35 protein-coding genes, 3 pseudogenes and 1 riboswitch are annotated in these 57671 nt (G+C 58.6%); of the genes and pseudogenes, 19 read left to right on the top strand and 19 right to left on the bottom strand.

What is annotated here, in order from left to right; all coding sequences use genetic code 11:
• Positions 1-150 precede the first annotated feature (150 nt).
• The 4 genes and pseudogenes from EDC27_RS17000 to EDC27_RS00855 all read left to right on the top strand — a co-directional run.
• Positions 151-288 (top strand): annotated as a pseudogene (locus EDC27_RS17000) (IS1380 family transposase); the annotation flags it as partial.
• Between the two features lie 263 nt (positions 289-551).
• Complete coding sequence (locus tag EDC27_RS00870; RefSeq protein WP_123288732.1) at positions 552-1715, top strand: MFS transporter; 1164 nt, start codon at positions 552-554, stop codon at positions 1713-1715.
• A 297-nt stretch (positions 1716-2012) separates the two neighbouring features.
• Positions 2013-2074: riboswitch (Fluoride riboswitch) on the top strand.
• A 51-nt stretch (positions 2075-2125) separates the two neighbouring features.
• On the top strand, positions 2126-3652 hold the full coding sequence (locus EDC27_RS00860; RefSeq protein ID WP_123288730.1) for a MutS-related protein: 1527 nt from the start codon (positions 2126-2128) through the stop codon (positions 3650-3652).
• On the top strand, positions 3652-5232 hold the full coding sequence (locus EDC27_RS00855; RefSeq protein WP_342778619.1) for a MutS-related protein: 1581 nt from the start codon (positions 3652-3654) through the stop codon (positions 5230-5232). The genes EDC27_RS00860 and EDC27_RS00855 overlap by 1 nt, the downstream gene beginning before the upstream one ends.
• 213 nt (positions 5233-5445) lie before the next feature.
• On the opposite strand, the gene selD is transcribed toward EDC27_RS00855, so the two are convergent.
• The 6 genes from selD to EDC27_RS00825 all read right to left on the bottom strand — a co-directional run bounded on the left by selD (position 5446) and on the right by EDC27_RS00825 (position 10533).
• A complete protein-coding gene (gene selD / locus EDC27_RS00850) occupies positions 5446-6495 on the bottom strand; it encodes a selenide, water dikinase SelD (protein WP_123288728.1) in 1050 nt (349 codons plus the stop codon).
• The gene (locus tag EDC27_RS00845) at positions 6482-7369 is read right to left on the bottom strand and encodes an NAD(P)H-hydrate dehydratase (RefSeq protein WP_123288727.1); all 888 of its coding nucleotides are present in this window, start codon (positions 7367-7369) and stop codon (positions 6482-6484) included. Before EDC27_RS00845 ends, selD begins: the two co-directional genes overlap by 14 nt.
• A complete protein-coding gene (locus EDC27_RS00840; protein WP_123288726.1) occupies positions 7360-7911 on the bottom strand; it encodes a DUF3343 domain-containing protein in 552 nt (183 codons plus the stop codon). Before EDC27_RS00840 ends, EDC27_RS00845 begins: the two co-directional genes overlap by 10 nt.
• Positions 7912-7934: 23 nt before the next feature.
• The gene (locus EDC27_RS00835; protein WP_123288725.1) at positions 7935-8153 is read right to left on the bottom strand and encodes a sulfurtransferase TusA family protein; all 219 of its coding nucleotides are present in this window, start codon (positions 8151-8153) and stop codon (positions 7935-7937) included.
• Between the two features lie 11 nt (positions 8154-8164).
• On the bottom strand, positions 8165-9286 hold the full coding sequence (gene yedE / locus EDC27_RS00830; protein ID WP_281273102.1) for a YedE family putative selenium transporter: 1122 nt from the start codon (positions 9284-9286) through the stop codon (positions 8165-8167).
• Between the two features lie 332 nt (positions 9287-9618).
• Entirely contained in the window at positions 9619-10533 is a 915-nt protein-coding gene (locus EDC27_RS00825; protein WP_123289134.1) for a selenium metabolism-associated LysR family transcriptional regulator, read from the bottom strand.
• A 413-nt stretch (positions 10534-10946) separates the two neighbouring features.
• Between EDC27_RS00825 and EDC27_RS00820 the strand changes: the two genes are divergently transcribed.
• Positions 10947-12065 (top strand): putative NPN-dependent ornithine cyclodeaminase, encoded by a 1119-nt coding sequence (locus EDC27_RS00820; protein WP_123288723.1) that lies wholly within the window; start codon positions 10947-10949, stop codon positions 12063-12065.
• Between the two features lie 269 nt (positions 12066-12334).
• Here EDC27_RS00820 and EDC27_RS00815 read toward each other — a convergent pair whose 3' ends face one another.
• On the bottom strand, positions 12335-13279 hold the full coding sequence (locus EDC27_RS00815) for a carbamate kinase (protein ID WP_123288722.1): 945 nt from the start codon (positions 13277-13279) through the stop codon (positions 12335-12337).
• Positions 13280-13364: 85 nt separating this feature from the next.
• Complete coding sequence (locus EDC27_RS00810) at positions 13365-14696, bottom strand: cyclic 2,3-diphosphoglycerate synthase (RefSeq protein ID WP_123288721.1); 1332 nt, start codon at positions 14694-14696, stop codon at positions 13365-13367.
• Positions 14697-16195: 1499 nt separating this feature from the next.
• On the opposite strand from EDC27_RS00810, the gene EDC27_RS00805 reads away from it, so the two are divergent.
• Positions 16196-21424 carry an AAA domain-containing protein gene (locus EDC27_RS00805; RefSeq protein WP_123288720.1) on the top strand — a complete coding sequence of 1743 codons (5229 nt, stop codon included), beginning with the start codon at positions 16196-16198 and terminating at the stop codon, positions 21422-21424.
• A 58-nt stretch (positions 21425-21482) separates the two neighbouring features.
• Here the strand turns inward: EDC27_RS00805 and EDC27_RS00800 are convergent, their stop codons facing one another.
• Both EDC27_RS00800 and EDC27_RS00795 read right to left on the bottom strand, forming a co-directional pair.
• Positions 21483-21950 carry a hypothetical protein gene (locus EDC27_RS00800; protein ID WP_123288719.1) on the bottom strand — a complete coding sequence of 156 codons (468 nt, stop codon included), beginning with the start codon at positions 21948-21950 and terminating at the stop codon, positions 21483-21485.
• Between the two features lie 7 nt (positions 21951-21957).
• Positions 21958-22239 (bottom strand): ECs_2282 family putative zinc-binding protein, encoded by a 282-nt coding sequence (locus tag EDC27_RS00795; RefSeq protein ID WP_123288718.1) that lies wholly within the window; start codon positions 22237-22239, stop codon positions 21958-21960.
• A 182-nt stretch (positions 22240-22421) separates the two neighbouring features.
• Here EDC27_RS00795 and EDC27_RS00790 point away from each other — a divergent pair, with 182 nt between their 5' ends.
• The 9 genes and pseudogenes from EDC27_RS00790 (at position 22422) to EDC27_RS00740 (ending at position 41403) form a co-directional block, all read left to right on the top strand.
• On the top strand, positions 22422-22622 hold the full coding sequence (locus EDC27_RS00790; protein ID WP_123288717.1) for a hypothetical protein: 201 nt from the start codon (positions 22422-22424) through the stop codon (positions 22620-22622).
• Between the two features lie 572 nt (positions 22623-23194).
• Entirely contained in the window at positions 23195-24358 is a 1164-nt protein-coding gene (locus EDC27_RS00780) for a Fic family protein (RefSeq protein WP_123288715.1), read from the top strand.
• Positions 24359-24774: 416 nt separating this feature from the next.
• Entirely contained in the window at positions 24775-27792 is a 3018-nt protein-coding gene (locus tag EDC27_RS00770) for a helicase-related protein (protein ID WP_123288714.1), read from the top strand.
• Positions 27789-32561, top strand: coding sequence for an Eco57I restriction-modification methylase domain-containing protein (locus EDC27_RS00765; RefSeq protein WP_123288713.1), 4773 nt, complete (start codon positions 27789-27791; stop codon positions 32559-32561). The genes EDC27_RS00770 and EDC27_RS00765 overlap by 4 nt, the downstream gene beginning before the upstream one ends.
• A complete protein-coding gene (locus tag EDC27_RS00760; protein WP_170161494.1) occupies positions 32558-37801 on the top strand; it encodes a DEAD/DEAH box helicase in 5244 nt (1747 codons plus the stop codon). The genes EDC27_RS00765 and EDC27_RS00760 overlap by 4 nt, the downstream gene beginning before the upstream one ends.
• 418 nt (positions 37802-38219) lie before the next feature.
• Positions 38220-38839, top strand: a pseudogene (locus tag EDC27_RS00755) (transposase).
• Positions 38840-39106: 267 nt separating this feature from the next.
• Positions 39107-39982, top strand: coding sequence for a flavodoxin family protein (locus tag EDC27_RS00750; protein ID WP_123288711.1), 876 nt, complete (start codon positions 39107-39109; stop codon positions 39980-39982).
• Positions 39983-40026: 44 nt separating this feature from the next.
• Positions 40027-40965, top strand: a complete 939-nt coding sequence (locus EDC27_RS00745; protein ID WP_245994133.1) for an NAD(P)-dependent oxidoreductase — start codon at positions 40027-40029, stop codon at positions 40963-40965.
• A 66-nt stretch (positions 40966-41031) separates the two neighbouring features.
• Complete coding sequence (locus tag EDC27_RS00740) at positions 41032-41403, top strand: hypothetical protein (RefSeq protein WP_123288710.1); 372 nt, start codon at positions 41032-41034, stop codon at positions 41401-41403.
• 265 nt (positions 41404-41668) lie between these two features.
• Here EDC27_RS00740 and EDC27_RS00735 read toward each other — a convergent pair whose 3' ends face one another.
• The gene (locus EDC27_RS00735) at positions 41669-42640 is read right to left on the bottom strand and encodes a YkgJ family cysteine cluster protein (protein WP_123288709.1); all 972 of its coding nucleotides are present in this window, start codon (positions 42638-42640) and stop codon (positions 41669-41671) included.
• Between the two features lie 341 nt (positions 42641-42981).
• Here EDC27_RS00735 and EDC27_RS00730 point away from each other — a divergent pair, with 341 nt between their 5' ends.
• Positions 42982-44739, top strand: a complete 1758-nt coding sequence (locus EDC27_RS00730) for a proline--tRNA ligase (protein WP_123288708.1) — start codon at positions 42982-42984, stop codon at positions 44737-44739.
• 63 nt (positions 44740-44802) lie between these two features.
• On the top strand, positions 44803-45444 hold the full coding sequence (locus EDC27_RS00725) for an MBL fold metallo-hydrolase (RefSeq protein ID WP_123288707.1): 642 nt from the start codon (positions 44803-44805) through the stop codon (positions 45442-45444).
• Between the two features lies 1 nt (position 45445).
• Here the strand turns inward: EDC27_RS00725 and EDC27_RS00720 are convergent, their stop codons facing one another.
• The 4 genes from EDC27_RS00720 to EDC27_RS00705 are packed head-to-tail and all read right to left on the bottom strand — an operon-like array spanning position 45446 to position 50096.
• Positions 45446-46138 (bottom strand): PIG-L deacetylase family protein, encoded by a 693-nt coding sequence (locus tag EDC27_RS00720; RefSeq protein ID WP_123289132.1) that lies wholly within the window; start codon positions 46136-46138, stop codon positions 45446-45448.
• Complete coding sequence (locus EDC27_RS00715; RefSeq protein WP_123288706.1) at positions 46089-47552, bottom strand: glycosyltransferase; 1464 nt, start codon at positions 47550-47552, stop codon at positions 46089-46091. The genes EDC27_RS00720 and EDC27_RS00715 overlap by 50 nt, the downstream gene beginning before the upstream one ends.
• Before the next feature lie 53 nt (positions 47553-47605).
• Positions 47606-48610: a GNAT family N-acetyltransferase gene (locus EDC27_RS00710; RefSeq protein ID WP_170161493.1), complete on the bottom strand. Its 1005-nt coding sequence runs from the start codon at positions 48608-48610 to the stop codon at positions 47606-47608.
• A 4-nt stretch (positions 48611-48614) separates the two neighbouring features.
• Positions 48615-50096, bottom strand: a complete 1482-nt coding sequence (locus EDC27_RS00705) for a Type 1 glutamine amidotransferase-like domain-containing protein (protein WP_123288704.1) — start codon at positions 50094-50096, stop codon at positions 48615-48617.
• A 75-nt stretch (positions 50097-50171) separates the two neighbouring features.
• Between EDC27_RS00705 and EDC27_RS00700 the strand changes: the two genes are divergently transcribed.
• Together EDC27_RS00700 and EDC27_RS00695 are read left to right on the top strand one after the other, a co-directional pair.
• Positions 50172-50804, top strand: a complete 633-nt coding sequence (locus EDC27_RS00700) for an HAD family hydrolase (RefSeq protein ID WP_148045622.1) — start codon at positions 50172-50174, stop codon at positions 50802-50804.
• Between the two features lie 58 nt (positions 50805-50862).
• Complete coding sequence (locus EDC27_RS00695; protein WP_123288702.1) at positions 50863-52857, top strand: acyl CoA:acetate/3-ketoacid CoA transferase; 1995 nt, start codon at positions 50863-50865, stop codon at positions 52855-52857.
• 293 nt (positions 52858-53150) lie between these two features.
• Here EDC27_RS00695 and ldhH read toward each other — a convergent pair whose 3' ends face one another.
• The 4 genes and pseudogenes from ldhH to EDC27_RS16845 form a co-directional block, all read right to left on the bottom strand.
• Positions 53151-55346, bottom strand: a complete 2196-nt coding sequence (ldhH, locus tag EDC27_RS00690; protein WP_123288701.1) for an L-lactate dehydrogenase (quinone) large subunit LdhH — start codon at positions 55344-55346, stop codon at positions 53151-53153.
• On the bottom strand, positions 55343-55900 hold the full coding sequence (locus tag EDC27_RS00685; RefSeq protein ID WP_123288700.1) for a LutC/YkgG family protein: 558 nt from the start codon (positions 55898-55900) through the stop codon (positions 55343-55345). Before EDC27_RS00685 ends, ldhH begins: the two co-directional genes overlap by 4 nt.
• A 122-nt stretch (positions 55901-56022) precedes the next feature.
• Complete coding sequence (locus EDC27_RS00680) at positions 56023-57366, bottom strand: TRAP transporter large permease (RefSeq protein WP_123288699.1); 1344 nt, start codon at positions 57364-57366, stop codon at positions 56023-56025.
• A 202-nt stretch (positions 57367-57568) separates the two neighbouring features.
• A pseudogene (locus EDC27_RS16845) lies at positions 57569-57671 on the bottom strand (IS481 family transposase); the annotation flags it as partial.

Here is a 57671-nt window from a genome sequence, read left to right as displayed (position 1 = left end):
TGACTCACTGTCGCCGGCTCTATAACCACCACATCCCCCAGAAAAATCTCGGCCATATAACCCCGATTCAGGCACTTAAAAATTGGCAACAAAAAAGACCTCAACTTTTTGTGAAATCGGTCCATGACTTTTCGGGACATGACACATATGGATGTGTTCTGCCTGGACAGCTCCGGGACCCTAAAAGCCAGAAGAGGCTGCACCGAACAGGGATATTCTGGTTACGCTCCCATCGCCGTCGACCTGGGTGAGGAAGGTTGGTGTCTCAAATGGTGGCAACGGCCCGGATGGATACGTCCGCGCACGGTTCGCGGAAAAGGGGCTGATTCTTCAAAGATCCCAGGAAAGAACACAGGCTGTTGCCCCTCTTTTGTGTTATGCCGGAGTGCCGATGGCGATTTTTTAAAAAACACCCCTGCGGGAATGAGGGAATGGAAGGCCTCTCACCGATTCAGGTACGTCTCAAGCCTTCCTCTCACCCGCCGGCCAACCCGTAACACAAATTGTTCGTCGCCTCACTGCATTAGAATCCGAATGAGAGGAGGTTATCGATGCATCTTTTTAGAGCTACGGCTATCAGATTCGTCATCCTGCTCGGCGTTGTCAGTCTGTTCGCTGACGCAACGTATGAAGGCGCACGGAGCATCTCGGGTCCCTATCTCGCATTGTTGGGCGCAAGTGGAACGGTCGTAGGGTTTGTGGCGGGCTTTGGAGAACTCGTCGGATACGGGTTGCGCCTGGTATCGGGATATTTGAGCGACCGTACGCGCCGCTATTGGGCAATGACGTTGGTCGGGTATGCGCTCAATTTGCTCGCCGTACCCCTATTGGCGTTGGCTGGTCAGTGGGAATTGGCCGCTGCACTCTTGATTACCGAGCGAATGGGAAAGGCCCTCCGCACCCCGGCACGTGATGCAATGCTTTCGTACGCGACCAAGGCTACGGGGCGTGGCTGGGGCTTTGGGCTGCACGAAGCCATGGATCAAGTCGGCGCCGTTGCCGGCCCCATCATCGTCACGGTGGTGATGGCGAGGCAAAACAGTTACCCCGCTGCGTTCGCGGCTCTCGCGATCCCCGCCATACTCGCCCTATCCGTGTTGCTCATGGCCCGGTGGCTCTACCCGCACCCACAAGATTTGGAACCGACAGCACCCCAGTTGCAGGCGCAAGGATTTCCCCGAGCCTACTGGATTTATCTTGCCGCCGTCGCTCTGGTGGCGGTGGGCTACGTGGACTTTCCCCTGATCGCCTATCATTTTGGGAAAACATCGTCTGTGCCCGACACATGGATTCCACTCCTTTACGCCATTGCGATGGGGGTGGACGCGCTGGCAGCGCTGTTGTTTGGTCGCTGGTTTGACCGCATTGGCATTCAAATTCTGATGATCGTTTCGCTGATCTCGGCATTTTTCGCGCCCCTGGTGTTCTTGGGCGGTTTCCGTTTGGCCGTGGTCGGCATGGCCATATGGGGCGTCGGCATGGGCGCACAAGAATCCATCCTGCGCGCGGCCATTGCGGATATGGTCTCACGAGAACGACGTGGTTCGGCTTATGGAATTTTCAATACAGGCTTTGGAGTGTTCTGGTTTTTAGGCAGCGCGTTGATGGGGATTCTGTACGATCTGTCATTGCCCGCGCTCATCACCTTTTCGGTCGTGATGCAGCTTGCCTCGGTGCCGTTGTTCTTTGTGGTTGGCAAGCAACTTCGCAAATGACCCGATCCATACTGCGAGAAGACGGCCTTACACCAATGGCTCTCTCAAGATGTCAGAGTTGACGCTTAGTTGTGGAGTGTCGACCTTCGCAATGAGTCAAAATATTCGTGATAGACAAAATGTCCAATCACCAAAGCAAAGCAGCGGTCAACAACCGCTTCCAGCCGTCACGATCCGCGTGCGGCTGAACCCGGCCGTTGGGCGGCGAAGACGCCAACAGTGAAAACATGAACCGCTTAGAAGAAAAGAGAAACGATTTGACACCCGCGGAAAACAAGATGAAAATAAATAAAAACAATTGATTTAGGTGATGAGGCTCACCCTGAACCGCCATGCTGGCTGATAGCCTCTACGGAGAAGGGAATTCTCTGTGGAGGCTTTTTTTTCGGATGTGCCATAGGACAAGGATCATGGTTTTCAACAGCATTCTTCGTGACAAAGATGGCCCCCCATTTGAACCAACCAAACAGCCCGATTTCTTCCCCGACCTGAACCTGGATCACGTCATTGGTGCCATCACCGAGCCAAAACAGGAGTACAACCTGAATCCGTTTTTCTGGTTCCCCCTCCGTGATACGGAAACGATCCGCTATAGGCAGGTGGTGATGCAGGACCTGGAAAATGAAACCGTCATGGAAGGCATCAAAGCAAGTGCGGAAAAAATGAGCCTTGTTCGCCGCTATCTGGCCATGGCGGAAGAGCTGGACTTTGACTATCACAAAAAGGGGTGGATCCTAGAAGCGGCAAGGGTCTATTGTGACACGGTCACGAAGCTGGCGCGTCATCTGACCCATGTCCCCTTGAGATCACAAGGTCTGGCAGCCTTTCGGGACTATCTGAAGCATTATATTCAATCACCCGCTTTCCGTTCCCTGGCGACAGAGAGCCAACACGTCAAAGAGGCTCTCGCCGAGGTTCGATACTGCGTGATCATCCAGAGCGGAAAGTTCAGAGTGAAGCGATACGAAGGCGAAGGAGAATATAGTTCGGAAGTGGAGAAAACCTTCGAGAAGTTCAAACAAAGTGACGCCCGAGACTACCTGACTAAGGTTCCGGAAAGATCCGGCATGAGTCACATTGAGGCCAAAATCCTCGAATTCGTCGCCAGGTTATACCCCGAACCCTTTGCCGCGCTGGATCAGTTCTGTCGGCAGCACATTCCGTTTCTCGACGAGACCATCCAGGCCTTTGACCGCGAGATTCAATTTTATGTGGCCTACCTGGACTTTATCGCCGACCTGAAACGCCAGGGGCTGCCTTTTTGTTACCCCGAACTCCATGCCACAGGCAAGGAGACATACGTCCACGATGGTTTCGACCTGGCCCTGGCCCATGCTCGGCGTGACAGCGACCAGGCCATCGTGCTCAACGATTTCTCCCTCCAGGGTCCGGAGCGCATCCTCGTCGTCACGGGGCCTAATCAGGGGGGCAAAACCACCTTCGCCCGTATGTTTGGGCAATTGCACTATCTGGCCAGCCTCGGATGTCCTGTTCCAGCTCGAAAGGCACGCCTCTTTGTCTTTGACCACATCTTTACTCATTTCGAAAGGAAGGAAGACATCCGTCATTTGCGAGGGAAGCTAGAGGACGACCTGATCCGCATTCGCGACATCCTCGTTCGGGCCACTCCAGACAGCATTATTATTCTGAATGAAATCTTCTCTTCCACAACCGTTCAGGACGCGCTCTTTCTGAGCAAGGAAATCATGGGCCGGCTGATGGATTTGGATGTCCTGGGCGTTTGGGTGACCTTCCTGGATGAATTGGCTTCTCTGAGCGAGAAGACCGTCAGCATGGTGGCGTTGGTGGATTCCCATGACCCCAGCACGCGCACCTTCAAGATCGTGCGGCGACCTGCCGACGGCTTGGCCTATGCCCTCTCACTGGCTCGCAAACACAACCTGACTTACGAACAGATCAAGGAGAGGGTCCGATGATGAAAGTCTTTTTGCTCTACCCTGACCGGGATTTCGATGTCGCGCAGCCATTACCGCCCAACGCGGAAAGCTTGACGCAAGACCTGGCCTTGAACACACTATTCGGGGCCATGGCCCAGGGGGATAAGTTCTTATTTCAAGTCGGACGGCAGGTCGTCTTATCCGGCCTGAACGATATCGGCACCATCACCTACCGCCAGGAGATTCTACGAGACTGCCTATCACACCGTGGTGTCGCCAGGCAGATCTACCAAATTCCCTTGGAATTCCTGGAGCGAAAGCGCGACCACTGGTTGTGGATTTCCCCGCGCCATTGCAGCCCCAGTTCCATCCTGAGCAGTGCCCGGGGGGTGCTGGATGCTTCTCTGGACTTGCTGCATCGCTTGCGGCAGATCGCCGAGGAGAATGCCACGACATTTAAGTCGCGTGGATTTCTCCGGTTCTTTGCCATGATTCGGCAGGAACTCAACGACGAATACCTGACCATCGTCCAGCGGCACATTCGAATGCTCCGCTTTCCCCAGGGTGTCTTGCTCCGCGCTCAACTGGGAAAGGGCAACGAAATATTCGATCACACGCTCTGCACCCCCCGCGATTCAAAGCGAAGGTGGTTTCAGCGCATCCTTCCCTCGCGATCGGCGAGCTATTCTTATTCCCTGCATCCTCGCGACGACACGGGGGCACGCATCCTGGGCGAATTGCGCGATCGGGGCGTTGCCCGGGCAGCCAATGCCGTTGCCCAGGCCGCCGAACATGTGGAGAGTTTCTTCAACGTGCTGCGGTGGGAACTGGCCTTTTACATGGGCTGTCTGAATCTTTACGACCAGCTGACGGCTTTGGGGGAGCCCGTTGCCTTTCCCCAGCCCGCTCCCGCGAATGAGCGGCGCTTTTCGTGCACCGGTCTCTACGATCCCGCCCTGGCGTTGACCATGGGCAAGGGGATGGTCGGCAACGATATCTCCGCCAACGGGAAGTCGCTGATGGTCATCACCGGCCCAAACCGGGGCGGCAAAACCACCTTCTTGCGCAGCGTCGGTCTGGCCCAATTGATGATGCAGAGCGGCATGTTCGTCGCCGCCGAATCGTTCTCGGCCAACTTGTGCACGGGCTTGTTCTCCCACTTCAGGCGAGAGGAAGACAAAACCATGGAGAGCGGCAAGTTCGAAGAAGAACTGAAGCGTATGAGCGCCATCGTTAACCACCTCAAGCCAAACGCTCTGATCCTGTTTAACGAGTCCTTTGCCGCCACCAACGAACGCGAAGGCTCGGAGATTGCCAGACAAATTGTTCGCGCCCTACTCGAAAAGAACGTCAAGGTATCCTATGTCACCTTCTTGCAAGAGTTTGCCCGTTACTTTTACGAAAGGGCAGAAGACAGCACCGTTTTCCTGCGCGCCGAGAGGCTGCCCGATGGAACCCGCACATTCAGGCTCAAGGAAGCGAGACCGCTTGAGACCGGTTACGGAATCGACTTGTATGGCAAGATTTTCGGGCCTGAGGTGGTTTCCCGCAAGGACACCAACGATGAGGATTACCATGGTACGGCCCGCAGTGAGGCCATGGTGGATCTGCGCAGATAGGGTTATGTGGCTTTGGATTCGCACTCACGATGAGTGTGACCGCCTTTTCACGTGAGCGTGCCCATCTCTCGAAGTTGCCGCCCAACACGCGCTGGCCAAAGGCGCTCACTTTGCTCGCGCCGCGATGCTTTCGGGCGCCGAAGCGGGCGCCTGCGTGCCGCGCCCGATGGCCTTCCCGAAAATTAAGCCATGGACCCGTTTTCAAATAGGCCGTTATGGGGTGACGTGGATGCGTTCGGCGGGATCGTTGACCACGTGCCCGATGACGGCGGCGGGAATGCCTTGGTCGTGCAGGGCCTGAAGGAGTGCCGTTGCGTGGGTGGGTGCGGCGCTGATGAGCAGTCCCCCTGAGGTTTGCGGGTCAAAGAGGATGTCCTGAAGGGCGAGGGGCACCTGGGGATCAAAGACCACGATGGATTGACGAAATTCCCGGTTCTTGTGAGCTCCGGCCGGAATGAGCCCCATGGAAGCAAAATCCTCGGCCTCCGGTAAAATCGGCACCTGGTTAGCCTCCAGCACCACGCTGCGTCCGGAACCTTCGACCATTTCGGCCAGGTGCCCGAGCAGCCCGAATCCGGTGACGTCCGTGCAGGCGTGAATATCAAAGCGAAGCATGATTTCCGAAGCGCGGCGATTCAGCGTGGCCATGAGGCGGGTGACTTGGTCGGTGATGGCCGGCGAAGCTAGGTTCGCCTTGATGGCCGTGTTGATGATGCCCGTGCCCAGGGGCTTGGTCAGAAGAAGGCGATCGTCCGGTTCCAGCGTTTTTTTAACCAAAACCCGTTGGGGGTGAACGAATCCTGTCACCGAAAGGCCGTATTTCAGTTCTTTGTCTTCGATGCTATGACCGCCGATGAGCACCACGGCGGCTTCCGTCAATTTGTCGATCCCTCCCTGAATAATGGCTCGAAGGATTTCCAGCCCCATGTCTTTGGCAGGAAAGGCCACCAGGTTCATGGCGGTTTTGGGCACGCCTCCCATGGCATAGACGTCGCTCAGAGCATTGGCGGCGGCGATTTGCCCGAACCAGTAGGGGTCATCCACAATGGGTGTAAAAAAATCCACCGTCTGAATCAGGGCCAGGTCGTCGGACACCTTGTAGACGCCGGCATCGTCCGCGCGGTCCAATCCCACCAGGACGTGCTCATCCGTGGGAAAACGCATGCCGCACAAAGCTCGGTCCAGGTCCCCCGGAGCCAGTTTGGACGCTCAACCTGCCCCTGTGACGGTTTCGGTCAATCGAACGACGTCATCTTTCGCCACGCTTGGTTTCCCCTTTCATGGCCTTTTGGGCTTCAGTCAGGGCTTCGGGAAGAACACCCACGAGTTGCGCGATCTGCGTTGCGGGCGTGGGTCGTGCAATATGTCCAGCCCATCGGTTTGTTAAAGCAGCCAGGAGGCAAGCGTCAAGGAAATCGTGTCCCGAGGCACACAGGGCCGCAAGAATTCCCGTCAGAGTATCCCCGGTGCCGCCGATGGCTTCCATGGGTTCCCAGATCGGTTCTGTCACGTTGGCCACGATGCGCCCCGAATCGGCAATATGGTCCGTCTCCCCTTTGACCACGAGCCATCGCGCCGCATCTCCATGCGTGTAGGCGCGGTGCACCAGGTCCTCGACCGAGTGGTGATCGTGCAATAAAAACCCGCGCGTATAAAAGGGGTGGGGCGCCTTTTCATCGGCAAGAAAGGCCAATTCCCCCTTATCCGGTGTGAAGATGTCGTAGGCTGCTGCCTGCCCACTCATTTTGGCCGCATACATGTAGCCGGCATCGGCGATGAGTCGAGGGCGCCGTGGCATATCGTCGACGGCAAAGAGCACCTTGTTGTGCCAGTCCACGTCGGGTTGAAGATAGTGAAAAACCAAAACATCCACGGAAAGGACACGGAGGTTCTTGACCAGGTACTCATAGACGGCACGACTGCCGTCCCCTCGGCCAATGTCTCCGGCAAGGAGGACGAAAACCTCCTCGCCGCCACGTCGACGCCGTATGACGGCGGCCGCGGCAGCCAGCGCCGGTGTGCCTCGGCCGATGGGCAGCCGATGGTTTTCGACACGAAGTGCGTCGTTTTCCAGACGCACCGAGCCGTGCACCAAGGGCAGGGAAGGATTGGGGACCGTTCCGACGATCAGAAGCATTGGCGCCGAAGTTCCTCATAGGCCAACTGAAGAGCGTAACCGCACAGGGTGTGCCCTAGGTCCCGGGGCTGAGGCGCCTCAAACAGGGTTTTTCCCACGAGGGCGTCGGCAAGATAGGGCACATCCGGGCAACCTCCGCCGGAAATGTTCACGATGCGCCAGGAGTTTTTGTCCACGGTGATTTTCATGTTGGCCGCCCGCACCATGAGGTAAGCGCCGTAGTCTTTGGTGTGAAAAAGGTTGACGGGTTCCAGAAGCGGGGCGGTCACGGGCACGACGGCCAGTGGAGGCAGACCGGCTGCCGCAAGAACCCGTTCGAGGGTGAGTTTTTCCATAAGGGGAAACTCAATCACCAGATCGCATCCCTTTTGAATTTCCGGTGGAGGGCCTTTGACGGTCACGGGGAAGCCGCGGGATCGAAGGTGCTTTTCCGCCTGAATGACTTCGCTGGTGTTTTCAAAAACCAGAAGCCCGCGATCGGTCAAAGGCCCTTGAGGCTTTTTGGACTTTTTGAAAACGAGCTTTTTCAAAAAACCCAGCATGAATTCGTTAGCCTCTCGGGTTATCAACCCCGCTGAATATGAATGCGATACCCTTCGCCTTCCTGGCTCACGTCTTTCACCACATAGCCTTGGCTCTGAGCGGCGCGCATCACATTTTCCTTGGACGTGTCGGTGTCCACAAGCACGACCAGTTCCCCAGGCTGCGTCGCCTTGATGGCTTGCAAGGTCATGAGCACGGGCTGCGGGCATGAAAATCCTCTGGCATCCACCGTCGTGGCCATATCTTTCCTCCTTAAACCGTCTTCTTTCGCAGGGTCAAGCCGATCCACAGACATACGGCAAAGCCCACAATAACGGCAGCCATACCGTGTGGCCCGATGCCCTGGGGCGAACTGGCCAATCCGAAGTTATGGGAAAAGGCTGCTCCCACCAGCATGCCTATGACAAACACGGCGGCATCCCCATCACCTTCGCCGGCCAAAAAGAGCTGACGTCCCGGGCACCCGCCGGCCAGGGCAAAGGCCAAGCCGGCCAGAGCCATGCCTGCGAAGTTCCAAAAATGCTGCGTATGGGCCACGGGCTGGCCCACGAACCCCGCCTTGAACTGTCCCAAAAGAAGGTTGGTTAAAAAAGCAAAAAGGATGAGGCTCACAAAGCCGCCGAAAAGGTGCGTGGATCGAAACAAGATGAGATCCCGCAGGGCGCCCATGGTGCAGAACCGGCTTCTTTGGGCCAAAAAGCCCACCAAAAGGCCAATGCCGAGAGAGACGGCCACAGGAGCGTGCATAGCGCCCGGCCCTTTGACACTGTAGAAAAGCACGCCACTTTTGGGTTCTCCGGGCACCTGAGGAAAAAGGACAAGCAAAACCAAAAAACCCAGCATGATTAGGGGAAGAATCCAGCCCACAGTGGCGGAGGTCGATTGAGTGCGCCCGAGTGTGTAGCCGGATTTCAAAAAGAGGGTGCCAATCCAGACACCAAAGGCCAGACCCGCAAGGCCTAGAATGGCATTGCCGTCCCCACCGGCAAGGCGCAGCATGGCTCGCCACGGGCATCCCAAAAAGACCAGGGCGCCAATCATGGCAAAAACCCCGAGCACGAAGCGCACAATGGGCGCCGAACCCGCTCGAGGCCGAAATTCTTTGAAAAGGTAAGCGGCCACCAGGGATCCCAGAACAAAGCCGATGATTTCGGGCCTCAGGTACTGAACCACTTGAGCACGATGCAGCCCCAACGCTCCGGCCATATCCCGTTCCATGCAGGCCACACAAATGCCCATGTTGCCTGGATTCCCTAACTTTTGAAGCACCGGCGCCAAAATTCCGATCACTGCTCCCACGAGAACCACACCCCATCGCGACGCAAAAACATTTTTCACAGCCATCGATGCTTTCTCCTTTTGCCACCTTCGCAGTGTGTTTAAGAAATCTGGAGCCCCTCACGGTGATTTCCGATACCTTTTCGCGGCAAAAATAGGAAAAATGAAAAGGGAAAAACAAATAGGAAAGGCACATACTTCATGAAAAGTAGATAGAGAAATTCAATGCGTCTGAGAACACTGTTTTGGGTTATTTTCTCGAGATAATCTTTGAAATGGGTCTATGAAGAAACCGTGCTTACGAGATTCTTGATGGCGTATCGAGAAAAGGCATGGCTCGGGGCATCGCGGCCGTCGGGAACCTTTGGACGGCGCTTTCTGAGCAGAAATTTCTAAGGGCCAAGAAGAACCTTTTTCGACCAGGTTCCTTAGAACTTTTCTGGAAAAGGATGGTCATTGTGCGCCTTAAGGTGCCGTTCCAACGCTTCGCTGACCGGCGACGGTTCTCGACCTCGGCGCTTGACCAGGTAAAAGGCCCGGTGAAAGGTGACGCCATCGATGGCCACGAGACGGACGCTGCCGTGGGCTGCATCTTCGGCCACGGCCTGGCGGGAAAGGATGGAGATGCCGATTCCTGCCTTGATGCTTTGGCGCACGGCTTCGGTGGTGCTCATTTCGGCGACGACGCGGAGCCGGCTCGTGTCGAACCCCGCCTTTTCCAGAATTTCATAAGTGACCATGCGCGTTCCAGAACCTCGGTGCCGTGCTATGAAGGGTTCCTCGGCCAGCCGCTCCACAGGGATCGATGGCAACGAAGCCCAAGGATGGTTTCGGGGCACGGCCAAGACCAGTTCGTCGGCGAAGATGCGCTCGAAACTCAAACGCCGATCTTTCCACTGAGATCCCACCAGGCCCAATTCCTGTTTTCCGTCGGCGACGGCTTCGGCCACCTCTTTGGTGGCTCCAATGAAGACGCTGATCTGGACCGCCGGGTGGTGTTGTTTGAACGATCCGATGAGCCGGGGAAGGATATAGTTGCCCGGAATCGTGCTGGCGCCCACGTGCACCGTCCCGGCCAGATCCCCTCGGTACGCTGCCATGGCTTGCACGGCCTCTTCCTTGATCTGAATGATCTTCTTGGCGTAGCGATAAAGAATTTTTCCCGCCGGGGTAGGGGCGACTTCCCGGCCTAGCCGGTCCACAAGCCGTTCTCCCACCATCTCTTCTAGGGTCTTGATGTGTTCGCTAATGGTCGGCTGTGACAAAAGCACGGCCTCGGCGGCTTTGGTGAAGCTGCCCAGTTCCACGACACGGCAGAAAACTTCCAATCGGCGAATGTCCATGATCAAGGCTCCGCAAGCCATTCATGTCTTCAATACATAGAATGCGCGGAATCTATAGAGGAAGCGCCGTTTTGTCAATCGGGCCATTAAAAAAGCCTATTGCAGCTTTCGGCCCTTGAGGTTTCGATTCTTGAGGATGGCGGAAAGGGGGTGCCGAATCGCCAAGAGGTGTGCTGCTGCGGGTCCCGTAGGCTTTTGGCCCCAAAGGGCCGGGTTTTTTTGAATTGCGAGGGGTTTGGGGAGAACCCGGATTGGAAAAATCATCCCATCCATCCACAGGCTTGTTTCTAGAAGCGGCGGGAATGTCGCCCGGAGAGTGGGGGGCGTGCCGTTGAGGTTTCCCGACGCCCGTGCTAGACAACATCAAGCCGTGGATCTGAACCTTTGTATTTCGCGCAGTGCAGGAGGTGCCCATGTTTTGGTTTCCGACGTACACGCCCCCGGATTTTTCTTCGCCTCCACTGAGGGATGCGCCTTTGGTGCGATTTGCCGTCGTAGAACGTGCCGGGGTGGCTCCCGAAGGCTATCATGCCACATCCATCTTTCCTGAATATTTCCATGTGGCTCCCGGGCGCTGGGAACTGCTTCGGGAATCGCGCATGGACTGTGTCGTGGTGCAGCGGCCTGAAGGGCAACTGGAAGCCGTGGAATTCCGGCGGCTGCAGGTGGGGGATCGGGTGGCGTTGGGCCGAGGAGAAAACGGCGAGGATGGCATCTATGTGCATGCGGAGGCCTTTTGTGATGAGGAGGGTCGAGGGGACAAGTTCAGTTTTCGTACGCGGCTGACGCGTGAGACGTCTTTTTCCATCGACTATGACGAATTCTACGATCTTTTGAGCTATGAACGGGATCATGGCCGAATCGTGTGGGTCTTGGGACCGGCACTGGTTTTTGACCGGGACGCTCGCGACGCCTTTTGTGCTCTGATCGACCGAGGTTACGTGCACGCCCTGCTGGCAGGCAACGCTTTGGCGGTCCACGATGTGGAAGCGGCCATGTTTGACACCGCTTTGGGGCAAGAAATCTATGCCAAGCGCCTGGTGCCTTTGGGTCATTATCATCATTTGGATGCCATCAACCGTGTGCGGGCCGTGGGATCCCTCGAAGCCGCCATGCGGCAGGGTCTGGTGACGAACGGCGTCATGCACGCGGCCTGGAAGCGCGGCATTTCGGTGATTCTGGCCGGATCCATTCGAGACGACGGCCCGCTTCCGGAAGTTGTGGCCGATGTGTACGCGGCGCAAGACCGCATGAGAGCCGTGGTGCGGCGGGCGACCACCATTGTGGCCCTGGCGACGCAGCTGCACGCCATCGCCACGGGGAACATGGCGCCGTCGTATCGGGTGTTGGAGGACGGCACGGTGCGGCCCGTCTTTTTCTACACCGTGGACATGTCCGAATTCGCCGTGCAAAAACTGGCCAACCGGGGTTCTCTCACGGCCCGGTCGCTTCTGACCAACGTGCAGGACTTTGTGGTGACGGTGGAAAGGGGCCTGAGGCGCCGGGAGGAACGAGCCACCTCACCGAAATGAAATGTCCCGCGAGGGTCTTGGGAAATTGCCGAAAGGCGCGATGTCACATCGAGGCTTGCAGCGTTTGAATATCTTCCGTTACATGGCGCGATCCCGTATGGCGGTCGGCCCCGCTGTCACAAGGCTGTCTTTGCCGGCACACGGTCACCTCGCGGTGTGCGCGGCTTCGGCGTGGCCCGCAAATTCCCGGTCTTGAGATCGCCGATGGTTCAGGTGCACTGCGGGGGGGTGTCAAGCGGCGCCTGCAAGGACAAAGGTGCGCGTCAAGGTTACAGGGTTAGCTGCGTACCCTGAGTGCCGGCAACCGTTCCCGCGATGTCTTCGATGGGACCGATGGCGGCCCGTTTTCCTGTGGCGCGAACGAATTCGATGGCGGCTTCCACCTTTGGACCCATGGATCCTGGAGGAAACTGTCCCTGGGCGAGGAACTGTTGGGCGTCGTCCACAGAAAGGCGCGTCAGCAAGCGTTGCCCAGGTGTGCCGTAATCCAGATTCACGCCTGGCACATCGGTCGCGATGCAAAAGATGTCCACCCCCACCTGGCGGGCCAGCTTGGCGCTGGCCAGGTCCTTGTCAATGACGGCGTCCACGCCGCAAAAGCCTCGCCCCTCACGTATCACGGGAATGCCCCCTCCGCCGCAGCAAATGACCACAAAGTCCATGGCGATGAGGTGCCGAATTTCCTTCTGTTCCACAATGGTCAAGGGCTTGGGGGACGCCACCACGCGACGGTAGCCTTTAGGCGTTTTTTTTACGGGAAAGGGCAGCGACGGAACCAACTCTTCCGGGTATACAGGACCCACGGGTTTGGATGGATCGGCAAAGGCAGGGTCCTGGGGATCCACGACCACGTAACTGATGAGACTCACCAGGCACTTTTGCGTGACGATGCCCAGGGCCATGAGTTCGCTGTCCAGGGTGGATTCGATCATGTAGCCGATTTGTCCTTGGGTTTGGGCCACGAGGATTTCCAGGGGCAAGCGGGGCACGTCCGAGCAGCATTCCTGCTGCAGCATGAGGTTGCCCACCTGAGGGCCGTTGCCGTGGGTGATGATGATGCGAAAGGATGCCGTGAGTTGGGCGATCTGGCGCATGGGCACGCGAAGATTGGCAAATTGTTCGTCAATCGTTCCCTTTTGCCCTTTGCGAATGAGGGCGTTGCCGCCCAGGGCCACGAGCAGCACGGGTTTAGGTGGGGTCAAGACGGGGTTCACGGTTTCTCCTGTCCTTGGGAATGGCAAAAGGCGGCTCTCAAGAGAGCATTTCGAATGTCTCAAGACTCTTTGAACTCGTTGGGCCTTAATGGCGGCCAAAGATTTTTGGAAGACGGCGCATGAGGGCCTCTTCCAGAGTGGGACGGCCGTGATCGCGGTATTCGTAGCGCACGCGCACGGTGGGGTGCTTGAGGGAGACGACGCGAGTGAGCTGAATGGGCGTGGCAAAGAGGACCAGGTCGCAGGGTACGGCATTGAGGGTTTCTTGAAGATCGGCGATTTGCCGTGGGCTGTAGCCCATGGCGGGCACTACCGGTCCGATATGCGGGTAACGGGCGTAGGTATCTCGAAGAGTTCCTCGGGCGTAAGGCTTGGGGTCCACAACGCAGGCGGCTTCATACTTTCGGGCTGCAATCATGCCGGCTCCGGTGGGCATTTCCCCGTGGGTGAGGGTCGGGCCGTCTTCCACCACGGCGATGCGCTTGTTGCGAATATTTTCAGGATCGGAAACGATCACGGGCGATTCGGCCAAAAGAACGTCGGCCGTGGGGGCGATGTCCTGAATGTTTTGCCGCACCAGCTCGATGCCTTCGGCGGACGCCGTGTCCACCTTGTTGATGATGGCGATGTGCGCCATGCGAAGGTTTGTCTCCCCGGGGTAATAGAGCCGTTCATGGCCGGGACGGTGTGGGTCCAGCAAAACGATGTGGACGTCGGGAAAGTAAAAGGGCGTGTCGTTGTTTCCTCCGTCCCAGACGATGACGTCCGCTTCCTTTTCCGCTTCTTCGAGAATCTTTTTGTAATCCACCCCGGCGTAGACCGTAATGCCCTGTTCCACCAGGGGTTCGTATTCTTCACGTTCTTCGATGGTGCACCGGAAGCGGTCGAAATCCTCGTAGCGGGCGAACCGCTGCACCACTTGGGACCGAAGATCGCCGTAGGGCATGGGATGGCGCACGGCCACCACGCGCACATTGCGGGATCGAAGGATTTCGCACACCTTGCGGGTCGTTTGGGACTTACCGCACCCGGTGCGCACGGCGCACACGGCGATGACGGGCTTGGTGGAGCGCAGCATCGTGTAGGTGGCGCCGATCAGGATGAAATCGGCCCCTTCGGCCATAACCAGCGACGCCTTGTGCATGACCTCCACGTGGGGCACGTCGCTGTAGGAAAAGGCCACCAGATCGATGCGATGCTCGCGAATGAGCGCCGCCAAGTCTTCCTCGGCATAAATGGGGATGCCCGCAGGGTATTCGGGTCCTGCCAGTTCCGGGGGGTAATGGCGTCCTTCGATGTCCGGAATTTGCGCCGCGGTAAAAGCCACGACGCGGTACCGAGGATTGCCGCGAAAGTAAATGTTAAAATTGTGAAAATCCCGCCCGGCGGCCCCCATAATTATGACCTTTTCCACCATGTCATCCTCTCCTAACCGTTTCAGGAACCGTGTATCATCCTAACCGAAGTTTTTTACTTTTTCAGGCCAAACGTGCATTAAAGCAAGCAGGGACAAACCCGGGCTCATTTTCACCACGAACCTTTCTATGCCCTTTGCCTCAAAACACCTCCCCGTCCCGCCATGTGAAGGCGTCATGGCCATCTCCCCGCAACGTTGTCCATGACCATCCGGGCCGCGTGATCCCCATGGCGCAGTCAATCCTTGAACAGGACCCACCGATCCCCTGCCGAAAGCTCCATGGGCTTCTTCGGTCATGTTGCGACGAATCCGCTTGTTGCCGGTGGAGGGTCGGCCCCTGCCCTTGACTGAACCCCACAATCAGCCCATGAGCCCGGTGCTTTGGATGGTCGCCCAAGACCGTCGCAAGGTGTCCACCGAATAATCACCCCGGGGCCTGCGCAAAATCCAGAACCCAGGCTTGACAAAGCCGTTCTTTTTAAAGCAAGAACGTGAGACAATAACCCGTCCTAATCGATGTACCTTCACCGACCCGTGCACGGGCTTGAATCGGCGATGGATGGCAACTAAGTGGCCGACAGTCATTGAAGCGGCGCAATACCTGAAGATGGGTCGATCGACCCTCTATTACAGAAACGTCCGTGATGAAAAAAGGCGCGCACGAAAGCGAAAGGGGGAGGTTCTTCTTGCTTTTCCTTTATCGTCACGTCCTCCGTCGTGAAAAGGTATTATGGGGTAATCATGTAACCATTGTTAGCCTGCTTCCCACTGAGATAGGGAGGTGTACACATGATAAACTTGATGTTTGTAGAGCGCTATCTAACGACCCTTAAGACACTCAAGCCTGAATTACCTTTAGGTTAAAATGTCAGAAGAGGTTAGGTCTTTGGGCCTTGGGTTCGCGGGGAATGAATTCAATCCAGCGATCCAGATGTTTTGGTAGTATTCGAAGAGGATGTCGGGCTATTTAATCTGATTAGATAGGCTTCACGCTTGGAACGAGTGTTTCAACCAAGAGTAGACGAAGTACCCTAGAGAGCCTTGCGCCCAGAAGTAGAATTCGTTACAGTTGGTGAAGCCATTCCCGTATGAGAGATCACGAGTTAGGTTCAAAAGTTAATTTGATTGCGGCTTAGAGCCTTGAAGCGTTGCTGGCGGGAGTGGTGTTTGAGGCGTTCTAAGTTGACAACAAATCGCTCACTGCTCCTCTCAGATAGTGTGAGATCATTAGAGATTCGCCAAACAAATTTCATCGGAAAGGCGTCAAAAATCACTTGTGTCACTTGGAAAGACGGCGCGTCGATGAGAGATCGATGAACCGGTTTCTGCTTAGGCGTAGATGACTAACTGCTATGGGGGACGATAAAGAGCGTCTACCACACCTGAAATTGTGGATTCGGACGATTTTGGAGCTGGCGAGGTTAACGGCTCGCTCCAGCCTACGCCGGCTGCGGCGGCGCGGCCGATCTCGGTGCGGTTAGACAGCATGAGAGGATAGCATGTTGGACCTGGCAAACACGGAAGCAAAGTCGGTCGCTCTTCTTGAGTTCCTGAGGGAGACAGCTACCCTTCGCCGGAAGCGTGTTACGGCTTACGGCAACGGCGACAAGCTCCTGTGGCTCGCTGACCTTCCTCGCGACCTGCCTCAATCGTGGAAGGATGCATGCAGGTCGGCATTTATCGCAGACAAGCCGGAGGATGTCCCCGAGTTGTGGCTCCAAGTTCAAAAGAAGCCCAAGCCGGCGTTTCCATCGCTGCCTATAGTGCTTAGGGACTGGGTTCCCCAGAAATTTCAGAACAGCCCGGAGGACTACCTGGATAGGAGCTCGGAGAACCTTCTTGACTGTCTTAATCCGCAGATCACCGTCCTCGACGAAAAAGGGAGCTTAGATCCCAATGCACCCGCCGAAGATCGCCGCAGATTGACTGAGAAAGTTCCAGAGGTCCGGCGCCTCGAGGATCACCCTGAGGTACAGGATGCCTGGCTCGAATATCTCCTGAAGGAATGGCAGCCATGGGCCGAAGAAATGCGCCGTTGGCGGGAGGTCCAGCGCATCTACGAAGACATAGACTTCATGCGCCGGAGGATCGAGGAAGCCGAGGAGCGCTACGAGCTGCTGCTGTCGGTAGGACTCCTCCAGTGGCGCGATTCGACCGGCTCAACCGTCAAACGCCACCTTCTCACGGCTCCTGCTGAAATTAGTCTCGATGCGGCCCAAGGCGTCCTTACAGTAGGTCCGGCTGCCTCATTTGAGAAGTTTCGTATTGAACTGGATATGTTGGAACTCCAAGACCGGCCCCGTCTGGACGGGACCGATCTTGAAAATCGGTTGAAGGAGCTTGACGTTCGGGCCTGGGACAAGGCAAGCATCGCGCAGATTCTACGTATCATTGCCAACAAGAAAAGCGCAGATGCTGAGGTCATCGATGACGCGTGGGAGCCCCTTGAACGGGCGGATGATACATTTCGAATTATCTATGCACCTGCATTCGTCCTCCGCGAGCGGCGCCCCACGGCGTATGAAGAACTAATCAGCCGTTTTTTGAAGAATTTCCAGGGCAAGTCGGTGCCTTCCACGACGGCACCGTGGAAGCGCTTTGTTGGTGAAGGGGGACGATCGAGCGATCTTGCCGACAGAGAACCCGACGCCAATTTTGGGTTTGACGATGCAGACGCTCGGCTCTATTTCCCTCTCCCGACAAACGACGAGCAGCGACGGATTGCCGAACGCCTTAGGACCAAGCCCTATGTGCTCGTCAAGGGGCCACCCGGAACTGGGAAAAGTCACACCATTGCCAATCTGATCTGCCATCTCCTGGCCACAGGTGAACGTGTCCTTGTCACGGCCCATGCGCCAAAGGCATTGACGGTGCTGTGGGATCTTTTGCCTGAAGAGATCCGTTATCTCTGTGTTCCTGCTTTTGGATCGAGCCGCGACCAGCATCGTCTCCTGGAAAATAACGTGCGAGACATCCTTGCGCGGAAGAATGAATGGAAGGGTGAGGAGTGGGCTCAGCGCCAAATCGAACGATTAGAGAGGGAACTGGGGCAACTGGAGGGCGAGAGCGCTAAAGTTGACCGGCAACTGCGCGAGTTCCTCGAGGCTGAAACCCACTTGCACACGCTACCCGGCGACTACAGCGGGACTGCGGCCCAGATTGCCAGGCGGCTGGAGAAAGAAGCGGAGACATACGGCTGGTTTCCACAATTGGTTGATGGTCACAGCCGCTGCCCTCTGCAGGCCGAAGAGATCGCGCTCCTTGCCGACGTTCATGTCACGTTGACCGAAGAGCGCTTGAACGAGCTTCGCCTGGATATCGGGACTTTCTCTCTTCCCGATCCTCGTGATTTCGAGAAAGCGATCGAAAAACTGAACGCTGCGGAAAGTGAAGCCAAATCCAAGCGCGTTGGACTGGCTGAAGAGCAATTGGGGGCATTTCAGCAGTTTTCTGAAGCGAACTTGGAGGCCTGCAGGAGATTTCTAAATCAACTCGAAGAACAGGCGACACGAGCCAGTTACACACTCGGTAACCTGACAAGCGAAATCCTAAAAGACTTGCTCGTTGGTCAAGATGCCCGTTGGGATCGGCTCGGACGCGAAGCTGCCAACCTCGTTAAAGAGATGCTGGTAGCACGCGATCGCGCAGGCACCGGGAAAATTGACATACCCTCCCACATCGATAATGGGAAGCTGTTGGCGGATACCCGGCGACGCCTAGAGCACTTTAGGAATGGTGGCTGGCGAGGTTGGGGCGTTCTTGCTCCTCGCGTCGTGCGCAACACTCGCTACATCGAAGAACTTTGCCGAGTTAGCGGAGAGGCACCTCGCGAGGACAAGTCGCTCGAGATGCTGCTCGCATTCCTCGAATTAAGGGATCTCGTTCAGCGGTTTTATGCAGTATGGCCCACAGCTTCAGACCCTGGACCCGACGACCCTAGGCGTGCGGCGGGTGAGGTTTCTGACCTGGTTAAAGCACTCTGCCAGCTCTTGGAGCTCTTCAGAACCTGCGACCGCGCGGCTCTGGATGTCGTTCCCATCGAGAAGAGAGTAACCCTCTTAGAACGCGGTAAGCGCGCAACATGGCGCCGCTTGATCGAAGCTGAACAGGCTTTACGCCAGGCACATCAGGCACGTGCGCCGCTTGAAGCATGGCTCAGTGCAATCCGAGGCCTTTCACAGTCCTGTGCTCACCCCTGCATGGCAGAGCTCACCCACGCCATCGAGAATCGTGACCCGGCGAGGTGGAGCGCCGCGTGGAAAACACGAGAGGCTCTCAAAACGGAGAAGAAACGCTTTCGGGATTATCAGCAGCTCCTCGACAACCTCCGAGAGACGTGCCCCGAGCTTGTCGACCTTATCCAAGCGAATCAAGGCCAACCCGAGTGGAAAAATCGCCTGCATCAGCTAGGACAGGCATGGGCTTGGGCCGCTGCGAGAGCTTGGCTTGGCAAGGTAACAGATCCGGAGCACTACAAGGACCTCGCCGAGAAAAGGCAGCGGTTGCAAGGCAAAATCGAGAAGAAAATCGAAGAGCTGGCGGCGCTCAAAGCTTGGCGGGCGTTTTTCGTGAGGCTGGACGAGCAAACGAGACAAAATCTTACGAGCTGGACGAGGGCGGTTGCGCGCATCGGAAAAGGAACGGGCAAATATGCCTATCGGCACCGGACATCAGCGCGCCAGTATCTGAGGGCATGCATCCCAGGGATACCGGCCTGGATCATGCCCCTGCATAAGCTCTGGGAAACGACGGACTCAATACCGGGAGTCTTCGACACCGTCATCGTCGATGAGGCATCACAGGCCGGTATTGAGGCACTGGCTCTGCTTCTTTTGGCAAAGCGCATCATTGTTGTTGGCGACGATAAGCAGAATAGTCCCGAGGCGGTGGGCGTCTCCGAAGAGGACATTGCGCGTCTAGCCCGTGATCATCTTCGGGAGTTTCAATTCCGCGACGAATTTCGGCCCGACACAAGCCTCTATGACCACGCCGAACGAGCTTTCGGCAACGTGATCTCGCTTCGCGAGCATTTCCGCTGCGTGCCCGAGATTATTCGTTTCAGCAATGATTTGTGTTACACAGACGCCCCTCTGATCCCATTGCGCCAGCCTCCCCCGAAGAGGCTGCCACCTCTTGAGGCGTTGTTTGTGCCCCAAGGGGCCTGCGAAGGAAGTGGCCAGCGGATCATCAACCGCGCTGAGGGGGAAGCCATTGTTGAGAAGATCCTGGAGTGCCTCGACAGCGAGGCCTACGAAGGCAAGACGATGGGAGTCATCGTCCTTCAAGGGCATGCTCAAGCGGAGCTCATCGAAAAGAAACTGGCCGAGGTGCTCGAGCCTAAAGTTCGTAAAGAGAGGAAACTCCGATGCGGAGTCCCTGCTACCTTTCAGGGCGACCAGCGGGATGTGATCTTTTTATCGCTTGTCGTTGCACCCAATTACCGTTTCAGGGCCCTCACGGGGCTTCCCGACCAAAGGCGCTTCAACGTGGCCATGAGCCGGGCGCGAGATGAGGTATTTCTTTTCCACAGCGTACAGCAGCACGATCTCAGTCGGGAGGATTTGCGCTGGCGCCTTCTGAACTTCTTCTACAGTAGTCGTGACCAGCAAGCCCTGGAGGTACTTTACGAGGAATTGGACCGCCTGGAGCGAGAGGCGAAGCGGTCACACCGGCAGCCCCTCGAACCGCCTGACCCCTACGATAGCTGGTTCGAGGTCGACGTGGCGCTGGAACTCTCGAGGAGAAAGTACCAGCTTCGCCCGCAAGTTGAGGTGGCTGGCTATCGCATCGATCTGGTGCTGGAAGGGCTAGACAGGCGCCTAGCTGTAGAATGTGATGGCGAAGCGTGGCATGGACCGGAAAGATTCGACCATGACATGGCCCGACAGCGGCAACTTGAGCGAGCTGGATGGACCTTCGTGCGCATTCGGGAGTCGGAGTTTTACGCAGACAGGGATAGCGCGGTACGCCGAATCGTTGAAGCGTGCGAGGAACTCGGTATTCGGCCCCTTGGAGAAGAGGAGCGTGAGATAAACCAAGAGTCGAATGCAACCGTTTTAGTAAAAGAAACGTTATCCCTCGCGGACGAGGAAGAGAAGGCACAGGCAGAAGGTCGCGACACCGATGAGGACGTTCGTAACAAGATTAAACAGAATCTAACTTCCAAGCCCTTAGTGGAGCATTCGAAGCAATTCGGCTTCCCTGATCCGCGTCAAGCTTCTGACACTGATGTTCGAGCATCTCTGCGCCAGATAATAGAAAAAGAAGGCCCCCTCACCAAGCGTTTGCTCATCAGGCTATACGTAGAGGGTTGTCCTTCGTTGCACCGTGCCGGTAAAAACGTGAAAAGCCATCTGAATAGAATCCTGTACAGCATGCAGAAGGAAGGGGAAATTGTGGTAGAACACGAACTTGGTGACCGGTCCCTTGACTCACAAGTTTTACGGCTCGCAGGTGCCCCGAAAGTTAGGGAAAGACCCGCTGGTCAGAGAGATCTTTTGGAGATTCCCCCGTCAGAACTGTTCTTGGTGCTCGACCGTATTCAAACCTCATTGACCGATCCCGCGCCTGATGACGAGGCGCTGGCGCGAGCCCTGCTTCGGCATTATGGGTTCACTCGGTTGACAGAAGGTCGCAGGAAGCACCTTACGAGAATCCTCGAATCTCACCGTCGGCGTCACCAAAAACTCAAAACCGGCGTGACCGCAGATGACGGAAAGGCTGTTTAACGCCAGCCATCAGCCGCGCAAGGCACGAGCGTCGGCTGGATGGCATGTATGTATTTGATCAACGCGTAAGATAGAGATTCTTCTGCCTTTCCGAGCCATCCTCATCTTTCCATTTTAGGCGAATTGCATGTTTTTCTTTCGTTCCCAAATGAAAATTCGCAATTAATTCGACTCCCTTTCCCGGATCGATACGCTGTGTCGGAAACTTGTTCTTGATTTCGGATTCTGGAACGACCCCAGTATCTTCGAAAAACTTGATAGTCACTCCAAAAGCCGGCCCCTTTCCCTTGTTAAAAATCTTCAACCGATGCTTGTTTACTCCTACCGGGAGAAAGTTAGCATCGAGCTCTGCACGGTCGGATTGCTTAGCTTCACGCTGCTCTTTCTCCAGCACTAAAGAGCTTACTTTCAGCTGGAGATCAATTAACTCTTCCTCCTTAGCCTTGAATCTATGAGACCGCCAGGTTGCATACGATGAAAGAGCAAGCGCGAGTAAGGAAACGACATCACTAATTGAAACACGCATATTTATCTTATTTTATTCTAACATTATGGTACGCTTTAAATGACTTTTTTAGTTCTTTTTTTATTTCCCTTGCGAAGTCGTGAATCACCTCTTTCTTTACCTCTTCGACACGCTTATCGATGTTTTCAGCATTCTCATCTATCAGCTCTTTCTTCATGAACACTTTATGGCAGCCGGCACACCGAACATTTTCTTTGTCAGTCTCAATATCATTGCCCAGCTCGAACTGACTTCCACCGCAAGTTGGACAAACTAGCTCAATGTTCCTTGAATATTTGGCACCATCCATCGCTAACCTCCTTTCCTGAACAGATAACAAGGTTTATATGCTTTCTTCATACCACCTTTCGGTCGCTACATCAAGGTATAACAACCCGCCTATAATTATGCAGTAACACCTCCCTATAGTGACCCCGCACTGTAATGGACCAGCAATAAGCAGTCAATTTGGTCAGGAAAAGGGGGTGTGTGATGGAAGAGAAAGTGGTGAAGTCAGTTCCAATGGAGAGATGGACGGCCCGTCGTCAGAGGACGATCGTGCCGAATATTCTAAAAGGCCCCAAAATCATCGTGGATGTGGCACGCGAGCACAGTGTCAAACCGAGCGAGATCCAGCCATGGATCGCTACGTTTATTGCCTTTGGCACGCAGGCCCTCAAGGTCAATCCATAATCGGTGAAAGCGGTCGACCAGAAGGAGCTGACGAGGCACCGTCCGGGGGCGATGGAGCCCGGATATCTGGCGACCACGAGGGTCGCCTACACCTACCCCGCCTGGCGTTCTGTGGGACGCGGCCCTTGTGCCCGCCCGGATGATGGGCGACCATGAGGGTTGCCCCTACTCGGCGGTGGAAAGAGCGTGTGTCTGGACAAGGAGCTGAATGGACGAAGAAGAACAAGCCATGCTATCTCGCTCACTACGAAGAATGTGCCAGCCGCCAGGAGGCGACAGCACGACAAAAGGGGTTAAAGAAGACGGCGGGGCGAAATTGTTTGAAAAGGGCCATCGTCGAGGGACGGACTCGGCACGCGGGCGGCGTTCCTTTCGCGGAGAAGATGGCGTGCCTCTCGGCCTTGTGGCGCAAGCAGCGGGCGGAAGCCGCCCGGCCGGATGCGGCGATGACCAAAAACCTTGACAAGCAGGGCTATGAGGGCTGGTTTCCACGTGTTATTAAACCAATTCACCCTTTCGCTTAACAACTAGCTGGGCTATTTAACAAAGTGAGAATAACAAGGAGCGCCCCCATGCGTCGGGGACCCACGGGCCGATTTGAGATCACCACCGTTGCCGGCGAGGCGGTTAAGGCTTTTGTCCCACACCCGCTGCCGCCCAAACCGCCCCTCGATATGACGGCAAAGCGCCAGCAACTGCTGGAACGCGCAACCCTCGCGCTTGGACGGTTGGATAGCGTGAGCTTACTGCTGCCCGAACCCGACCTTTTTCTCTACTCCTACGTACGCCGCGAGGCGGTGCTTTCTTCCCAGATCGAGGGAACCCAGTCGTCACTCGCCCAGTTGCTTCTTTTTGAGATCGACGAAGCGCCCGGGGTTCCTATTGATGATGTGGTCGAGGTTTCCAACTATGTGGCAGCCCTTCAGCATGGGCTGCAGCGACTGCAAGAGGGGTTTCCGCTGAGCAATCGCCTGATACGCGAAATGCACGGCATCCTACTTTCGCTCGGCCGAGGCAGCGACAAATCGCCCGGTGAGTTTCGCCGTTCGCAAAACTGGATTGGCGGCACCCGCCCCGGCAACGCCCACTTTGTCCCTCCGCCTCCCGACCAGGTGGAAGATTGTATGGCCGCTTTGGAGCGGTTTCTGCACAATGAGAACAATCCTTATCCGGTGCTGGTCAAAGCAGCCCTGGCCCATGTGCAATTCGAGACGATCCACCCTTTCCTCGATGGCAATGGACGCATAGGTCGTCTGCTGATCGCCTTTGTGCTCCATCACGACCGCGTGCTCTCCCAACCCCTGCTCTACCTCAGCCTCTACTTCAAGCAGCACCGAGCGGAATACTACCGTCTGCTGAACCTGGTGCGCGCTGAAGGGGATTGGGAAGCCTGGCTCGACTTTTTCCTGGAAGGGGTAGAAAGTACGGCCACCGGTGCGGTTGAAAGCGTGCTGCGGCTCCTGGCGCTTTTTCGGCAAGACGAACAGAAGATTCAGCGCGCGTGCCGACGCGCGTCCACCGCCTTGCAAGTCTTTCGCGTGCTGTGCCAGCGCCCGCTGGTCACGGTAAACGAGGTCTGTCGGCGAGCCGGCCTTTCTTTTCCTGCAGCGGCAAAGGCCATAGCGACGTTACAAAGGCTCGGCATCGTGCAAGAAATCACCGGCCGCCGGCGCAACCGCGCATTTGCCTACCAAGATTACCTCAAGATTCTGAGCGAAGGAACGGAAGCGCCATAAAAACGCAGAAAAGGAAAAAAGACGGAAAAAAAATAGCAGAAAACTTATGTACGTATTGCCAGAAGGTTCGAGGAGCTGCACAATGGCTCGTGAATATTTGCTCAAAAAACCGCGAACAGTTTTTGCCCCTTGCGGGCACGTATGGCATCCGCAGCGTGCGCGTGTTCGGTTCGCCGGCCCGCGGTGAGGCGGATGCCCACGGCGGCATTGACCCTCTGGTCAAGCTGGGGCTCGGCTGCAGTCTTTACGATCCAGGTGGATTCCAATATATGAGTTGGAAGAGATTCTCAGCATCGGGCGGACTTGGTGACTAAAAAGCGATTCAGGGAGTGCGCGGAGGGAGCCATGGCACGCTACGCCGTATCCGCGTGGTGGAGAGGCCGCTGCGTTGGTCACAGCGGCGGAGGACTCACGAAATGCCGGTCGCGGGGCTGAGCGAGGGAGACCGCATTTTACTCCGTGACCGGCCCTGGCGGGTGCGCAAGGTCACGGGCGCAGGAGAGCGACACCGCATCGTCGAGGTGGAGGCGCTCGACGGAGACCATCCGGCCGAGCTCTCCGTGGTGGTTCCACCCGAGGAGATCACGCCGCTTCCCGGCGAGGCTATCCAGTTCGACCTGCGCGGTCTGGATTCCTTCGCCTCCTGGTCCCGCGCGCACTTGATCCTCGCGGCCACCCTCGTCCGCGAGACGGGGCTGTTGACCGGCGCACGTTTCGGCCGGGTTGCCATCGAGGCCTACCAGCTTGCCCCCGCGTTGCGGCTTCTGGCCAAGCCGCGGCCGTCGCTCCTCATTGCCGACGACGTCGGGCTCGGCAAGACCATCGAAGCGGGCCTGGCCATTCTGGAACTGATGGCCCGGCGGCGCGGCTCACGCATCCTGATCGTGACCCCGCCGGGACTCATGGACCAGTGGCGGCAGGAACTGCGCGACAAATTCGGCTTGGAGTTCACCCTCATTGACAATGCCTCGGGCCTGGCGCGTGTTCAGACGGATTTGCCCGCCGGCACCAACCCTTGGGACGTTCTTCCCCGCGTCATTACCTCATTGGATTATCTCAAGAAGGAGACAGTGCGCGGCCGTGCGTTGCGCAAGCGCTGGGATTTGGTCATCGTCGATGAGGCCCACGCGCTTGCCGAGTCGGGCACACCCGAGAACCCCTACCGCACGCAGCGCACGCGCCTTGGGCTTGCCCTTAGGGAGGCAGCGCGCGGCCTCATTCTTCTCACCGCGACCCCACACAACGGCTACGCCCACTCTTTCCGGTCTCTGATCGAGCTGGTTGAGCCCACGCACGCTGCCTTTTCCGGCTCCCCTAAAGACGTCGCCCGGCGCATCGAGACGGCGTCCATTCGCCGGATGAAGGCCCAGATTACGAGGCGTCTGCCCGACGGGCGCCAGGAACCGGTTTTTCCGAGGCGGAGCGTGTGCGGCATTCCCGTTACGCTCGCGAGCAAGCGGGAAAAGGAGCTTCTTCATAAGGTTGCCTCATACTGCTCCCGCACGGCACGTGCCGCGGCGAGCAGCGACGAGGCTGAGCTCATCGGCTTCGCCATGCAGATCGTTAAGAAGCGGGCGCTTTCAAGCCGGGCGGCCCTTGCTCGAACTCTCGAACACCGGCTCGATGCCCTAAAAAGCGAGGAAGCCAGAGCAGAACCTCCAGACCGGGCCGAACTGCGGGACCTCCAGGCCGACCTTCCCCTCGTGGAGGCCGCCGCGGAGCGCACGGCGCGGCGCATTCTGCGCTCGGCCATCCCCAAGGAGGAGCGGCGCCGCCGAAGCGAAATTAAGGCGCTCAACGCAATCCGTCGACTCCTGAAGCGTCTCCCGAGCACCGACCCCAAGGTGGAGGCGCTCCTTGCGGAGCTGCGCCGCGTGTTTGCCGAGGACCCCACCGAGAAGGTCATCGTCTTCACCGAGTACCGTGACACGCTCGAGGCTATCCAGGCCAGCCTCGACGGGGATCCTGAGTTTGCCGATCGCTACGTGATTTTGCGCGGCGGACTCACCCGAAGGCAGCGCCTTGCCCGCCAGGAGGCTTTCGAGAAACCGGAGATTCGGGTGCTGCTCGCCACCGATGCTGCCAGCGAAGGCTTGAACCTTCAGCGCCGTTGCCGCCGCGTCATCCACTTTGAGCTGCCATGGAACCCGAATCGCCTCGAACAGCGCAACGGGCGCGTGGATCGCTATGGCCAGACGCGCGAGCCTATCATCCGCTACCTCTACTATCCGGACAGCCCCGAGGAAAGTGTCCTCGACCAGCTGATCGCCAAGATCGAACAGATGGCAAAGGACCGAGTCTCGACCCCCGACGTGCTCGGGCTTGTCGCCGGGGAGCGGCGTCTCGCGGATGGACTTACCAAGCTCGACCCGGAGGCCGACGACGTCGATACCCGCAAGGATGACCTGGTCCGGCTCTTTGAGGACCGCACCGCGGAGTTCGTGCAAAATGTTCGGCCTCTACTTGCCGTCGGTGGTGATGCCGCAGCCGAGCAGGAGCGGATCCTTCGCCTCCTCGATACGGCCGAGCCGCTTTTGCCCGACGACACACGCCTCGAGGAGATCGCGCTCGGGATCTTGGGCCACGACGCCGTCCGGGCCGTTTCTTCGCGCGAGGGAATCCTCCGCATTGAGGTGCCGCCCGCCTACCGGGGTCCAGGTGTTGCGCCGGTCTACCCTGCGGCGACGTTCCGGCGTTCCATCGCCGTCCGTTACCGACCTCAGGAGGTGGAGTACCTCACCCCACAGCATCCTCTGGTCCTGGCCTTGGCGGCCGATGCGCGCCGCCGTCTACTGCAGGTTTATGCCGGTGTTCGGGGAATCAGGCCGCGGCGCCTTGCCGCCCGCACGGTCCCCGCCGGGGAGCCACCCTCGGTTGTTTTCACTTTCCTCGGTACAATCCAGGGCGGTGGCGGCTTACTCGAGGAGGAGATTCTGGCCGTTCGCGTTGACCCTCAGGGCCACCTGCTGGGTGACCCTCAGGCGAACCTGCGATACGTTTCCGAAGAAAAAACAACCGGAGATGTTCCTCGCGCATGCCTTGAACGTCTTTTTGCCGCTTTCTTTGAGCGCATGCGCCAGGTCGCCGAAGATGAAGCCAAAAGGTTGGCAGAGGAACGAGCCCGGCAGTTGCGCCGGCGTCGCGGTGAGCAGGCGGCCCTGCTGCGGCAGGAGCTGGAGAGGGATTTGGCTGATCGTCTGCGGGAGATTGACGATGAGGAACGCCGCGCACGCGGCCTGATCGAAGAGACCGGCCAGGTGCGGCTCTTTGCCCAGGAGACCGGCCGCGGTGGCTTCCAGGCGCGGCGGGAGGCTGCGAAGGCCGCGGCGGAGAATCGGCGCGAGGAAATCGAGGCTTTTGAGCAGGTGGACACGCCGGCACCGCCTCGGCCGCTCGGGGCCCTCTTCCTCGTGCCAGAGGGGACAGTTCCGTGAGCTTGGACCACCTCCGTAACGTCCGCGGCTTCTTTTCGGATTACTACCTGGGCACTGTCTTTGCCCGAGGCACAGGCCGAGGGCGTCGCCGCCGACTCTCCGACCGAGAGACCGACGCCCTTTACTCCCGTTTTCGCAGGATTTACCAGCGTGCGGAAGGGCGCGCCGCCGATGCCGCGCAGTGTCGCGAGCGCCTGGCTCGCCCGCTGCTGCGAGACGTGCTTGGGTTCCACCTCGGTGAGGGCGAAAAGCGGGTCCACGGCTTGTTCGCTTCCGCCGAAGCAGAGGCAGCCGGCGAAAAGCCCCTTCTTCTGTGCTACTGCGGCGAATTTGGCGAGGATTTGGATGGAAGCCGGGGCGCAGCGCAGCCTGTACGTGATGTGGAATCGGCGTTGGCCCGCCTTGACTTGCGCCACGGCATCCTCATCACCGGCGAGCGCCTGCGGCTGGTGCGCGCCCCGGGGGATGGCCCGCGCGGCGCTTACCTGGAAGTGGACCTGGCGGGCCTTGCCGAGGAGGACGATCCCGAGTCCTTCGCCGCCTTTGTTCGCCTTCTTTCCGTCAACAGCTTCAAGCCGAACGCCGGGGGCAAGGCTCCTATCGAGGAGATCGAACGCGAAGCCCGAGCGCACGCCGAAAAGGTTTCCGACGATCTCAAGGAGGCGGTTTTCAGCTCCGCCGAGTCGCTGGTGGCAGGCATCCTTGCGGACGCCGTGGCCGGCGGCCGAATCACCTCGCCGTTGGAGCTCACCGAGGCGGAGCTTCTCGTCTATCGGGACGCCGCGCTTCTGGGACTCTACCGTATCCTTTTTATTCTTTACGCCGAAGCGCGCGACCCGCGCCTTCAAGAGCACCGTCTATACCAAGAGGCCTACTCCGCGTCAGGCCTTATCGATGAGCTGTTACGCGATCCGACCCGAGCTTGGCCCGAAAACCGCGCCACGCTTTGGCAGCGTCTGCGGGCGCTCTTTTCCATCTACGACCAGGGCCTTCCACCCATCACGCCCTGGGAGAACATTCCTCCCCGCGGCAGCGACTTCTTCAGCGCCGAGACCCCCGAAGGGAAGCTCCTGGACAAGGCTCGGCTTCCAGACAAGGCGGTGGCCCGCCTGATGCTCGACCTCGCAACCACGGTCCCTCGGCGCGGCGTGGGCCGCGAGCGCGTCTCCTTTCGCGAGCTGGACATCGAGAACCTGGGCGCAGTCTACGAGGGGCTCCTCGAGTATGAGCCCCGTATTGCCCGCGCGACGACACTCGAGGTCAAAGTGCAAGGGCGCACCTACGCCCTGGCGCCCGAGGAGGTGGTCCGCCTCTGTCGAGAGAAAAAGCTCAGGCTTACGGGCAACAAGGAGCTTGTCGCGAACACTCCGGCGGCCTCGCTTCACGTCGAGGCGGCTGTGGATGAGGAGGAAGTGGAAGAGGCATGGGCCGAAACTGCCGATAACGAGCCGGACGAATCGGCCCCCACCGAAGGCGAGGAATCTGGCGACGAAGGCGAAGTGCTCAGGCAGGGCGCCACGGCCCGCGTCCTTCGCCGCCTCGAGCGGGGCGACTTTTACTTTGTGCCCGGCCCGGAGCGTAAAGGCTCGGGTTCCTTTTACACCCCTCGGCCTCTCGTCCAGGACCTCGTGCGCCACGCTTTGGGACCAGTCGTCGAGGGCAAAACCGCCGCCGAAATCGAGCGGCTGCGCGTGCTCGACCCGGCCTGTGGCAGCGCGCACTTTCTTGTGGAAGCGATGCGCTATCTGGGGCAAGCCCTCCACCGCGCCATTGTTAAAGAGCATGGCACCAAGGCGCCCCCCGCGTTTGAGTCGCGGGCGGGCCGCGGCTGGGACATCGACTGGGAGGTACCGGACGAGGAGGCGCGCGCGGCCAACTCCGAGGCCCGTGCCTGGTGCAAGCGCCGAATTGCCGAACGCTGCCTTTTTGGCGTGGACTTGAACCCCACCGCCGTGATGCTGGCGCGCGTTGCACTGTGGATCGAGTCGGTGGCCGGCGACCGCCCCCTCACCTACTTCGAACACCACATTCGCTGCGGCAACTCGCTTTTGGGGACCTGGATGGGCCGGCTGGAAGAGCCGCCACTGCCTCGCCCGCGCCAAAGGAGCGTGTCGCAGTCAGGGCAGCTTGGATTGTTTCAACACAGAGTGCGAGAAGCTGTTGGCAAAGCAGCGAGCCTCCGCCGAACCATTGACGAAGCACGCCCTGAGGACCTTATGCGCGAAGGAGTGGAGCCCGAAAGTATCGAGGAGCATAAGTATAAAGAGCTCCTCCGCCAGCAAGCCGAGAAGACCCTGGCCGCTGCCAAGCTTCTCTTCGATCTCCGCTCCGCCTCGGCCTTCGTGCCCGAGATCTGGCGCGAGTGGTCAAGGCTCTGTAGTCTCGTCGACTCGCCTGAGGAGCTGCGATGTTACGCGGAGAGCCGGCCGTGGTGGCGTGAGTTCGTATCCGTTTGCGAGCGCGAGCGCTTTTTTCACTGGGAGCTGGAGTTTCCCGAGGTCTTTGTGGACGTCGAGCGCCCGGGATTCGATGCCATTCTCGGCAACCCGCCCTGGGATAAAATTAAGCCCGACCGCAAAGAATTCTACGGCTGCCAGGACATTCTCATCCGGGCCTTCGTGGGCGGTGAGCTCGACCGGCGGATTGCCGAGCTCAACGCCGCGCATACGGGACTCAAAGAGGCGTTCGGCGCCTACACAGAGCGGATCAAGACGCTGGCCGCCTGCCTCAAAAAGGGCGGCGACTACCACTTCCAGGACTGGGAGGTTGACGGGAGGTCCACGGGCGGTGACCCTGATGCCTTCAAGTTCTTCGTCGAGCGCGCCTGGCAGTTGGTCCGCGAGGGCGGCCGTGTGGGATTCGTCGTCCCCTCGGCCATTTACAACAACGAGGGGTGCACCGGGTTGCGGCATCTGCTCCTGGAAGAAGCCACGGTGGAGCGCTTTTACGCCTTCGAGAATCGGCGGAAGATTTTCCCGATCGACTCGAGGTACAAGTTTGTGAGCCTCGTCTTTCGCAAGGGCCGCCCGCAGGCCGACGGCTTCGATGCCGCGTTCATGCGGCACGATCTCGCCGAGCTGCAGGCCACGGCGCGCCACCGTGAACCGGGCCATGAAAAAGTCCTCCCCGGCCCCGCTCCCTGGATCGTTCCTGTCCGGTGGCGCGAACTGGAGCGCCTATCGCCGGGCACGCTTGCCTTCCTCGAGTACCGGAGCCCCCGAGACCGCGAGATTCTCCTCAAGATGTACGGCTATGACGCCGACGGCAGCCCCGTGAACCCCCGGCCGTTGCTTGGCGACCAGGGCCCCGGCACCTGGAACGCCCGGTTTTACACGGAATTCCACATGACCAACGACCGGGACCTCTGGACCGACCTCAAGACGGGCAAGCTCTATAACCCCCGGCAGATTCTAGGGCCCATAACCGGTACCACCGACCGCCCGCCCTACTATGATCCCGCCGCCTGGCCTGAGATCCGCGAGCGCATGGCCGAGGCCGGCTTCTGGCCCCTGTACGAGGGCAAGCACATCGAGCAGTTCCTTGTGGACATCAAACCCATCGAGCGCTGGGTGAGTCTGGCGGCCTGCCAGCGGAAGTACGGCAAGCCCCCCGACCCCGGCCCCAAGCTCGTTTTCCGCGACATCGCCAGAAATACAGACGAACGCACCTGCATCGCCGCGGTTCTGCCGCTCCGGTCGTGCTTCGGGCACACTCTCTCGGGCATTAAGGTGAGCGCAGCTGTCGAGAGCGTGTGCGCGGTGCTCAATTCTTTTGTCTTCGACTTCGCTCTGCGCTTTCGCACTGCGGGCACACACCTTAGCTTTACGTATCTTGCCCGTATGCCGCTCGTGGTGATACCCGAAGAAGTCTCTCCCCCTACATTCTTGGCATTGTCGGGACTAGTTGAGCACGTTCTTGACATGCAGCAACGCTGGGTTGCTATGTTTCGTGCCAACCGCGCTGTGGCCGAAGCTTACAACCTCGCGCCCGATGACTTCGCCTACATCCTCTCCACTTTTCCGGTGTTCGCCCGCAAGCGCGGGGCCTTTTATGCCTACTTGCAGGAGCGGGTGCAGGAGTGGAAGCAGGAAGTCGAGAGTGCGAAAGTCTACGCTTTGCCCACGACCACCCTTGCCCTTGCTGCGGAACGCCAGGGGGCTTTCGTGGCCGACACACCGGGCCAGCCTGCCGCACGGAAAGCTTTTCAGCAGGCGGTCGTATTTTCCTGGGCTGTCGACAGGCTCCATTCCCCGGGCTACCCGGTAAGCCGTTTCCGGGTGCAAAAGATGCTGTATCTCATCGAATCTGCCACGAAAACAGGCCTCTTTATGGATTTTCGAAAGCTGGCCGCCGGCCCCTACGATCCCTGGTTGCGTTACAAAGGGCCAGAGGACATTGCCCTACGTGAAAAGAACTGGCTTGTCGCGCACGACCCCACCCATTTTGAACCAGGTCCCAACATCCAAGAGGCCCTGGGCTATGCCCCGCGGTATATCGACACGAACCTGGCCGAGCTGGTTTTGGAAAAGTTCCGCACCTTTAAAGACGAGACGCTGGAGCGCTGGACCACCGTGCACCTGGCAGCCATGGAGCTTTGGCGCGGGGACAAGTCCATGACCCCGGAGGCCGTACTGGCTTACATCCGGTCGGTTCCTGAATGGAAGACGAAACTCTCGCGGGAGGCGTTCGCTCCGGACCGCATCGCCGATGCGCTCGAGGGCTTGCGCAAGCTAGGCCTCCTGCCTCGCGAAGGGAGGGACAAACAATGACGGCCAATGTTCCCCAGGCCGTTCGCGGTCTTATTTCCGAGTACCGGCGGTTCCTTCGCACCTCGTATCGATTCCTGGACGACCGTCTTCGCCACCAATTCGAGAATCATCTGGACGGCACCGACGTTATTGTGCGCGGACCATACGTCACGCTGGCCCGCGATTTTGAGCGGGGAAGGACCCTGGAGAAGATTGTGGCCGCCGGCGGGCTTCATCCGGACCTGCTCAAAGCACGCTGGCCGTTTGGCAAGGAGCGCCTGTTCCGCCACCAGGAGGATGCGCTGGCGGCACTGCGTGTGGGCCGCTCCTGCGTGATCACCACCGGCACCGGCTCCGGTAAAACGGAGGCCTTCCTGCTGCCCGTCCTCGACGGCATCCTGCGCCGCAAGGCCGAGGGCGTTCAGGGACTCCAGGCGGTGCTCCTTTATCCGATGAATGCGCTCGCCAACGATCAACTGGAGCGCCTACGGCGACTTTTGCGCGGCACCGGCATCGATATCTCCTTTGCCCTATATACGGGCGACAGCGACGCGGCGGCCCAAAGCCTTAGCGAAGCGCCTGCTGAAACGGAGCGATTGACTCGTGCCCATATCCGCAGGGAGCCACCCGATCTGATCCTTACGAACTACAAGCAGCTCGAGTTCCTGCTCGTGCGCCGGCAGGACCGACAGCTCTTTACTAGGTCGCTACGCTACCTGGTGCTCGATGAGATCCACAGCTACCGGGGGGCGCTGGCCACCGAGATTGCCTGCCTCATCCGCAGGTTGAAGGCCCACGCCGGGCTCACGCCGGGCGAGCTGTTGGCCATAGGCACATCCGCCACCGTGGCGGCGAAGAAGGACGGCTCCGAGGCCCTTGCCCGCTTCGCCACGACTCTTTTTGGCGAGACGGTTGCGCCGCAGGACGTCATCGGTGAGCATTACGCGCCGCGGAAGCCAGAGGGCGCAAGCTGGACACCACCCCGGCCGAATCTCAACGACGCCCTGCTGGCCGACCTGAATCCTTCAGACGATGCCTCTGTTGTGGCCCTCGCCGAACGCTTGACGGGTCGTTCGTGCCCACCGGATGGACCCATCGCAGATCGCGTGGCGGCAGTTTTTGATGGGAACCGGATCGTTCATGCCATCGAGGAGATCTTCGCCGAACCCGTCTCCATCACGAGAGCGGCGGAGATTCTTTGCGGGCGCCTTCCCGAGCGCGCGGACGTTCCCGCCGAGGAGGTCCGCCGGGAGATCGAGGCGTACCTGCTCGTCGGAAGCGTGGGTGACGACGAGCATCCCCCTCGTTTGCGGCCCAAGCTCCACACCTTCTTTCACGGCGTCTACGACGTGGCGCTCTGCCTGAACCCGGACTGCCGGGCGCTTGTCCCCCAGGGTGGCGCCGAGTGCGTGCGCTGCGGTTCGGTGGCCTGGCCCGCGGCGCTTTGTCGCACCTGCGGGCAGGACTTCGTGAAGATCCGCTTTGAGCGCGAAGACGACAATCGTCCCGTAGGGACAGGGGACTTTTACAGCGACGAAAACACCGCGTTTCTAACCCACGAAATCCTCAAGCTCCCTGAGGGCCCCGGCACCGAGGATGAGGAAGCGGAGGAAGGGGCGGCCAACGCCATCTCCCGATCACGGCGCCGGAAAAACGCCGAGGAGCGCCTGATTCCCACCGGAGTGTGCCTGGGCTGCGGCCGGTTGCTTGGCGAAGGGGCTAGCTGCCCGGTATGCAACCGGCCGGCTATCCGCATGCTGATCCACCGCGGCAAGTTGAGCACATGCCCGGCCTGCGGCGATATCTACACACGTGGCGACATCGTGACCCCGCTCAGGACCGGAACGGCCTCCACGGTCTCTGTGCTGGCCACGCATCACCTAGACAGGCTGGATGGGGCGGATCGCAAGCTCCTCGTCTTCGCCGACAATCGCCAGGACGCAGCCCACCAGGCGGGCTACACCACGGACAAGCACCGCTCTTTCGCCTTGCGCCATGCGGTGGCCCGTGCCGTGCGCGACGCAGGGGATCGCGGCGTCTACCTCTCCGAGCTACCCCAACAGCTCTTTGACATCTATTGCGACCTCGGAATCATTCCGCGCCGGCTCACTCGGCCCGAGCGAGATCGATGGCTTGATGCCATCACCTACGAGGCCGCCAACGAGTTCACGCGCTACAGCCGGCAACGCGCGTCGCTGGAGAACCTCGGCCTCGTGGCTGTGGACTACGAGTTTTTGGATGAACTGGAAAAGGAGGGCCGCTTCCAACAAGCGGCTAGGGAAGCTGGCCTCGATGTCCCCACGGCGCTGCTGCTGGCCCGCGCCGTGCTGGACACCATGCGCAAGAACCGGGCGGTGGCCTACGACTTCTTTCAGGAATACATCGACCCCGTCCGGAAGCGGCGTTACCGCGAGCTGGAGGCCGAGCCGTACAGTGTCCGCTTTCCGGAGCGAGACCGCTGGCCGCGCGCCTTTGCCCTCGACCGACCGGATCACATCCGCAAAACGGGACCGGTCATGGGTTTTGTCCAGGAGAACTCGCGTGTGGGCCAGCTCACGGCAACACAAAAGATCGCCATGCGGCTTATCGCAGACCGGGACGCAAGTGAACGTTTCCTCCGTGAACTGGTGGCGCTCCTCGTCGATGAGGAGATTCTCGTCCAGGTCTCGAACCTTCCGATTCCGCGCTGCGAACAGGTGTCAGGGTTGCGTCCTCTGCAGATTGACCCACGCGTCCTTCGGCTCTATGCGCCCGAAAGTGGCTTTCGCTGCAATGCGTGTCAGGCCTGGCGGCCTTATGAGCTGCCGGTTTGCCCAACGCCGCGATGTGCCCGTGGCCGCTTGGCTCCAAGCCCCGTGGACCAGGACAATTACTACGTTCGCCTTTACCTTGACCGGCCGCCTCAGCGCCTGGCCGTCGCGGAACACACCGCGCAGATTTCCGGCGAGGAGCGAGCCCGGCGCGAGACGGCCTTCAAGGAAGGGCGCCTGGACATGCTCGTGTGCACGCCCACGCTGGAGCTGGGCGTGGACATCGGACCCCTACTCACCGTCGTCATGCGTAATGCCCCGCCCACGCCGGCCAATTATGCCCAGCGCAGCGGCCGGGCAGGCCGACGGCTGCGCATCGGGTTTGTGTCAACTTTCTGTGCCGGGGGAGCCCACGACCGGCACGCCTTCGAGCGCCCAGAATGGCTGATCGGCGGCCACTTCGAGCCGCCTCACCTCAGGCTTGACAACCCCAAAGTGGTTTTGCGGCACCTGCGTTCCTATGTTCTGGAGTGCGTGGGGGCGGAGCTTCCGGATCGCCTGGGAGATCTCCTTGACGACATTCGCAAGCCAACGCGCTGGAAGAAGGAGGAACTGACGCCACTGTTTACGGAAGTGCGCCAGCAGCGCGCCGAGCTGGTGAAACGACTGGCTGCGGTGTTTGATCCGGATCGGCGCGAAGGACGAACGAAACGTTACGGAAACACCGACGCCGAGACAATCCTAGACCGGTTCGAGGACGACCTCATTGGCGTGTTCGAAGGATGGTGGCAGCGCGTCCGGCAACTCGACCGGGAATTCCGGGAGTACTCGCAGGTGGGTTCCCCGCGCCAGGACGAACGCAAGGCCGCAGCGCGCAAGCGGGCATACTACGAGATCACGCAGGACCCTGAGCGCGCTTACACGCTTAACTACCTCGCCACACGGGGTCTCTTGCCTGCTTACCAGTTTCCGCTGGATACGTTTAGCCTGGACCCGGGGGTCGCGGACACCCCGACGCTCTACCGGCCCTCAGCCATGGCGCTGGAAGAGTTTGCACCCGGCAACTACGTTTATGCAAATGGCCACAAACTGCGCTCGATCCGGGTTCTTTTCTCCGGCGGGCCTGGCTCGGTGGCGGGCACCCCCGGGCGGACGGACGCCGAAACCTCTGGGCGGCTTCAGGCCTTTCATTTCTGCGAACAGTGCGAGGAGGCCGTAGAGGCGGGCAAGAACCGGTGTCCGCGTTGCCAGGCCTCCCTTCCGGAGGCAACCGATGTGGTCTTTGTGGACGCCTTCGAGGCGGAGGAGAACCTCAAGATTAGCGCTGAGGAAGAGTCCCGGCAAAGGCAGAACCATGAGAGGCGCGAGAACCTGCTTGCCGGGTCTGGGAGTCGATGGCGAATATACCCGTATCTGCTGACCCCGGTTGAACTGGTAAACTTGGCGGGGGTCCTGGTCACGAACTGGGGCCGACTGGAGGGCAAGACGGGTAGAGGCAGCAAGTTCTGGCTCTGCCCCGATTGCGGCCGGCACCTGCCGCATGATCCCAGCGATCCGGAGCGGGCAAAACAGGTTCAGGACTGGCGCACCTACCACCGGCGATTCTGTTCAGGTGAGCCGGCCCCGCTCGTTTTAGCCTACCAGTTCGAAACCGACTGCCTGATCCTCACGGTCCCCAGTCGGGGAGACGTGCAGACCATCGGGCGCTCGTCGCTGTCGCCCTCCCTGGTGACCCTGGCCGAGGCGCTGCTCATCGGCGCAGGACATCTCCTGGAGCTCGAACCGGGGGAGCTTGCCGCCTTCGTGCGCAAACGTCCGCAGAGCGCCGTTGGCGAGCAAATCGTGTTCTACGAGACGGTGCCAGGAGGAGCGGGGTATCTGGAGGAGATGGCAGCGCGACTGCCGGCGGTTGCCCAGGCGGCGCTGGAACGGCTCTTCGGTCACACCTGCGCGAAGGCGTGCTATCTGTGTCTGAAACGCTACAGTAACCAGCGCTGGCACCCCTTCTTCGACAAGGATCAAATCCGCGATCTGCTTCTGATCCTGTCGAAGCAGGAACCGGTTGTTCCTCAGGACGCCCAACCGGGCACCGGTCTCGAGGTTCTCGAGAACATGCTCGCCGCCAAGCAATCAGGCGCGGATTCGGCGGTGAAGGGCTACACTAAGGGCGAGATCGAGGAGCCGCTTCGGGCGGCCCTCGAGACAATCGCCGAGCTGCCGCTGCCAGAACGTGAGCACGAAGTGCGCGATGAGCAAGGTCGTCTCGTGACGGTGCCCGATTTTGCCTGGCCTGATGTGAAACTTGCTGTTTACTGCGACGGCTTCGCCATCCACGGTAATCCCGAGACTCTGGAGCTGGACGCGAGAAAGCGCAACTTCCTTCAAACTCGCGGCTGGATTGTTTTAACTTACTGGGGCCGCACGATCCTCAAGGACCCCACAGCCTGCGCGCAGCAAGTCGCTGCCGTGTACAGGCAGCGCTCTTATGGGCCGACTCAGCACGCCGAGTGACAAAACTGAGCTGGTCTCGAGGATGGTCGCCTTCCGGAGGCGATGGTCCGCGCCCTGATCCGTCGCCGTTCGTGGACTTCGAACCCGGGCAGGCCGGATGTAGGGGCGTCCTTGAGATGGTCGCCCTTACGGGCGGCGTGACGAATCGTTGCCGAAGCTGCCCGCCCGCCTCGACGACCTTTTTCCCGACCCGCTCATCGCTGAACTTTAAGCGGCCTCACGTCATAGCGTCTAATTTCGCCCGCACTTGCTGTATTGAAGTCCTTTGGCATCAAGGTTCGAACGATGGATGAACGAATAGATCAAACCCACCCCGCCCCCTCACCCTCGCTGCCTGGCGCCACGCGCGGCTGCCCAAACTCATCTCCGGCGCCTTACAGGTGAAGGATGCGGCGTGGTTTTTACCCAAGTGAGGGTTGTGAGCAACAAACCGCAACGTCATCACCGCCGCAGCATCCGCCTGAAGGGGTATGATTACACCCTCCCCGGAGCGTATTTCGTCACCATTGTCACGCACGACCGCGCGTGTTTGTTTGGGCAGGTGGTTAATGGGGAAATGCGGTTGAATGACACCGGGAAAATTGCGCGCGAGGAATGGTTTGCCGCGGCGCGTATTCGCCCGTATATACGATTGGACGAACACGAATTCGTGGTCATGCCCAATCATGTGCACGGTATCCTTTGGATTGTGGATACCGTAGGGGCGACCCGGCGGGTCGCCCCAACCCGGCGGGTCGCCAACCGAGTCGACCCGACGAGGCCACCAACCGGTGTGGCGTCCCATTCCATTGGCGCAATCATCGGTCAATTCAAATCCGCCACCACAAAGGCATCAACGCCGCGCGCGGCATGGCCGGCGCGTCGGTCTGGCAACGCAATTATTATGAACACATCATCCGGAACGACGAATCATTAAAGCGCGTCCGGGAATACATCGCGAACAATTCATGGCATTGGGAAATGGACCGTGAAAAATCTCGATGTTTTCGGGCGGGTTTGGAACCCGCCCCGACAAAGAACGAACCATGGCGCATTTGACCCAATGCGACGTTGAAAACCCCGCCCTGGCCTGTCCGTAGGGGCGACCCGGCGGGTCGCCCCTACGGGTGCATCGCTCGCGGTCCGGGGATATCGCCTGCTTGCCGATCTACCAGGTGACGGCCAGGGGGGCATCCGCGGCGCGCCGCTTCGGGTGATTGACTTTGACATTCCCGATGCCGTTATGGTGGAATTCGAGTGGAGCAGGGGCCGTGCGCAAGGGGAATCGTGCCGGATCGAACGTGCGAGGGAAAGGAGCGTGATGCTATGAAAACGCTGTTGGGACTTGTGGCATCCCCCAGAAAGTTTGGCAACAGTGAGATCTTCATCAAGGAAATCCATCGGTGTCTGAAAGGATCCTGGAACCTTCGGCTCATCAGGCTTCCCGAACTGGACATTCGCCCATGCCTGGCCTGCTACCAATGCCTTTTCGGGCCCATGCGCTGCGTCCAAAGGGACAACTTGCCCTTGGTTTTGGAGGAAATGGTTAAAGCCGACGCCTTGGTTGTCGCCGCCCCCACGTATTTTCTTGGGGCCAACGCAAGCCTCAAGCGCTTGTTGGATCGCGGTTTGAGCTTTTACGCGCACATCGATGCGCTCTGGGGAAAACCCGCCGTAGGGGTGGCCATTGCCGGTGTGACGGGACTCGAAGGTTACACCAAACTTGTGGTGGACAGCTTTCTCAAACTCATTCTGGCCGATCACCGTGGGTGCGAAGTCGTGTACGGGGCGCTTCCCGGGGAAGTCCTGCTGGGCCATGAGGGCCCTGCTGCCGCACGCAAATTGGCCCGGGCTTTGGAAGAGGGAGCCGAAACGCCCGATTCCAAAACGCCGCGATGTCCGTTGTGCGGCGGGGATACTTTCCGGTTCCTTCCCTCGGCGGACCCTGCAGGTTCCGGCGTCCAAAAGATTCGGTGCATGACCTGCAGCAGCGAAGGCACGCTCCGCTGGGACGGCGCCTCTTTTGCCGTGGAAACCATTCGGGGAGAACACCCGCTTTTCCTCACTCGGGAAGACACCGTGGCGCACCTCAAATGGCTTCAGAGCATGAAAGACCTCTTCATGAAACGCCGCGATGAGCTCAAGGCCGTGACCCGAGCCTACAAAGACACGGGCACGTGGGTTCGGCCGGAGAACACATAACGAAAAAGCTGCAATGAGCGAAAAGTTGTGCTCGAGGAGGAGCTATGGAGATCTCGGAAAAGGGTATGCTCCCGGTGTGTGACCCGGCTCGAACACCCATCGGCTGGATCGGTACGGGCGTCATGGGATCGGCCATGTGCGGCCATCTTTTGGATGCGGGGTATGCGGTGACGGTGTTCAACCGCCATCGAGCCAAGGCCGAACCGCTGCTGGAACGCGGAGCCCGGTGGGCGGCGTCGGCGGCCGAGGTGGCCGCCTCGTGCCACGTGGTTTTCACCATGGTGGGCTTTCCCGAAGATGTGCGAGAAGTCTATTTCGGCCCGAAAGGCATTTTTGAAGGCCTGCAGCAGGGATCCGTTTTGGTGGACATGACCACGACGGAACCACGGCTGGCGCAAGCCATCCATGCGGAAGCGCGACGCCGTGGCGCTTGGGCCGTGGATGCGCCGGTTTCAGGAGGTGATGTGGGAGCGAGGCAGGCGACCCTTTCCATCATGGTGGGGGGCGACGCTGAGGCCGTTCAGGCCGTTGAACCACTGCTGCGCATTCTCGGAAAGAACATTGTGCACCACGGCCCTGCAGGATCTGGCCAACATGCCAAGATGTGCAATCAAATTGTCATCGCCGGAACCATGATCGGCGTCTGCGAAAGCCTTCTTTACGCGATGCGGGCGGGACTGGATCCCGAAAAAGTGCTGCAAAGCATTCGTGGAGGTGCCGCCGCGTGCTGGGCCTTGGATAACCTGGTGCCGCGCATGATGCGCCGCGATTTTGAACCGGGCTTTTACGTGGAACATTTTATCAAAGACATGGGCATCGCCCTTGAAGAATCCCAGCGCCTGCAGGTGGTTCTCCCTGGCCTCGCCCTGGTCCACCAACTGTACACCGCCGTCAAGGCGCAGGGCTACGGCCGCAAAGGCACCCAGGCGCTCCTTCTCGCCCTGGAAACCCTTGCCGGGCACAAGCCGTCCCAGGCCCCATGACGGGAGCAAAAACGGGAGGGAATCCAGGCTATGCACCATGAAGACGAGTGAAGGAGGTTCAGGACTATGACGAAGTGTGCACGATGCGGCGTTTCTCTTGCCCCCGATGACGATCGCTATGAACTGGCAGGAGAAACGGTCTGCGAAGACTGCTATCTGGACCGCATGGCCGTTCCCAAGGTCTGTGACCCCTGGGCCGTCTACAGTGCCAAGAGGACCGGTGAAGGCCAAACAGGTTTGACGGAACGTCAGAAGCGGATTTTGGAACTTCTTGAAGCCAACGGGCCGATGCCTTTGGACGACATCCTCAAAGCCCTCAACATGGACGAAACCACATTTCGATCCGATTTCGCGGTGTTGCGCCACATGGAATTGGCGAAAGCCACAAAGGTCGGCGACCAGGTGTGCTACACGCTCTTTCGGTCTTCATCGACGTGAAGGCTCTTGCGCCAACGCCTCCCGGCCCTTGGCGTCACTCCAGGTCTTAGACCCAGAGGGCTTGCCGCTGCCGGCGTCAGGGCTCGCCCCGGGATAGCACCAAGCGGGAATCCACGGCCTAAAACCCGTTATGGATTCCCGCTTCCCGTTTGGGCCGGGGACAAGTCCCTGACGAATTCGAAGTTATGCGGCGCAGGCGCTTTCTCTTCCATCAAGAAAACCGCTCTGTTCCCTGCGCGCTCATGGAGAAACCCACCTGTGGGTTCTACGTTTCTTTTGCCGCCTCATTGCCGGAAAGCGAGGCGGCGTCCTGGTCCGGAACGAGCACACGAGTGCCGTCGGGTTCCGTGCGCACGCGGCATCCAAACACCTGCACCAGGTCGGCAAAGCTTCGACCGAAGACCAATTCCATGTAGTCCTCGGGAATGTTTAATTTTTCGGCCATGACGTTTCGAAAGTGGTCTTCGTAGGCCAAAAGGTGAAGCAGTTTATCCACCGAAGCGCCCTTGGTCGCGTCCAGTTCTCGAAACGCAGCGGCCAGCTGATCGAATCGGCAGCGACGGTCGTGTTCGGCGATGATATCCATCAGAAGTTCCACGTCCTTAAAGAGGTCACGCCGCGTCAAATACGGCTGTTTGCTCAAATCTTCGGCGGGCCCGGCATCCCAACACGCCTGAGCGCGGCACTGCAGAGGCCGGTCGGCGTAGATGCGGCATTGGTTTGTGGAGGCATCGAGAAAGAGGCATTCCGTCGTCCCCGGCTTTTCCCGCACCTTGATGCGCTCATCCAAGAGAAAAACCAGCTCCTTCTTGAAAGGCGACCGCACGGGTTCGCCTCGGCGCAACGTGTAGAGCGCGTTCCACGCAAGGGCCCCCTTCTGCAGCAGTTCCAAGTCTTCCAGGTGCAGTGTGGGACTGCCCGAGCGACAGCATTCGCCGCATTGCACGCATGCCGGAAGAATTTCACGGGCATGGTGTTCGGCCAGGCCGAGGACCTTTTTCCACGCGGCCACGCGATCAGGGCCGTTCAGGGTGTTCCAGGTTTTCAGGATCGCTTGAAAATCCGTATCCTGGGTCAGTTGCAACACGAGCCGTTCCGCAGGCACCTTGTTTTCGGGATGGCGCGCCAGTTCCTGGACGTGACGCAGCAGTGTGTCGCGCAGGGTTTCCGCGGTCCAGCATGCCGGAGACTGCGCGTCGGCCGGCGTCGTCTTTTGAAAGGGTTCATGGGGTGTCATGGTGGTGGAAGACTCCTTTGTGCCGGGATGTTGAATGCTGGTGCCAAAGCTGCCCGAAGGCGTGCCGATTCATACCAAGTCTCGAGGCATCGGCCAAGGGGCAAATCATAAACTTTCCTGGAAAAGGGAATCACAGGCTCCAGCTGCGATGTCCCCTCTGCGCGCGATCCGTTGTCGCGACGTGTGCCGACGCGCGCGATGGCTTCCTTTCAAAGGCCTTTTCAGACAAGCTCATCCAAGGCCGTGTTTTCAAGTTGTGGTCCGCGGACCTTCCATGCTAATGTCTAAAGCCTTAATAACTAACGGAAAGTCCCAAGCCAGATTAAAAGGAGGTCCCGCCCATGCGCTATAGCCGCTCTTTTATACACACGCAGTACGAAGTGCCCAAGGAAGCGGAGACACCATCCCACGTGTTGCTGCTTCGCGGATCCTACATTTACCCCGCAGCTGCCGGCATTTATTCCCTGCTGCCCTTGGGGCACCGAGTGGCCGAAAAGATCAAAAAAATCATTCGAGAGGAAATGGACGGGATCGACGGCTTGGAAGTGACCATGCCCGTGCTCAATCCGGCGGAATTGTGGAAAGCCACCAAGCGGTATTTTGACATCGGGCCGGAACTCTTTCGCTTTCGAGACCGGCGGCAGCGGGAATTCGTGTTGGCCATGACCCACGAAGAAATCGTGACTGACATTGCTAAAAAATTTCTGCGCTCTTACCGGGATTTGCCCGTGATGCTTTACCAGATTCAGACAAAGGTTCGCGATGAGGCGAGGCCTCGAGCGGGGCTGTTGCGCGTGCGCGAATTCCAGATGAAGGACGGTTACAGTTTTCATCCCGACTTCGAGGATCTGGACCGTTACTATCCGAGAATTTACAACGCATATTTGCGCATCTTTGCCCGTTGTGGACTTAACGCCGTGCCCATTGAAGCGGACACGGGCATCATGGGCGGCACGGGATCCCATGAATTCATGCTGGAATCCGCTCATGGAGAAGACCAGTTTGTGGTGTGCACGCAGTGCGACTATCGAGCCAACACGGAAAAGGCGGTGGGCTTGAAACCAGCCGTCAAGGACCTGTCGGCGAATCCACCGGCCATGGCTTCCGTGGCCACACCGGGTGTGAAGACCATTGGGGACCTCATGGAATTTTTTCAAACCACGGAAGATCATTTTCTCAAGACGGTGGCTTACGATGCCGACGGTCGTTTGGTGCTGGCTGTGGTTCGAGGCGACTTCAACATTTCGGTGACCAAACTGGCCAACCATCTCAAAGCCGTGCACGTGGACTTGGCTTCAGAAGATCTTCTGGAACGCCATGGGCTTTTCGGCGGTTTTTTGTCGCCGGTGGGCCTGAAGGACAAAAACCTTCGTGTTGTTGTGGACACGTCCGTGGGCCATGAAACCCTCTACATCGCCGGTGGAAACGCCGTGGATGTCCACCTGAAAAACGTTCTGCCCGGCCGAGATTTTCCCGTCACGGAACAGGTGGACATTGCCGAAGTGCGTTCGGGGGACACGTGCGCTCAGTGTGCTTCAGGCCGGTTGGACGTTCGCCGTGGCATAGAGCTGGGCCACACCTTTAAGCTGGGAACCAAGTACACCGCTCCAGACACCATGGATGTGACCTTTCTTGGAGCGGATGGGGCGAATCATCGGGTGGTCATGGGATGCTACGGCATCGGTGTGGAAAGGCTCATGGCCTCGGCTGTGGAACAGTGGCACGATGAAGCGGGTATTATCTGGCCGGTGACCATTGCCCCGTACCAGGTGATTCTGAGTACTTTGGGTAAGAGTCCCGAGGTGGATGACGCGGCCGACGCCTTGTATGAAGCTCTTCGAACCCGATGGGAGGTCCTCTACGACGACAGAGACGAATCCCCGGGGGTGAAACTCAAGGACGCCGACCTTCTGGGCATTCCCCTTCGCGTGGTGGTGAGCCAGCGAGGTTTAAAGAAAGGCACCTTTGAAGTCAAAGTGCGCCGAACGGGCGAGGTGTTCTTTTTTGGTCGCGATGAAATCGAGGCCGCTGTGGCGCGGATTGTCGCGGATCTTTCTCCTTCCCTGGACGGACTGCCGCTGTTGCCTGAAATGGGGTAAGGAAGGGCAGCCGACGCTCCCAGCTTACAGGCGCCGACGCGCAAGGGAGCACAGAGGGCGACGATGGGGTTGAAAAACGGAATCGTGCTGACTCTCGGCGATGTTATGGTGGCGCGCCACACACTGGGCCCCTACGCCGTAAACGCCTACGAACTGGTGTGTCGAAAAACCGGGCAAGGAATTCTCATTGACGCGCCCCAGGGGATCGATACCGTTCGATTTCAGGCGCCTTTGAAGGCCCTGGTGCTCACTCATACCCATGTCGATCACATCCAGGGGCTTCAAAGCCTGGTGGATAAGACCGGCATTCCCGTCTGGGTTCAGGCTCTGGACGCTCCTCGGCTTCCGGTGAACCCGGATCTGGTGCTGCAGGATGACCAGGACCTTGCCGTGGGGTCCTTGACAGGGCGCGTTTTGCATACTCCGGGCCACACGCCGGGAAGCCTCTGCCTACGGTTCGGTCAAGTGCTTTTTTCCGGAGACACCTTGTTCCCCAACGGCCCGGGACGGACGGAAACCCCCGCCGCTTTTCGTCAAATCCTTGCTTCGCTGACCCAAAAAATCTTCACCCTGCCCGACACCGTTTTGGTCTTTCCGGGTCATGGGCCTCCGACCAACGTGGGCTACGAACGCACGGCTTTTGAAGCGTTTCTTCGCCGGGGAGTCCCTGAGAATATGTGCGGGGATGTGGCGTGGAGTGCGTGACTCATTCGGGCAAAACCACGCGATGAAAGGCTTCCGCATAGGTGTACGGCGTGCCTTCGGCGGCTTTGCGGAACCGTTGCTCCAGCCAGGTGCGAATGTCCCGCACGGGATGGCTGTTCCACTGACTGGCATGGCACTGCAGGGCTTCGATCTTCAGGTCAAAAGTATCGGTGATGTCTTCTCGATGGTTGATGTCTTCGGCCGCCCAAAACCAAGCTTCTTTGACCTTGTGCGGTTCCAGCCCTTCGGCCAGGAGCTCGGGATAGGCGAGATGGTCCCGAGCGTAGGGAAACACCGCGTCCATGACCACCTGGCCTACAATGCGGTGGTCTCGATGCCACAGATAGCGCCGGTAAGGGTCTGAAGAGAGCACAATGGCCGGCCGAAAACGACGTATCGAGCGCACCAGTTCCCGACGAAACTCGGGCGTGTCTTCTAAACCCTGATCCGGATAGTGCAAAAACACCACCTCCTGCACTCCAAGAACTCGAGCGGCGGCTTGTTGCTCATCTTGGCGAATGCGGGCCAGTTCCTTGGGATTCATGGCGCGGTCGTTGGTGCCTTTGTCTCCGTCCGTGCAGATGACGTAAACGACCCTTTTCCCCTCACGCGTCCATTTGGCAACGGTGCCTGCAGCGCCGAATTCAGGGTCGTCCGGATGTGCCGCAATGATCAGAGCATCGATCGAGTCCATGGATGATGGTCTCCTTTGCCACGTTGGAAAGCCCATTGGGGTTGCTGATGTGCATCAAGGCCTGGGCCAGGTCTTGGGCGACCCGGTGCCACGCGTACCGTTTGGATAGGCTGCGGCGCACCGCTTCCTGGAACGCCCCTTGACGGTGACGTTCCTCGGCGATGAGCGTCATGCCTCGAAGAAGCTCGTCCGGGCTGTTGTCCTTGAGCAACACGCCGGCGTGCGCTCTACGAAGAACTTCCGGCAGTACGCCCACGGGAGGCCCGATCACGGGGCGCCCGGAAGCCAAAGCTTCCAGAGCCACAAGGCCAAAACTTTCGTAGTGCGACGCCATGACCAGCGCATCGGCGGCGGCATAAAATTTCGGAAGCCGACCCTGGTCCACTCGACCCGCAAAGACCACGCGGTTGCCAAGCCCCTGGGCCTGCACCATGTCGTGAAAAGCTTTTAAGGGTTCGCCCTCCGACGGGTCACCGCCGACGATCACCAGCCGTGCCGGCATGGAGCGGGGAAGGCGCGCAAAGGCGGCAAGAAGGCGGTCCAGGCCTTTGATGGGGTCGAGCCGTCCCACAAAAAGATAGATGATCGCATCCACAGGAAGCTGAAGTTGCCGACGCGCCGAGAAGCGGTCGCTCGGTCGAAAAAGATGGCCGTTCACGCCGCAGGGCACCACGATAATGCGATGGAGTGGCACACCGTAGTGATTGAGCAGTGTTTCCTTTTCCGCCTGGGTGGGAGCCACCACGGCATGGCTTTGATACGCCACGAGTTGTTCGGCGCACAGCCGGCAGGAAGCGTCCACGGGTTGGCCCAAGGCGGCGGCTTTGGATCGGGCCAAGGTATGGAACATGGTCACATGGGGCACTTGCAAAACATGGGCGGTTTGAATGCCCGCCAGTCCCGACAGCCAATAATGGCTGAAGATGACGTCAAAGGGCCGCCCGCTTTTCCATGTCACGGCCCGGAAATCTTCCGAATCCGCTTCATTACGGAACGCCGAACCCGTTGCGGCCACGCTTCCATTTCTCGACGCCTTGACAATGGCTCGGCAAAAGGTGTGGGCCGTCTCGAGCTGTTCCACAGGCTCTTGAGAAACCGTGGTCGAGCATGGCACGGACACCCAGTGAACATTGGGTCCGAAATACTGACGCTGGGTTTGCCGTGTGTCGTTCAGGCCTTGAGATTCGGACCCGGAGGACGGTTCTCCCACAAAAAGATGAACGTGGTGTCCTTGGGACGCCAAAGCTCGAGACATCTCGCGAATGTAGACGCTCATTCCGCCCGTATCCCGACGTCCGAGAGGTCCCAGAGGGTTGGAGTGGGCGCAGATCATGGCGATGCGAAGGTGTCGAGCGCCCTGATGGGGATGGGTTGCGGGAAATGTGGGTGATGACGATAGGAAACAATGGCACATGCGCAAGAGCTTTCCATCTTTGGGGTCATCAGCTGGAAGCGCAACGAAACGTTCTAGGCCGCGTCCAGAGAAATGTGCACGCGATATAAAGGCACTTCCTGTCCTCCCAACCGGAATTTGTAGGTTTCATCGCCGCGCAAGAATTCGTAGCGTGTCCGACCTCGCTCGGCAGCGTCCTTGATGGTGAAAAGGGTTTGCATCAACCCCACGCTCAAGGGGGCAAAGGCGGCATCGTAGCCGTTGTTATACAGATAAACCGTTTCCCCGTCATCAAAGCACAAGGCGGACGCAGCGGGTGAGCCGTTCAGGTGAAGAAAGGAAAGCCGCAGCAATCCTTCGCGACCCATGGTGTGGCACAAGGTTTCCATATAGGTTCGAATGGCCGGGGTCAGAAACCGGGCTTTGTCGTCGCGGTTGCTTTGAAAGAGATGAAAAAACACCTCCAAAGCTTGTTCCAGTTCCGACGGCGTGGAGACGACACGATAGTCCACCTGGCCGGCTTCTTCCAAGCGGCGCATTTTTCGGCGCACTTCGTGGCGTTGCTTTCCGTTGAGGCTTTGAAGGTATCCTTCCCAGGACGGGGCCAGAGGCATTTCCACCGTCACATCGATGGATTCCACGGAAACGGCATAGCCCAAAGCACGGCCCAGGGGCACGCCATGGGTCATGACCGTGGATGTGGGCCTTACGGGAAAAAGATTCAGCGTCTTCAAACCCGCCTGACCGGCGCTTTGCAGCATGGCTCGCCAAACCGCTTCTTCTCTTCCCGGCCGAATCACCACGTCAAAGTAGTCGCACACCTCGGGATCTCCGGCAAAAAGGCCTTCCGTATCGCACAGCTTCAGAGCTAGGTAGCCATCGGCGCCAAAAGCTCCGTAGGCCATCAAGAGGCAGAGGGATTCGTTCTGGCCCAGTGTGCGTTTCCATGCGTCCAGCCATGGCGGCGTGACAAACAAAGGGCGCCGTGCAAACAGATACCGTTCCTTGTGCCACAGGGACCACAGGGGATGCAGCGCTTCGGCGATTTTGACGGAAACCTCAGAGCCTTCTCTTCCCACGAACTTATCCTTCCATGTCAACCCAACGTCGGCGCGGTCCCGAGGGCGTATCGTCGATGGCGACTCCACGAGCGGCAAGAAGGCTGCGCAGCGCATCGGCCGCCTGCCACAGCCTTTTTTCTCGAAACTGTTGCCTAAGGTGCACCAAATCGTCCACAAGCGGATCCAAAACCGTGCGCTTTTCTTCGAAGGACAAGGTGAGGCGTTGCGCCACCTGAACGAGCCATTCTCGAAAGATTTTCCGGCCCTGATAAATGTCTTCGAAAGGTGCGCCACCGGCTGAACTCTGCCACAAAAGTCGGTCTAAATCCAGAAGCGCTCTGGCCGCATCTTCAGGAAGGCGATGTTCCAGGCCCCGTTGCAGAAGGTCTTCGGCGCGGCGCAGCGTCTTCCAGAATTCTTCCGGTGCGGAAAGGGAACCCGGTTCCTGTGAAGGTGAAGGCCCGGTGTCATTCTGAGAGGGCGTGGGGGCGTCTGTCGCGATGGATCCGGGATGAGGCTTTGGAGTTTTAACGTCCATGACGTTGGCCAATGCCCAAAACAAATTCAAGGGAAAGCTGTGGCCCGAAGCAAACACTCTCTGGAAGGCGCCCTCACCTTCACGATCGGAACTTCTATCAAAAACCCCGGCTTCTTGCGAGCGATCGGGCCCATGTTTCGAAGGCAAAGAAAGGGATTCCTTGGCCGAAGGGCTGTCCTGGGACCTCGCAGCCGCCCCGCTTTTGATTTGTCTCAAAGTCACGGTCCCCACACCGCGAACGGTGGCCGTTTCTTGAGTGAAATCCAAGGTGAGGGCCGTGTGTTCATCAAGGCCCACGACAAGCGCTTTGTCGGGAAGTTGAGCCTCCAGAAGCTGAAACCGCTCCTTTCCCATGTAGCAAAAACGCGTGTCATGGGTGCCCCCTTCCGCGTTGTTCCAGTGGGGAACAATGACAAGGCGCAGGCCGTAGGGTCCCAGCAGGTCGAGGCCGTCGGCCCAGTGTAGATCCATGCCCACTTTGTAGATTTCGTAGACGGGTAGCGTTTTCCAGCTGAAACTTATGGCCGCGGCGCTGGCCGCCACCACCACGGCGCCGCTTTCGAGTCGAGATCGTAGGATGTCCGGCACCGGCGTGCCTATCCACTGGCGCGCGACATAGGTGGGGCTGCCGGGTCCCATGAGCATGTAGTCGGCCTTTTCGAGACGCTTCAAGGCTTGACGTCCCTGAATGGTGTCCAGAGCGTGGCGGGATTTAAGGGACACCACGTGCAGTGGATGGCCCACGCGCGTTTGAAAATAGACTTGGGCTCGCCGGGAAATTTCATCAACGTTTTGTTGAAATCCCGCCGGTGTATCGATAAAAACGGCAAACGGATTCGAGCCTCTGGAGCGAAGAAGTGCCTTGTGCACTTCCACCATGCCCGATGAGAATTCTCCCGATCCCATGAGCACCAGGATTCCCGCGGGCATGGATTGTTGGCGAGGAGCCGATGAAGAGGGATTCATGTGGATGCAGCCTACCTTTTCCGAGATTTTGTATGTGCAAGCAAGAATTTAAGGTGTTTTAAAGGAGATGACAAGGTGACGGGCCCACCAAAGGCAGTTCTTTTTGATTTCGGGCGTGTGATATCCGCTCCCAAGCCGGCATCGCTTTTTGAAAGCTACGAACGGGACCTCAAACTGCCTTTGGGCAGCCTCAACCGCATCATGTTTGACGATCCCGTGTGGGAGGACACTCTGCTGGGCCGACGAAGCCTCAATGAGTATTGGGAAACGATGGGGCCTCGGCTGGGTCTGCGCGATGCCACGGCGGTGGCGGCCTTTCGCGCCCGTTACGATGCGGACGAAAAACCCAACACACCGGTCATCGCCATGATTCAAAACCTACACGGGCGCGTGGCCTTGGGGGTCCTTTCCAATGCGCCGCGAGGCTTAACGGCATGGCTGGAGCGCTGGAGGGTGCTGTCTCTGTTTGATGTTGTGGTGTGTTCCGCCGAAGAAGGTGTGCGAAAGCCGTGGAAAGAGGCTTACAGGCTGGCCTTGGAAAGGCTGAGGGTGACCCCTCAGGAGGCTCTTTTTGTGGATGATACGGAAGAAAATGTGAAAGCCGCCGAAGCCTTGGGCATGGCTTCGCACCTTTACCGAGATCCTTCCGGGCTGAGCCTATTTCTCAGTGCCCACGGTCTGGATCCTTTTCAGACGAGGAACCCTTGAAGTCCGAAGAGAGAATTTTGCCGCGGTTTCACCCATGTTCTGCATGCAAGGAGATGTCATGACCGACCACATCGTTTCAGGAACCCATCCCTTTCTTTCGCCCTATCCGCCCCAGAGAACGCGCAAAGGCAAAATCGTCAGCGCTCAGGAAGCCGTCCAGGTGATTCGAGACGGAGACACGGTGGCCACCGGGGGTTTTGTGGGCACGGGGTTTGCCGAGGAAGTGGCCATGGCCCTGGAAAAACGGTTTTTGGAAACGGGAAGACCTCGAAACCTGACCCTGGTGTACGCCGCCGGGCAAGGGGACGGCAAAGAACGCGGCCTGAATCATCTGGGGCATGAGGGTCTGGTCAAACGCGTTGTGGGCGGGCATTGGGGTTTGGTGCCCAAGTTGCAGCGCCTGGCCATGGAAAACAAGATCGAGGCGTACAATTTGCCTCAAGGCGTCATCACGCACATGTACCGAGATATTGCCGCCAAAAAGCCGCGAACGCTCACCACGGTGGGCCTGGAAACCTTTGTGGATCCGAGAAACGGTGGAGGAAAGCTGAATTCCATCACCACAGAGGACTTGGTGGAACTTATGGTGATCGACGGCGAAGAGATTCTCGCCTACAAGACCTTTCCCATCCATGTGGCCATCATTCGCGGAACCACCGCGGATACCGAAGGCAACATCACCATGGAACGGGAAGCCTTGACCTTGGAAACCCTGTCTTTGGCCACGGCCGCCCACAACAGCGGCGGCTTTGTTATCGCTCAGGTGGAACGCATCGCCGAACGGGGAACGCTCAACGCTCGGCACGTCAAGATTCCGGGCATTTTGGTGGACTGCATCGTGGTGGCGTCTCCGGAAAACCATTGGCAGACCTTTGCGGCACCGTACAATCCCGCGTTTTCCTGCGAAATTCGCGTGCCCATGACCACCGTGCCCACCATTCCTCTGAATGAGAGAAAAATCATCGCACGCCGAGCCGCCTTTGAACTCAAGGCCAACAGCGTGGTCAACCTGGGCATCGGCATGCCGGAAGGCGTGGCCAACGTGGCCGTGGAAGAAAAGATTTTGGAATACTTAACCCTCACGGCCGAACCGGGAGTGATCGGCGGTATGCCGGCCGGAGGTTTAAATTTCGGTGCCGCCGTCAACACCGATGCGATAATCGATCAGACGGCCCAGTTCGACTTTTACGATGGCGGTGGTTTGGACATTGCCTTCTTGGGTATGGCCCAGGCCGATGCGCAGGGCAACGTCAATGTGAGCAAATTCGGGCCAAAGATTGCCGGGGCCGGAGGATTCATTAACATCAGTCAAAACGCCAAGAAAGTGGTTTTTATGGGCACCTTTACTGCCGGTGGGCTCAAGACCGTGCTGGAAGACGGCGCCCTGCGCGTCCTTCATGAAGGCAGGGCGAAAAAGTTTGTCTCTCAGGTCGAGCATGTCACCTTTAGCGGGAGCTACGCGCGGCGGCGCAAAAAAGCCGTCCTTTACATCACCGAACGCTGCGTTTTTACCCTGACGGACGACGGTGTGGAATTGACGGAGATCGCTCCAGGGGTCGACCTGGAACAGGATATTTTGGCCCATATGGACTTTGTGCCCGTGATTCGAGGTACGCCGCGCCTCATGGACGACCGCATCTTTTGGGACGAACCCATGGATCTCAAAACGGAACTGCTTTCCCTGCCGTTGGAAGAACGGCTTGTGTACGATCCCCAGGAAAATCTCTTTTTTGTCAACTTTGAAGGCTTTAGCGTGAAGACCCTGGAAGAGGTGGAAACCATTCGGGAGGCTGTGGAAAAGATTCTCAAGCCTGTGGGTCACAAAGTTTATGCCATCGTCAACTACGACAATTTCACCATCTTTCCCGACGTGGTGGATCCCTACACGGACATGGTGAAGTATCTGGTGGACCACTACTACACGGGAGTGACCCGCTACACCACCAGCGCCTTTCTGCGCATGAAGTTGGGTGACGCTCTGGCCAAGCGCGGCGTGGCGCCCCACATTTACGTGCGAGCCGAAGAAGCCCGCGAGGCGCTCAAAAAGCTCTAGGCCTTCGATTTTCGGGACCAGAGGCTTGAGAACCGTCAAAAAACGGCTCGAAGACCTTTTGTCATGCCACGCCTGGTGCTTAGATAGGCTTCATTTTTGGGGGGGCGGTGCGATGGCGTGGGGGCCTCATGCCGCTCCTCCAGCGCGCTCATACAGGCTGGGGTGGCCTTCACGGTCGTGTGCCCATGTACGGACCGTCAAGGCTCGCTCGCCTTTCATGGAACGTGCTCAGCGGGACTTCATCCAAGAAAAAACACGACCGCACGCCTTGCAGGGCACGGAACGAGTGTTCTTTAGCCATGCTTTTCAGCCGAGATTCTCTTTGCCCGTCGGTACGTGCGGGCGACGGCTTCGGCCATGTGGCATACCTCAAAGGGACGGCCCTGCTTGTCGGCGCCTCCGCGCAGCTGAAGAACACACCCCGGACAATCCGTCACCAGCATGTGGGCTCCCGACGCCTCCACGTTGTCCAGCTTTCGTCTGAGCAGTTCCGCCGAGATTTCTGGAAACTCTAACGAATAAGATCCACCGAACCCACAACACACATCCTCATCGCGGGTGGGCACATAGTCCAAACCCGCCGTTTTGAGCAGTTCCCGCGGCGTGTCCACCACTTTCAAACCTCGACACAAATGGCACGGCGCGTGGTAGGCGGTTTTTACTCCCCCCTCGAGGAATTCATCCTTGGAAACCTTCAGCACGTCTTGAACAAATGAACTAAAATCGATGATCTTGGCTGTAAAACGTTGAACCCGATCGGCCAGGGCTGGGTCATGGCCCAGAAGTTTGGGGTAGTTTTCCTTCATGTGAGAACCGCAGGACGCGCAGAGGGTCAAAATCCAATCAGTATGGTCCAGATCCACGGCCTCGAGGTTTTGCAGGGCTACATGACGGGCCGTTTCTTCTTCGGCGGCCATGAGTGCCGGAAGGCCGCAGCATGTCTGCGCTTGAGGGTAGTCGACGGCGACCCGGTGATCCGCCAGAAGGGGTAAGATGGCTTGAGCCTGTTCGGGATAGACAAAATCGATCAAACACCCGCCGAAAAGGGTCACACGTAGGGCCGGATTGGCCACGTAAGGCTTAATGCCTGGCCATCGGTCCCGCAGAGGTGTGGCCGAAATGACCGGAAGGCTTCGAAACCCATGGGCCTTGTCAAAAAACAGGGGCAAATGACGAATGAGAGGCTCTTTGCCGGCCAAGGGCTTTTGGGCGAGAAAGGCGCGGCGAAGGAGGAAGTGAAAGAGCCGGCGATCTTTGAGCACCACATTGAGCAGCCGATTTTTAACAGGACGACGCTTTTCGGCCTCAAGCACATGCCCAACGGTGCGCTTGATGAGATACGGCAGGTCGATGCCGGCGGGACAAACCGCTTTGCATGCCTGGCAGTTGAGGCAGTTCATGACCAGGGCTCGAGCGTTGGGCACGCCGTGGTAAAAGGCCGTGAGGATAAGGCCGATGGCTCCGATGTACACATGGCCGTAGTTGTGGCCGCCCACCAGACGATAGATGGGGCACACATTGGCACAAGCTCCACAGCGCACGCACTGCAGAGCCTGGGAAAAGACGGGATGCTTGGCCAGGTGCAAGCGGCCGTTATCCAGAAAGATGATGTGCAAAATCTTTCGGCCCGTGGGGGAAGACCCACAATCGGTCGCTCCCGTGATCCAGGTCACGTAAGTGGAAATGATCTGCCCCGTGGCGTTGCGCGGCAGTGCTTTTAAGATGGTCAAGGCCGTTTCCAGATCGGGTACGAGTTTGTCGTAGCCCACCAAGGCCACGTGCACTCGGGGCAGTGTGGTGACCAAGCGGGCATTGCCTTCATTGGTCACCAGCCCCAGAGTGCCGGATTCGGCCACGGCGAAATTGGCTCCGGAGATTCCCATATCCGCTTCCAGATACGCCCGGCGCAGGGTACGCCGGGCCACCTTGACCATCTTTTCGATGTCGTCGGGATTTTGTTTTTCTCCGGTCACCTTTTCAAAGAGTTCGGCCACCTGATGTCGGGATAGATGAATGGCGGGCAGGACCATGTGTGAGGGGCCTTCACGGCGCAACTGAATGATCCATTCACCCAAATCGGTCTCGGTCACATGAAAACCTTCCTGTTCCAGATGGGCGTTCAGAAAGGTTTCTTCCGCCGTCATGGACTTGGACTTGATGATCTTGTGCACGCCGTGTTCCCGCGCAATGGCCGCTATGAGGTCGTTGGCTTCTTGGGCCGTCTTGGCGGAATGGACCACGGCCCCGGCCGCTTCGGCGTGCTGCTTGAATTGAGCGAAGAGTTCTTCCAGGTGCGGCAAGGCCGACGCCTTTCGGCGCGCGATGTCGTCGACGAGGGATTCCACGTCGATGCCCTCAAAAGCTTTGACCCGGGATTCCCGATACGCGGCGGCAAAAGTATCCAAGGTTTGTCGAAGGAAGGTGTTGTCCAAAGCCCGGCGCAACTGCTGACGATAGGTTTTCATGCTGGACGTCGCCTGCGTCGTCATGGAGCGGCCTCCTTGAGGATCAATAGGTGAACTTGTTGCGGCCCGTGCACGCCGATGCTGAGAACCCGTTCAATGTCCGCCGTGCGACTGGCCCCGGAAATGAACGCCACGTAACGTGGCGGTTCCCCGTGCCAGGTTCTCAAGGTATCCACCATGTCCAGCGAAGACAGGCGAAGCCGGCTTTCGGGAAGCACCAGCACGTGGGTTTCGGAGAGCATGGTGGCCAGGCGAAGATCTTCCGAGGTGGAATCCAGCACCAAGGTGCCCGTTTCGGCGATGCCCCAGTGGGCTGGAGTGAGTGCCGTGTGGATTTCTTCGAGATGGTCACGCAAAGGAGGGGCCAAGACGCGAAGACCTTGGGATTCGGCACGCCGGACAAGAAGCTCGTGAGCCTCTTCTGGAAGGCCCCACGGCGCGATGGTGGCGCCCTTTTGATCGGCGGTCACATCCACAGTATAGGCTACGGCATCCCTCCAGTCGGCACAGGCACGCACCACCATCTGCACCGCCTGAGCCCTCTGAGTCATAAGTGCCACAAGGTCCTGAGCGTTCATCCGCAGCCTCCTGATAAATGGTCTGGGGCAGTGTGCTGGCCGTGCCACAGGCCCTTAGACAACCTGTGGCGTTGTCTCGACCTCACGGCCAGCTTTGGGTTGTCCATCTTGAGCGCCTGCTCTTATCGGCCAAAAAAGAGATCGGGCAGCCAGGTCACGAGTGCGGGAAAAACGGTCATGAGAAGCAAGCCGATAAGCTGCAACGCCACGAAGGGAAGAATTCCTTTATAGATTGTCATCATATCATAGCCCTTGGGAGCCACACCGGCAAAATAAAAGAGTGCGTAGCCAAAGGGTGGAGTGAGAAAGGAGGTTTGCAGATTGACACACATGAGCATGGAAAACCATAAGGGATCGATTTCCAGTTCCAGAACAATGGGCATGAAGATGGGGACGGTGACCAAAAGAATGGCCGCCCAGTCCACAAACATGCCCATGATGAACACAATGAGCATCATGATGAACACGATCGTCCATCGGCTCAACCCCGACCCGATAAGCAAATCGGCCACCACATCACCGCCACCCATGCGCAGAAAGACGCTGCTGAAGAATTTTCCACCGATAAAGAGCATCATCACCATGGCCGTGGTGCGCATCGTGGCATAGCTACATTCCTTAAGCATTTTCCATGTAAGCTTTCGGTTGGCCGCGGCGAGAAGGAAGGCCCCCAGTGCGCCCAAACCGGCGGCCTCCGTTGGCGTGGCCACGCCGGCCAAAATGGTTCCCATGACCATAAAGATCAAGGCCAGCGGCGGCACCAAGGATTTCATGGTCATGGCCCACTTCTGTGCCGAAGAGTACCGATCCGCTTCTTCTTTGCTGATGGGTGGTCCCACGCGCGGGTTCATGGTGCAGCGCACTAGGATATACACGAAATATAAGGTCGAGAGGATAAGTCCCGGAATGACGGCTCCCGCAAAAAGGTTTCCGACGGAGGTTTCCTTGAGGCCTGTCAAACCGCCGTAAACGACCATCATAATACTAGGGGGAATGAGAATGCCCAGCGTCCCGGCGGCGCAGATGATGCCGCTGGTCATGGCTTTGTCATAGCCTTTTTCTAAAAGAGCCGGAGTTGCCAAAAGCCCCATGGCCACCACCGAGGCGCCGATGATGCCTGTGGTGGCGGCAAAGACGGTGCAGACCACCACCACGGCCAAACCGAGCCCACCCTTGACACTGCCCAAGACGATGTAAAGCGATTCAAAAAGCTTTTCAGCGACCTTGGATCGATCCAGAAGCTGGGCCATGAAGATGAAGAGGGGAATGGCCACCAGGACGTAGTTGTCCATGATGCCCCAGCACTGGTTGGCGTACATGTTGAACAGCATGGGCACATTGAAACCGTTATCGATTAAACCAAAGAGGGTCGCGACGCCCGCCAAGGTGTAGGCCAGCGGGTGCCCTAAGGCCACGGCAACCACCAAAGTGCCGAACATGGCCACGGTGAGAACTTCAGGACTCATGGGACGTCACCTCGACACTGGGTTTAGGATGGATTCTTCAGGGATGCGATGTCCTTAAAGAGTCTTGAAAGACCCTCCAGGAACAAGAGCGTAAAGCTGAAAGCCATGAGAAGCTTGATGGGCCATATGGGTGGTGCCCAGCTCGTGGCGTTCTTTTCCAGGATTTGGGTGGACTTGATGGCAAAAGCCCACGTCCAAAACGTCAGTAGGTGTCAGGTCCCGCAAAGTCATGAACCGATTTCACAAAAAGTTGAGGTCTTTTTTGTTGCCAATTTTTGAGTGCCTGAATCGGGGTTATATGGCCG

This window comes from Desulfosoma caldarium (assembly GCF_003751385.1).
Taxonomy (GTDB): domain Bacteria; phylum Desulfobacterota; class Syntrophobacteria; order Syntrophobacterales; family DSM-9756; genus Desulfosoma; species Desulfosoma caldarium.
This window is presented reverse-complemented; position numbering and strand designations above follow the sequence as displayed.

What these genes read in the sequence shown, in the direction of transcription:
- EDC27_RS00870 (WP_123288732.1), top strand. Translation starts at nt 552, where the DNA reads ATGCATCTTTTTAGAGCTACGGCTATCAGATTCGTCATCCTGCTCGGC.
- EDC27_RS00860 (WP_123288730.1), top strand. Translation starts at nt 2,126, where the DNA reads ATGGTTTTCAACAGCATTCTTCGTGACAAAGATGGCCCCCCATTTGAA.
- EDC27_RS00855 (WP_342778619.1), top strand. Translation starts at nt 3,652, where the DNA reads ATGAAAGTCTTTTTGCTCTACCCTGACCGGGATTTCGATGTCGCGCAG.
- EDC27_RS00845 (WP_123288727.1), bottom strand. Translation starts at nt 7,369, where the DNA reads ATGCTTCTGATCGTCGGAACGGTCCCCAATCCTTCCCTGCCCTTGGTG.
- EDC27_RS00840 (WP_123288726.1), bottom strand. Translation starts at nt 7,911, where the DNA reads ATGCTGGGTTTTTTGAAAAAGCTCGTTTTCAAAAAGTCCAAAAAGCCT.
- EDC27_RS00835 (WP_123288725.1), bottom strand. Translation starts at nt 8,153, where the DNA reads ATGGCCACGACGGTGGATGCCAGAGGATTTTCATGCCCGCAGCCCGTG.
- EDC27_RS00825 (WP_123289134.1), bottom strand. Translation starts at nt 10,533, where the DNA reads ATGGACATTCGCCGATTGGAAGTTTTCTGCCGTGTCGTGGAACTGGGC.
- EDC27_RS00820 (WP_123288723.1), top strand. Translation starts at nt 10,947, where the DNA reads ATGTTTTGGTTTCCGACGTACACGCCCCCGGATTTTTCTTCGCCTCCA.
- EDC27_RS00810 (WP_123288721.1), bottom strand. Translation starts at nt 14,696, where the DNA reads ATGGTGGAAAAGGTCATAATTATGGGGGCCGCCGGGCGGGATTTTCAC.
- EDC27_RS00805 (WP_123288720.1), top strand. Translation starts at nt 16,196, where the DNA reads ATGTTGGACCTGGCAAACACGGAAGCAAAGTCGGTCGCTCTTCTTGAG.
- EDC27_RS00800 (WP_123288719.1), bottom strand. Translation starts at nt 21,950, where the DNA reads ATGCGTGTTTCAATTAGTGATGTCGTTTCCTTACTCGCGCTTGCTCTT.
- EDC27_RS00795 (WP_123288718.1), bottom strand. Translation starts at nt 22,239, where the DNA reads ATGGATGGTGCCAAATATTCAAGGAACATTGAGCTAGTTTGTCCAACT.
- EDC27_RS00790 (WP_123288717.1), top strand. Translation starts at nt 22,422, where the DNA reads ATGGAAGAGAAAGTGGTGAAGTCAGTTCCAATGGAGAGATGGACGGCC.
- EDC27_RS00780 (WP_123288715.1), top strand. Translation starts at nt 23,195, where the DNA reads ATGCGTCGGGGACCCACGGGCCGATTTGAGATCACCACCGTTGCCGGC.
- EDC27_RS00770 (WP_123288714.1), top strand. Translation starts at nt 24,775, where the DNA reads ATGCCGGTCGCGGGGCTGAGCGAGGGAGACCGCATTTTACTCCGTGAC.
- EDC27_RS00760 (WP_170161494.1), top strand. Translation starts at nt 32,558, where the DNA reads ATGACGGCCAATGTTCCCCAGGCCGTTCGCGGTCTTATTTCCGAGTAC.
- EDC27_RS00750 (WP_123288711.1), top strand. Translation starts at nt 39,107, where the DNA reads ATGAAAACGCTGTTGGGACTTGTGGCATCCCCCAGAAAGTTTGGCAAC.
- EDC27_RS00745 (WP_245994133.1), top strand. Translation starts at nt 40,027, where the DNA reads ATGGAGATCTCGGAAAAGGGTATGCTCCCGGTGTGTGACCCGGCTCGA.
- EDC27_RS00740 (WP_123288710.1), top strand. Translation starts at nt 41,032, where the DNA reads ATGACGAAGTGTGCACGATGCGGCGTTTCTCTTGCCCCCGATGACGAT.
- EDC27_RS00735 (WP_123288709.1), bottom strand. Translation starts at nt 42,640, where the DNA reads ATGACACCCCATGAACCCTTTCAAAAGACGACGCCGGCCGACGCGCAG.
- EDC27_RS00730 (WP_123288708.1), top strand. Translation starts at nt 42,982, where the DNA reads ATGCGCTATAGCCGCTCTTTTATACACACGCAGTACGAAGTGCCCAAG.
- EDC27_RS00725 (WP_123288707.1), top strand. Translation starts at nt 44,803, where the DNA reads ATGGGGTTGAAAAACGGAATCGTGCTGACTCTCGGCGATGTTATGGTG.
- EDC27_RS00720 (WP_123289132.1), bottom strand. Translation starts at nt 46,138, where the DNA reads ATGGACTCGATCGATGCTCTGATCATTGCGGCACATCCGGACGACCCT.
- EDC27_RS00715 (WP_123288706.1), bottom strand. Translation starts at nt 47,552, where the DNA reads ATGTGCCATTGTTTCCTATCGTCATCACCCACATTTCCCGCAACCCAT.
- EDC27_RS00705 (WP_123288704.1), bottom strand. Translation starts at nt 50,096, where the DNA reads ATGAATCCCTCTTCATCGGCTCCTCGCCAACAATCCATGCCCGCGGGA.
- EDC27_RS00695 (WP_123288702.1), top strand. Translation starts at nt 50,863, where the DNA reads ATGACCGACCACATCGTTTCAGGAACCCATCCCTTTCTTTCGCCCTAT.
- ldhH (WP_123288701.1), bottom strand. Translation starts at nt 55,346, where the DNA reads ATGACGACGCAGGCGACGTCCAGCATGAAAACCTATCGTCAGCAGTTG.
- EDC27_RS00685 (WP_123288700.1), bottom strand. Translation starts at nt 55,900, where the DNA reads ATGAACGCTCAGGACCTTGTGGCACTTATGACTCAGAGGGCTCAGGCG.
- EDC27_RS00680 (WP_123288699.1), bottom strand. Translation starts at nt 57,366, where the DNA reads ATGAGTCCTGAAGTTCTCACCGTGGCCATGTTCGGCACTTTGGTGGTT.